The organism is Streptomyces yerevanensis (assembly GCF_000716805.1).
In the GTDB taxonomy this organism is placed as follows: domain Bacteria; phylum Actinomycetota; class Actinomycetes; order Streptomycetales; family Streptomycetaceae; genus Streptomyces; species Streptomyces flaveus.
Genome location: NZ_JNWJ01000063.1, coordinates 1 through 40,401, shown reverse-complemented (window position 1 = coordinate 40,401; position 40,401 = coordinate 1). Strand labels below are relative to the sequence as shown.

The following is a 40,401-nucleotide window of genomic DNA, read 5'->3' as shown; positions in this document are numbered from 1 at the left end:
CAGCTTGGACGCGGTCGGCTCCGGCACCCACGCACCGTCGATGGAGCCGGACTTGTAGGCGTCCGGGGTGATCTTGTTGTCCGTGCGGACCACGGACACGTCGCCCCCGCCGCTCTGCGCGTCGACCTTCCAGCCCTTCTCCGCGATCCAGTTGAGGAACGCGACGTCCTGGGTGTTGCCGAGCTGCGGCGTGGCGATCTTCTTGCCCTTGACGTCGTCCAGGGACTTGATCTTGTCCGGGTTGACGACGAGCTTCACGCCACCGGAGGCGGAACCGCTGATGATGCGCAGGCTCTTGCCGTTCGACTTGGTGTAGCCGTTGATGGCGGGGGAGGGGCCGATCCAGCCGATGTCGATGGACCCGGCGTTCAGCGCCTCGATCTCGGAGGGGCCGGCGTTGAAGGTCGAGGGCTTGATCTTGGTGCCGCCGAGCTCCTTCTGAAGCAGGCCCTCCTGGACGCCGACCAGGGCGGTGGCGTGTGTGAGGTTGGGGAAATAGCCGATCTTCACCTCGTCGAGGCCGTCGATCTTCTTGGCGTTCGCCGCGACCTCGGTCTGCTTGTCGTCGTCAGCGGAATCGGCGCCGTAGCCGCAGGCGGTGAGCAGGAGAGGAAGCGCGGCGATGACGGCGATGGTGCGCAGGGCGGTGAGCGGTCTTGCGGCAGACACGGAGGTGTCCTCTCAGGGAATGGGCGATCAGGGAGGTACGAAAACGCGAGGCGTACTGACTTGTCGGCACGCACCAGCACTCCACTCCTCGGCCTCGGCGGCACGCATGCCGTCGCGGGCTGAGAAGCGGAACGTGGGGGGAGTAGTCAGCGGAGGCTGTCCGATCCGCCGGCGGAGGCGGAGCGGGCGGGGAGGCAGTCCCGGCTCGGACAGAGTCAGGTTCTGCGCGTCAGACGGGCCGACAGATGGCACTGGACGTACGGCCGAGGTCGATGTGACGGCGCGAGGTCAGGAGGGGCAGCGACCCGCCTGTGCGGTCGAGCGTTCGCATGGTCACCCCCGTATTTCCCTAGTTTTCCTACCCGGTTGATAGGGATCGTGGCAGAAGGAGACGCTCGCCCCAAGAGGGTGTTCGTATTATGGACAATGTCATCTCGCATCATGGGATAGACCGTGAGTGGCCCAGCGTGTCGGAGGTTCACCCAGGCGCCCGGGGGACTGGTCAACGCGGACACATCGGCGGGAAGTTGGGCCGATGCGACGTCGCCGAGCCGCCGGGCAGGGGCACGTGCCCCTGCCCGGCGGCCGCTGGGCTCAGGCTGCGGCAGGGGTGTAGTGGGAGGCTTCGTCGCCCTCGACAACGTGACTGAGGGTGCCGTCGACACCGGCCGGGACGTCTCCCGCGACGGTCACCCGGTGCAGCAGACGCGGCAGGTCGCCGTAGTCGTCGGGGGCGTAGTGCTGGGTGATGCGGTTGTCGAACAGGACGAGGTCGCCCGGCGCCCAGGCCACCCGCACGATGTTCTCCGGGCGGGTGACGTACGACTGGAAGATGCGCAGCAGGTCGCGGGAGTCGGAGGGGCCGAGGCCGACGATGCTCTGGGCGAAGCCGCCGATGAACAGTCCGCGCTCCCCGGTCTCGGGGTGGACGCGGACGACCGGGTGTGCGGTGCGGTACGTGCGGGAGACGAACCGCCTGCGGTGTTCGGCCGCCTTCTCGTTCTTGGGGGCCGCGTAGTCGTAGTCGTTGGTGTGCACCGCCCACAGCTTGTCCGCCAGCTCGCGCAGCGGCTCCGGCAGATCCCGGTACGCGGCGGCCGAGTTGGCGATCAGGGTGTTGCCGCCGTAGGGCGGGACCACGATGCTGCGCAGCGTGGACGCCTTCGGGGGCGTACGGACGAAGGTGACGTCCGTGTGCCATTGGTTGGCGCGGATGCCCTCGTCGCCGTCGACGGGCAGGATGTGGGGCTGCCCGTCGACGGAAGGCACAGTCGGGTGCGCGGTGGTGAGTTCGCCGAAGAGGGCGGCGAAGCGGAGCTGGCCCGCGTCGTCGAGGTTCTGGTCGCGGAAGACCAGCGCCTTGTGTTCCAGGAGAGCGGAGTTGATCTCGGTGACGACGGCGGGGTCGAGGTCGGTGGACAGGTCCACGCCGAGGATCTCGGCGCCGATACGGCCGCCGATCCGGCGGATGTCGAAGCCGGTGCTGGTGGTCATGTGCGGGTGTTCCTTTCAGGAGGTGATCAACGGGGAGGTGATCAGTCGGGAGGTCGTCAGAAGGTGATGGGCAGGGAGGTTCTCGGCTGCGGGGCCGCCGCCGACCGCCAGGACGTCCGTGGTGAGGTCCGGCCCGGTCATGCGGGCCGCCCTTCTGCCGCGGCAGCCGCGGCCAGGCGGTTGGCGGGGCGGGCCAGGCCGTAGTGCTCGCGCAGGGTGCGGCCGGTGTACTCGGTGCGGAAGAGACCGCGCCGCTGCAGGATCGGGACGACGTGGTCGACGAAGTCCTCCAGGCCGCCCGGCAGATGGGGCGGCATGATGTTGAAACCGTCGGCGGCGCCCTGGGTGAACCACTCCTCGAGCTGGTCGGCTATCTGTTCCGGTGTGCCGGCGAACACCCGGTGACCGCGGCCGGCACCGAGGCGGGCGATGAGCTCGCGCAGGGTGAGGCCGTCCCGGCGGGCGAGTTCGGCGACGAGCGTGAAGCGGCTCTTGTTGCCGTTGATGTCCCGCTCCTCGGGGAGTTCGGGCAGCGGCCCGTCCAGCGGCAGCCCGGTCAGGTCGGTGCCGAGCATGCCGGACAGCTGGGCGAGCCCGTATTCAGGTACCTGAAGATCCGTCAGTTCCTGTTCCAGCGTGCGGGCTTCTGCCTCGGTCGAGCCGATGACGGGGGCTATGCCGGGAAGCACCAGCAGCTGGTTCTCGGTGCGGCCGTAGCGAGTCAGCCGTGACTTGAGGTCCTTGTAGAAGGCCTGGCCGTCGGCGAGGGTCTGCTGGGCGGTGAAGACGGCCTCGGCGTACTGGGCGGCGAACTCCTTGCCGTCCTCCGACGAACCGGCCTGCACCAGCAGTGGGTAGCCCTGCGGGGTGCGCGGCACGTTCAGCGGGCCCTGCACCCCGAAGTACGTTCCGCGATGGTTGATCTCCCGCACCTTGTCGGTGTCGGCGTAGACGCCGCGCTCCCGGTCGAGCAGGATCGCGTCGTCCTCCCAGCTGTCCCACAGCTTGGTCGCGACATCGACGAACTCCCGCGCCCGCTCGTAGCGCAGCCCGTGCTCCAGGTGCTCGTCCTGCCCGAAGTTGCGGGCCTCGTTCACGGTGCCTGAGGTGACGATGTTCCAGCCGGCCCGGCCGCCGCTGATGTGGTCCAGGGAGGCGAACTTGCGGGCGGTGTGGAAGGGCTCGTTGAAGGTGGTGGAGACGGTGGCGATCAGGCCGACGTGCTCGGTGACCGCCGCCAGGGCGGACAGCAGGGTGAGCGGCTCGAAGCCGCCGAGCGCGTTGTGCCGGACCTTGCCCCACAGGGCGAGCCCGTCGGCGAGGAAGACCGAGTCGAGCAGGCCGCGTTCGGCGGTCCGTGCGAGGTGCTGGAAGTAGCGCAGGTCGTTGACGCGTTCGGGCTCGGTACGGGGGTGGCGCCAGGCGGCGTCGTGGTGGCCGGCGTTCATCAGGAAGGCGTTGAGATGCAGCCGACGGGGACTGGTCGCGGTCATGGGTTCCTCGGATCGGGGAGGGTGAGACGCAAAGGGCAAGGAGAGGAGCCGGGCAGGAGACGAGCGGGGCGGGGTGCGAAGGGACCGGGTGGCAGTGGGGCGAGAGAGGGCGGTCGAGTCAGCCGCCGGCCGGTACGCGCCAGGAGCTGAGCCGCCGCTCCACGGTGACCAGGAGCTGGTTGAAGGCCACGCCGATGGCGGAGATCGTGATGATGCCCGCGTACATCTGCGGGATCGCGAAGTTGTACTGCGAGGCGTTGATCAGATAGCCGAGTCCCGCCTTGGCGCCGATCATCTCGGCGGCGACCAGCACCAGGATGGACACCGCTCCGGCCAGCCGGATGCCGGTGAACATCACCGGTACCGAGGCCGGCAGGATGACCTTCTGGAACAGCCGGGGTGCGGAGAGGTTCATCGACTTCGCCAGCTTCAGCAGGGTCGGGTCGACGTTGCGGACCGCGCTGATGGTGTTGAGCAGGATCGGCCAGGTGCACGCGTACACCACGATGGAGATCTTCGAGGTCTCGCCGATGCCCAGCAGCAGGACGAACACCGGCAGCAGGGCCAGCGCCGCGGTGTTGCGGAACACCTCGAGCAGCGGTCCGAGAAGGTCGGCGACCGGCCGGTACCAGCCGATCAGCAGGCCGAGCGGCACGGCGACGGCCACGGCGAGACCGAATCCACTGAAGGAACGCGTCAGGCTGGCACGCGCGTTGTCGGCGAGCTGACCGTCGGCGGCCAGCCCCCACCAGGCGTGGGCGACCTCGCTGAACGGCGGCAGGAAGGTCCGGTCGACCAGGCCGAGTCGCGGTGCGGTCTCCCACAGCAGGAGCAGAGCCACGATCGCAACGGACTTGGTCGCCCCCTTGACCAGCAGGTACGGCAGGCGGCGGACCGCATGGCGGAACCGGGCCGCCGTGGAGCGGACCTGGCGCACGCCGGCCGGCGACGCGGCATGTGGCGCCGGCACAGCGGACACTGTGGACGTGGCGGGGGAAACGGCCGGGACGGGCTCGGCGGCGCTCACAACGCCCGGCGCCCTGGTCTTCTCGGTGGCCGTGCCGGTTGTGGGACTCATACGGAAGCCTCCTCCTTCTCCAACTGCTGGGCCCTGGCCACCTCGTCGTGCAGCAGCGACCAGATCTCGTGCCGGTGTCGCGCGAACTCGGGACTGGAGCGGAGGTCGTCCGTCGCCGTACGCGAGTCGAAGGCGACCGGCACGATCTGCTTGATGCGGCCCGGCCGGGACGTCATGACGGCTACGCGCTGTCCCAGGTAGACGGCCTCGTCGATGCCGTGCGTGATGAAGACGACGGTCTTGCCGGTGCGCTGCCAGATGCGCAGCAGTTCGTCCTGCAGCGACTCCCGGGTCTGGGCGTCCAGCGCGGCGAACGGCTCGTCCATCAGGAGCACATCGGGGTCGTAGGCGAGGCTGCGGGCGAGTGCCACCCGCTGCCGCATCCCGCCCGACAACTCGTGCGGATGGCGGTCCTCGAATCCGGTCAGGCCGACCAGATCCAGGAACTCCCTGGCTCGAGCGGCACGTTGACGTCGTGGGACGCCGGTGGCTTCCAGGCCGAACTCGACATTGCCCTGCGCCGTCCGCCACGGCAGCAGCGCGTACTGCTGAAACACGATGCCTCGGTCCAGACCCGGGCCGGTGACGGGTGTGCCGTCCAGCAGGATCCGTCCGCCGGTGGGCTGGTTGAGGCCGCCGAGCAGATCCAGCAGTGTGGACTTCCCGCAGCCGCTCGGACCGACCAGGACGATGAACTCGCCGGCGGCTATCTCCAGATCGATGCCGTCGAGGGCGGTGAACCGGGTTGCCCGTCGGGCCCTCGTCCGGTCCTTGACGGTGAAGTCCTTCCGTACGTTCTCGAACACGATCTTGGGTGTAGTGGGTTCCGTGGTGGATTCCGGCATGGGTTCAGCTCCCGCTCTTCGTGGCGGAGGAGGACTTCTGGTTGCGGTTGAACTCATTGGTGTAGAGGTCCGACAGCGTGACCTGGCCCTTCTTGATGTCACCGCGGTCGGCCAGCCAGTCGATCCACAACTGGAGTTCCTTGCCGGTGATCAGGCCCGCCTTCTCGGCGACACCGTAGGAGCGCCAGTACTTCAGGGGTGTGGTGTCCTCGTTGCGGCGGCGCTTCTTCACGATGTCCGTCATCCGGGAGATGACCTCTTCGTGCGGAGTGGAACGGGACCACTCGATGGCCCGCCCCACGGCGGTGACGAAGATCCGGGCCGTGTCGGGGTTCTGCTTCAGGAAGCGGTCCGTCATCACGTAGGTGCCGGCGCTGAACGCACCGAGCAGTTGGTGGTCCGTGAACAGCGGGCGGATGCCGCCGGCTGCCAGGGCCTTGTCGCGCAGGATGCCACCGAGTACGGCCACGTCGATCTGTTTCTGACGCAGCGTCTGTTCGGTGTTGACCGGAGGCACCACGAGGGGCTCGACCTTGCCGACGTCCGCCCGGGACACACCGCCTCGCTGCAGGTAGATGTCGAGCATGGCCTCGGAGTGGGCTCCGAGGGTGTTCATCCCGACCTTCTTGCCGAGCAGGTCCCGGGCCGAGCGGATGGGGCTGTCCTTGAGGACGTAGAAGCCGTTGTAGGCGTACTTGTCGGCGCCGTAGTAGCTGATGACGGCCTTGATGGGGGCGTTGTTCGCGGCCAGTTTGACGACCGCGCCGTTGAACGCGCCGCCGAAGTCGACCTGGCCCGTGGCCGCGGACTGGATGTCCTGCGGCCCGCTGATCGTGTTGCCCACCCACTCCAGCTTCACGTCCTCCAGATAGCCGAGATCCTCGGCCAGCTCCGACAAGGTCACCTGGCCTGCGGAGCCCTGGTACCGGAGCGTCTTGGTCTGGCTCTTGCCGGAAGTGGCTCCGGCGGTCGTGCCGCAGCTCACAGCCACCGCAGAAAGACCGAGCAGGGAGAGGAACTGGCGTCGGGTCGATGCCGTAGTGGCCATGGAAAGGTCCTGTTCACATGAATGGGGACTGAGGTGGAATCGATGGCATGAAGAAGCCATAGCCGAGAGGAGTGCTCGGTGATTGGGTGCAAGCAAGGCGGATGCCGAAAGGGGCAAGAGACCCATCAGGAATGCCTCAAGAGACCCATCAGGAATGCCTGCTGAAAATCAGTCGTCTACGCCGACAACAGTCGTGGTGGCCGACTGTGAAATTGGAGCGGGAGAGCGGCGCCGGTCAGCGCGTTCAGCGGCCGACGGCACAGATGGCGCTGGCCTGACGTCGCAGATCGACGTGCAGGCGCGCGGCGAGGTTCTCGGACTTGCTCACAGTCAAGACAGTTGCAGCGAAATCCAGCCAAGTCAATGTCGCCTGCGTGAGCGTCTCATATTCTCAACCGCCCGACATGTGAGTGAAGTACAGCGTTCACAATTGTCTGGATGCCGGGTTGCTTGGCGAATTCCGATCATGTCGAGTTCGCCGGGGAAAAGCCGAGCGGCAGCGCAAGCAAGGTCAGACAGGCAGGACGAACGGAGGGTGCGCGCCGTTGAGGAAATAATCTCCGATATCGCGGAGCCGGTGAGTGACGGGCTCGTACAGGGTGTGGGTCCGGGCATTGCGCCAGAAGCGGTCGAAGCCCAGCCGTGAGGACGCGGAGCGGGCGCCGATGATGTCGAGGGCGCGGGAGGTCGACTCCTGTGCGGCCCTGGAGGCGGCGGCTTCGGCCATGGCCACGAGGACCGAGATCTCCGCGTACTCGTCGTAGGTGAGGTCTTCACCGCGTGCCAGCCCGCCGTGCACGGCTACCAGTGCTTGATCGGCGAGCGCGGACGCTGAGCGGGTGAGAAGTGTGAGTTCTCCATAGACGCTCAGCACATGTGGGTCCTGGGGAGAGCCGACGGGCCAGGCGGGGTGCCAGGGCGAGTGGCCGGCCCTGCTGTACTCCCGGGCTTCGGCGAGCACTCCCTCAGCCATGCCGAGACAGAGCTGGACGGAGAGAAGACGCCCGACCGGCGATACCAGAGCAGCCAGGGGCGACAGGACGTCCTCGTCCGCGGACAGGGAACCGAGTACGTCGTCGGCAGAGACCCGGACGGCGTCGAACTCCACGCTGCCGCCGGCCGCGAGCCGCTGGCCGAAGGTGTCGGTGTCGCTGTCGATCACGACGCCGTGACGGGCGGGATCGACAGCGATGGCGAGTGGTTCGCCGGTGTCGGCCCGTACGGCCCGCACGGCGAGGCGGTCGGCGACCAGGACCCCGGTGGCGTAGGTCTGCCGGCCGTCCAGCACAAAGCCCCCGGCAGTCCTGGCCAGCGTCAGAGGCAGCTCCTGATGGGCAAAGCCGCCGCCCCAGCACCATTGCTCCGCCGAGGACTGCTGCTCGACGTGAGCAGCGAGGGAGGGCTCGGTGAAGAACCGGGCGCTCCACGACAGGAAGTAGTGACAGCCGAGTAGTTGACCGATCGCACCGTCGGCCGCGGCGACCTCCCGGACGACGGCGTAGGCCGTGGGCCAGTCCGATCCGCCTCCCCCGAACTCGGCCGGTATGAGGAGCGTCAGCAGTCCCGACTCACGCAGCCGGGACACCTCGTCGAACGGGGCCTTGCCCGCCTGCTCCCTGGCCACCGCGTCCGTGGCCAGGTCGTCCGCCGTCTCGCGGGCCACGCGCAGCCAGTGCGCACGGCCGGGCCTGGTCCGGTCGGATTCCGAGGCGGGGCCGGACGGCGCAGTGGCAACGCCCATGGCGGTGGTCTCCTCAAGGTCGGCGGCAAGGTGCGGAGTTGGGGCTCTGCTGCTGGTCGGGCACGTACTTGTAGCCCATGCGCCGTACGGTGGTGATCCGGTGCCGGTGAGCCTTGCCCAGCTTGCGGCGCAGCCGCGCGATGTGGACATCCACGGTGCGGCCGTCGCCGATGTGGCCGTAGCCCCAGATGGCGGCCATCAACTGCTCTCGCGAATGCACCTGGTGGGGATGCTGTACGAGATGGGCCAGCAGCCCGAACTCCAGGTAGGTCAGGTCGAGTTCGCGTCCGTCCACTTCTGCGACATGTCGCGCGGAATCGGTTCGGATGGCACCGACTCCTGTCTGCTGCACGGGAGGTGAGTCCGTGTAGGCGACCCGTCGGATCTCCGGCCGCGTCACGTCCTCGGCGAATAGCCGGGCGGGATCGGTGCCCTCGGGGACGAGGATGAGATAGCCGACGAGGGGGGCGGAACCGTTTCCCCCGTCGCTGTCTTGTGCGGTGTCGTCCACGAGGCGGAGATGGCGCATGTCGGGAAGCAGTGAGTCCGGTGGAGTGGCCTGGGGCGGAACTGCCGTGGTCATGGCGGTCGTCCTTCAGAAGTACGTCGGCGCGGTGGGTGGTGGCGCCTGATCACCTGGGATGAGGGAGAAGGAGCGGATGCGGCACACGCGCAAGGATGCGAGCCGCGTGTCTTACACGCGACAGCAGGCGGCGCTGACGACGTGACCAAAGTCGACATGCCGACGACTGACGAGTCGTTGCTGCGTGTGGGACATGTGCATCATCCTGCGCGCCCGCTGGACGGGGCGTCAATACTTCCCTAGTAAATCGATAGGAAATGTAGGCTACGCAACACTGCGGGTGGGCTCACCGGTCACCCCCGACCGCCGGGCGGGCATCGGGCGCGGTGGCCCTGTTCAGCAGGGCACGAAGCGCGGCCAGACGGACCCTGAGCCTCTGCAGAGGCGTGGGCGGCAGTGCGCGGGCGGAGCCACGCGCGTAGTGGCGCTCGACGTAGAACTGCCCCGCGCTGAGCACAGTGGTGACGGCGATGTACCAGAGGGTGGCCACCATCAGCAGCGGGATGACCTGGTAGGTCTGGTTGTAGACCAACTGCACCGAGTACAGCAGGTCGTGCACCGCCAGCACGCTGACGATGCTGGTGCCCTTCAGCGTGCCGATCAACATGTTCCCGGCGGTCGGCACGATGGAGCGCATCGCCTGCGGAATCACGATCCGGCGCAGGGTGCGCCGCCGGCCGATGCCGAGAGCCTGGGCGGCCTCCGTCTGGCCGGAGTCGACGGAAAGGATGCCGCCGCGCACCACCTCGGCGGCGTACGCGGCTTCGTGCAGGGTCAGTCCGATGACGGCCGTGAGCGTGGGCCCGAGCAGGTTGACCGTCTTGACGGTGACGAACTGCGGGCCGAACGGGATGCCGAGGCCGAGCGTCGGGTAGAGGGCGCCGATGTTGAACCAGAACAGCAGCTGCACCAGCAGCGGAGTGGACCGGAAGATCCACACGTAGCCCCAACTCAGCGTGCGCAACACCGGGTTGGCGGACAGCCGCATCACGGCCAGGGGGATGCCGAGCAGAAAGCCGAGCACCATCACCACGCCGGTCAGCCACAGGGTGAGCAGCAGTCCGTCGAGTACGGCGGCGGTGGTGAAGTACCGGCCCACCACGGCCCATTGGAAGGCGTCGTTGCGGACGACGGAGTTGACGGCCATGGCGAAGACCAACAGTGCCGCGGCGGCTGTCAGCCAGCGGCCGATGTGCCGGCGCGCCACGATGCGTGGCAGGTCCTCGGGAGTGCTGGGGTTCCACCGCTTGTCGGCGGGGGCGGTGCCGGGAGTGGTGACGTCGGAAGGCAGGGGAATGACCATCGGGAGGCTCTCCGGGAGAGGGAGTCGCGGGCGTCGGTGACCACCCGGTGGCACACGTGGGCAAGCACTGCGCGGGTTGTGAGCAGGTTCACGCAGGTACGGTGCGGCCGGGGTCCGGCGTCATCACGCTCGCCGCGTCCCTCAACGCGGCCGGAGGGGCTTGCGCACACGGCGGGAGCCGATCCGCCATCGATCTTTGGGGCCGCAACAGGGATCTGTCAACAAGGAGTTGGAGTCGGTCGGGGTCGGTCCGGCATACGAGCGCTGGTTGACGAAGAGCGAGATGTACTGCTCAATTAGTCGCATGGATGCCCATCAGCGCTTGGTCTCGCGTGACCACATCGACTTCGGTCGAGTGTGGTCCGCAGCGTGTTGCGCCTGACGCGGCAGCGGGCCGTCTGACCGGCCCTTCCCTCCCTCGGTAACCCCGTCGCGGGCCGAGTTCTCCCTTCGCATCACCGTTGCGCGCGGGCGCTGACCCGCGTACGGACACGGTCCCTGCGAGCCCTGGCGCGCGCTGCCGCCACCCCGATTTCCCGACACCCCGGTGTCGTCACGCTCCCGCCAGTCAGCCATTCCCTGACGTGCCGTCATATTCAGCGCACAAAGGGCTGTTCCGTCCTGCCCGCGTGCGCCTTCAGGCCCATAGCCCGTACGAAAGGCATTCCCATGCCCGTGGAGTTCCTTGGCATCGCCGCGACCAACAACGGCTCCGAAACCACCCCGCGCTCCGGCGCCGCCTTCGACAAGGAGTACACACTCCGGCTCGCCCGGGCGCACGAGGACCACGGCTGGGACAGGGTGCTGTTCGCCTACGGCTCCGGATCGCCCGACCCCGCGCCGGCCGCCGCGTACATCGCGAGCAGGCTGGACCGCCTCCAGATCCTGCTGGCCCACCGGCCCAACGTCTCGTACCCGACGTACGCCGCGAAGACCTTCGCCACCCTCGACCAGATCAGCGAGGGCCGCCTGACCGTGCACTTCATCACCGGCGGCAACGACCACGAACAGGGCCGCGAGGGCGACACCCTCACCAAGGACGAGCGTTACGCCCGCACCCGTGAGTACATCCGCATCGTCAAGAAGATCTGGACCACCCACGAGCCCTTCGACCACGAGGGCGAGCACTACCGCTTCCACGACTTCGTCAGCGATGTCTTCCCAGTCCAACAGCCCCGCCCGAACGTGTCGTTCGGCGGCTCGTCGCCCGCCGCGTACGCCGCCGGGGGCGCCGAGGCCGACATCTACTGCCTGTGGGGCGAGCCCCTGGCGAAGACCGCCGAGCAGATCGAGCACGTGAAGGCCGCCGCGAAGGCCGCGGGCCGCACCGATGTGCCGCGTATCCAGGTGGCGTTCCGCCCGATCATCGCCCCGACCGAGGAACTGGCCTGGGAGAAGGCCCACCGCACGGTCGGCGCGATCAAGGCCCGTAAGGAGAAGGGCGAGGCGATCACCAAGCGCCACAACGGGAATGCCCAGCCACAGAACACGGGGGCCCAGCGGCTGATCGCCATCGCCGAGGCGGGGGAGCGCTACGACCGTGCCCTGTGGACCCCGACCGCCGCCGCAACCGGTGGCGCGGGAAACTCCAACGCCCTCGTCGGCACCCCGGAGACGGTCGCCCGGGCGCTCCTCGACTACTACGACCTCGGCGTCGACATCCTCTCGGCCCGCGGCTACGACCTGCTGGGCGACGCGACCGACTTCGGCCGGTACGTGATCCCGATCGTCCGCGAGGAAGTCGCCAAGCGGGACGCCGAGCGGGCGGCCCGGGGCACGCAGAACCTCGCGGCGGTGAACGGATGACCTCCGTCGCACAACCACCGCCGCCTTCCAGCGAGCTGACGGTCATTCACGTGACGGTGGCCGACCCACGCGTGGAGCCGCTGCTGCGCGAACTCGGCAACGAGTACTCGGCCCGGTACGGCAAGGACGCCCACGCCGAAATGGCCCGTTACCCCGACGAGGAGTTCACCGCTCCGTACGGCGGCGTACTGCTCCTGCTCCTCGAACGTGGCCGACCGGTCGCGGGCGGCGCTTTCCGCCGGTACGACGAGACCACGGCCGAGCTGAAGAGGATCTGGACACATTCAGCCCACCGCCGACGCGGCCTCGCCCGACGCGTCGTCGCCGAGCTGGAGCGCGAAGCGAGCGCCCGCGGCTACCGGCGGATCTACCTGACGACCGGGCCGCGCCAGCCCGAGGCGCGTGGCCTGTACCTGGTCACCGGCTACACCCCGTTGTTCGACACGGAAGCCGACCCGGAAACCATTGGCCCGCTGCCCTTCGAGAAGCACCTGACCGCCGAAGCAAATACCCGAAGGACAGCCGACCTGTGAACCTCCGAGAGATCAGAACCCGCCTGCGCATCACCACCGCCCTCGCGCTGCTGCCCGTACTGGCGCTGACCGCCTGTGGCTCCGGTGACGCTTCCGGCACCGCGCCGGCGGGCGCTCAGGCATCCCCCGCGCCGAGCGAGGACCCGGTCGCCGCCGTGCGTAAGGTGGACTCCGTCGCCGCTCTGCTGCCCGCCGACGTACGCAAGTCGGGCACGCTGCGGGTCGGCAGCTCGGTCGGGTTCCCGCCGGGGGCGTACTACGCGAACGGGCAGGACAAGCCGCCCGTGGGCCAGGACATCGACCTCGCCGACGCGGTGGCCAAGGTCCTCGGCGTGAAGCTGAACCGGCAGGACGCCTCGTTCGAGACGATCCTGCCCGCCCTCGGCAGCGGCAAGTACGACTTCGGTACGGGGAACTTCGGCGTCACCGCCGAGCGGCTGAAGACCGTCGACTTCGCCACCTACATCAACGACGGCCAGGGCTTCGCGGTGAAGAAGGGCAGCACCACGCTCAAGGGGAAGGTCACCGACCTGACCCAGTTGTGCGGCCTGACCGTCGGCACCGGCGCCGGCACCACCTTCGAGGCGACCCTCGACGCCCAGAAGGGGGAGTGCGCGAAGGCCGGCAAGAAACCGTACGACGTGAAGGTCTACTCGGAGAACGGGGCGACGTTCACCGCCCTCCAGCAGGGCCGCATCGACGTGGTCATGTCGACCATCAACGGCCTGCGCTACCAGGCGGCACAACCCGCGTCGCAGACCACCTTCCTCGGTGAGTACCACCGCCTCGACGTCGGCTTCGCCTTCAAGAAGGGCTCCCCGCTCACCAAGGCGTTCCAGGCCGCCGTCAACGAGCTGATCAAGGACGGCACGTACGCCCGGATCCTCAAGAAGTGGGGCACCGCCGCCTCCGCGATCGAAACATCGCAGATCAACCCGCCCGAGCACACTGAGAGTTGAGCAGGAACACCACGATGGGACTCACCACCGACTCCACCTCCGCGCCACCCGGCGCGGACTCCCCGGGCGCTCACCCCGAAGCCCCGCCCGCTCCCGACTCCCCACTCAAGGTCGTCCCCGCCCGCCACTACGCCCGGTGGGTGGCGGCAGTCGCCGTGATCGTGCTGGTCGCCCAGTTCGTGCACGGGCTCGCCACCAACCCCGTGTGGGAGTGGAACGTCTTCTTCGACTACGTCTTCTCGGAGACGATCGTCCAGGCAGTGTGGGTGACCCTCCAGCTCACCGCCTACGCCACGGTGCTGGGCTTCCTCCTGGGGACGGTCCTTGCCTTCATGCGGCTGTCACACAGCCCGGTGCTGCAGACCGTCGCCTGGACCTACATCTGGATCTTCCGGTCCATCCCGATGATCGTCCAGCTGGTGTTCTGGTTCAACCTGAGCGCGTTGTACGAGTCGTTGGGCGTCGGCATCCCCTTCGGCCCGGTGTTCTGGTCCGTCGACAGCAACAGCCTCATCGGCACCATCGGCGCCGCCATCATCGGGCTGACGCTGCACCAGGCCGCGTACGCCGCCGAGATCGTCCGCGGTGGAGTCATCGCCGTCGACCACGGACAGCTGGAGGCCGCCGCGGCGCTGGGCATTCCCCGGCTGCGGCAGATCCGCCGGATCGTGCTGCCGCAGGCCATGCGCGCCATCCTGCCCACGGCAGGCAACGAGATCATCGGTCTGCTCAAGGGCACCTCGGTGGTCTACGTCATGGCGATCGGCGAGCTCTTCTACCAGGTGCAGGTCATCTACGGCCGCAACGGCCGGGTGATCCCGCTGCTGCTGGTCGCCACCGCCTGGTACGTCGTCCTCACCTCCCTGCTGTCGATCGCGCAGTACTACGTGGAGCGGCGCTACGCCCGAGGAGCCAACCGCACCCCGCCGCCCACCCCGCTCCAGCGCGCCCGGCGCTTCGTCCGCAACCTGCGTGCCGCGGCGGCCCAGCGCAACCAGCCCGTCGTCCCACTGAACCTCACGGGAGGCAAGCGATGACCGACGTGAAGGTGGACGCCGACGATGTGACGGCCGGCGTCGGCAAGAACGTGATGGTGGACGTCCATGGCGTCCACAAGAGCTTCGGCCCGCTGGAGGTGCTGCGCGGCGTCCACCTCCAGGTCCGGACCGGCGAGGTCACAGTGATCCTCGGCCCGTCCGGCTCCGGGAAGTCCACGCTGCTGCGCACCATCAACCACCTGGAGAAGGTCAACCGCGGCTGGATCAGCATCGACGGCGAACTCATCGGCTACCGCCGATCCGGCGGCAAATTGCACGAGCTGAAGGAGAAGGACGTTCTGAAGCAGCGCACCCACATCGGGTTCGTCTTCCAGAACTTCAACCTCTTCCCGCACCTGACCGTGCTGGAGAACCTCGTCGAGGCACCCGTCTCCGCGCTGCGCCGCCCGCGCAAGGAGGCGGAGGAAACCGCTCGTCGGCTGCTTGACCGGGTCGGTCTCGCCGACAAGACCGATGCCTATCCACGGCAGTTGTCCGGAGGCCAGCAGCAGCGCGTCGCCATCGCCCGCGCACTCGCCCTCGAACCCAAGGTGCTGCTCTTCGACGAGCCCACCTCGGCGCTCGACCCGGAGCTGGTCGGTGAAGTCCTCGACGTCATCAAGGACTTGGCCCGTACCGGAACCACCATGATCGTCGTGAGCCACGAGATCGGCTTCGCCCGCGAGGTCGCCGACACCGTGGTGTTCATGGACGGCGGAGTCGTCGTGGAGCAGGGGCCGCCGGCGGCCGTCCTGGACGCCCCGCAGCACGAGCGCACCCGCGCGTTCCTCTCCAAGGTCCTCTGACCAGCCCTCATCCCATTTCTGTGCAAGGAGTACGACCGTGTCCCTCAACCTCACCCGCCGATCCACCGCAGTCGCGCTCGGACTCGTCTCCGCCCTGGTCCTCGCCGCCTGCGGCAACCCCTCGGACGGCGGCACCACCGAGGTCGCGGACAAGACCGGCTCGAAGACGAAGATCAACCTGAGCCCGGACCAGGACCGCGTCACCACCGAGAAGGTCGACTCCATCGCCGCCGAGGTCCCGGAGAAGATCCGCAAGAGAGGAACGCTGGAGCTCGTCCAGTCCTCCGGGAGCGCGGCGCCGCTGAACTTCCACGCCACCGACAACAAGACCCTCATCGGCGTCGAGCCCGATATCGCCCACCTCGTCGCCGACGTGCTCGGCCTCAAGCCGAAGTTCAACGCCGTCTCCTGGGAGAACATCTTCGTCGGCCTCGACAGCGCCAAGTACGACGCCGGCTTCAGCAACATCACCGTCACCGAGGAGCGCAAGGAGAAGTACGACTTCGCCACCTACCGCGAGGACAACCTGGGCTTCGAGGCGAAGAAGGGCAGCGGACTGAAGGTCACCGGGCCCAAGGACGTGGCCGGAAAGACCGTCGCCGTCCAGAGCGGCACCAACCAGGAGAAGCTGCTCGTCGAGTGGAGCAAGGAGAACGAGAAGGCCGGCCGGAAGCCGGTGGACATCAAGTACTACCAGAACGACAGCGACACCTACCTCGCTCTCCAGTCCGGCCGGATCGAGCTCTACCTCGGCCCCAACCCGACCGCCGCCTACCACGCGGCCACCACCGGGAAGACGGAGGTCGTGGGCACGTACTCCGGTGCCGGCTCCACCCTCCAGGGCCTCATCGCGGCCACCACGAAGAAGGACAGCGGCTTGGTCGAGCCGCTGGCCGCCGCGATCGACGAAATCATCGACAACGGCACGTACGCCAAGGTGCTGAAGCGCTGGGGCCTGTCCGACGAGGCCGTGACCAAGTCCGAGATCAACCCGCCCGGCCTTCCCAGGACCGCTGAGTAGCCGACCCGGAGCGGAGGCCGCACGGTCTCCGCGCCCTCCGCTCCTGCCCCGCAGGCCGCCACGTCCGACGGACGGGCACAGTCCGATGACGCACACCGCCCACTTGGTACTCCTGAAAGGTCTCCGCATGTCCACCGTCCTCTCCGTCTCAGGAAGCCCCTCCGCCACCTCCCGCACCGCACGGCTGCTGCGTCACCTGGACGACCGGCTCATCGCGCAAGGGCACGAGGTGATCCCGCTGGACGTCCGTACCCTCCCCGCCGAGGCGTTGCTCGGGGCCGACTTCCGGCACCCGGCGATCGTCGAGGCCACAGCCCTGTTCGAGCGGGCGGACGGGTTGGTGATCGGTACTCCCGTCTACAAGGCCGCTTACTCCGGGCTGCTGAAGTCGCTGCTCGACCTGCTCCCGCAGTACGCGCTGGTGGGCAAGACCGTTCTTCCCCTGGCCACCGGCGGTACCACCGCCCACGTCCTGGCCATCGACTACGCCCTGCGCCCCGTGCTGAGCTCCATGGGTGCCGCGCACATCGTCCCGGGCTGGTTCACACTCGACAAGGACATCGCGGTGGGCGACGACGGCACGCTGACCGTCGCGCCGGGCTCGGCCGAGGCCCTGGCGCAGGTCACGGATCAGTTCTCCGCCGCGCTGGGCGGCCGTACGACGCTGCTGGCGGCCGCCGGGTGAGCTCCGCGACCGTGCTCGGCGGCGACACCGAGGCCCTCGCCGTCGCCGCCGAACCGGCCGTGGACTTCCACAAGAACGCCGAACGATCCCGACGATCCTGATCGGAGACCCCACATGTCCCTCACCTTCCACTGGTTCCTGCCCACCAACGGCGACAGCCGCCACGTCGTCGGCGGCGGGCACGGCACCCCGGCCACCGCCTTCGGACGGAACCGGCCGCCGACCGTCGCCTACCTGAGCCAGATCGCCCGCGCCGCCGAGGACCTCGGCTTCGTCGGCGCGCTCACCCCGACCGGCGCCTGGTGCGAGGACGCCTGGCTGACGACGGCGATGGTCAGTCAGCACACCGAGCGCCTGAAGTTTCTGGTCGCCTTCCGGCCCGGCTTCGTCTCGCCCACGCTCGCCGCCCAGATGGCCTCCACCTTCCAGCGGCAGAGCGGCGGACGGCTCCTGCTCAACGTCGTCACCGGCGGCGAGAGCCACGAGCAGCGCGCCTACGGCGACTTCCTCGACAAGGATGCCCGCTACCGTCGTACCGGCGAATTCCTGCAGATCGTCCGGGAGCTGTGGCAGGGCAGGACCGTCGACCTGTCGGGCGAGCACCTCCGGGTCGAGGACGCAACACTGGCCCGGTTGCCCGACCCGGTCCCCGAGGTGTACTTCGGCGGTTCCTCGCCCATCGCCGGCGAGGTCGCCGCGCGGCATGCGGACGTCTACCTCACCTGGGGCGAGCCCCCTGCCGCCGTCGCCGAGAAGATCGCCTGGATCCGGGCACTGGCCGAGAAGGAGGGCCGAAGCATCCGCTTCGGCATCCGCCTCCACGTCATCACCCGCGACACAGCCGAGCAGGCGTGGGCCGAGGCCCGGCGGCTGCTGGACGGCTTCGACGCGGAGACCGTACGGGCCGTGCAGGCGGGTCTGGCCCGCAGCGCGTCCGAGGGGCAGCGGCGCATGCTGGCCCTGCACGGCGGCAGCCGGGACGACCTGGAGATCCACCCCAACCTGTGGGCCGGGATCGGGCTGGTGCGGGGAGGCGCCGGAACGGCACTGGTCGGCAGCCACGACGAGGTCGCCGAGCGGATCGTCGAGTACCACCGGCTCGGCATCGACGAGTTCGTGCTCTCCGGCTACCCGCACCTGGAAGAGGCGTACTGGTTCGGCGAGGGCGTGCTGCCCCGGCTGGCCGAGCAGGGCCTGTGGACCCACCCGGTCCGCCCGGCGGCAGGAAAGACTGCAAGGCCCTCTTGACGTGGCACGCAGACCGCCTGACACTCCAATCAGGTATCCCTAGTGGATTGGTAGGAAATGATGGAGTGTCCGGGGTCGCCCGCCGACCGTGCCGTACGCGCGGCTCGGCCGTCTCTCCTTCTGACCTCCCGCCGTCACATCGATCTCCTGCGTGTCTGCAGCGCGGCAAGCCCTCTCCCGACGCACCTCTGAGAACCAGAAGCCGGATCCGGACCCAGGGAGACACATGCCCGCCGCACCCTCGACCACCGTCCCGTCCCTCCCCTCTCCGCCGTCGTTCCGGGGCAGGATCGGCTGTGACGCGAGCAGTGGCTACTACGCCGTGTCGCGCCGCTACCGCCTCCACCTCTCGCTGTCCTGCCCCCACTGTCTGCGGATCGCCATCACCCACAACCTGCTCGGTCTGGAAGAGACCCTCCCGGTGGCACTGCTGCCGGCCGTCCCCGAAAGCCCCGACGGCGGACACTCCTCTCTGCGCCCGTTGTACGAGGCCAGCTCGCACCGCCATCCCGGACCGGCCACCGCACCCGTGCTCAGCGACGACTGGACAGGACGGATCGTCAGCACGCACACGCCGGACATCCTCCAGGACCTGGCCCGGCACTTCGGTGGTGACGGCTCCGACCGGCCCGCCCTCTACCCGCACGGCGCGGAGGAGGAGATCGAGGCCGTCGGACGCCTCTGTGAGTACCGCGTCAACGAAGCCGCACAGCACGCCGGGCAGGCCGACGCCGACGTCACGGTGCGCCGGACCGCCCTCGGTTCCCTGCTCCGCGTGCTGGGCTCACTGGAGTGGCGGCTCGCCCACCAGAACTTCATCCTGGGCGACGAAATGACCGCCGCCGACGTGCAGTTGTGGGTGACCCTGGTGCAACTCGACACCGTTCACCGTCTGCACCTGGACGCCGCCGCGGTCCACCGCATCGCCGACCATCCGCACCTGTGGGCCTACGCCCGGCGACTGGCCGCCCACCCCGCCTTCGGCACCCACCTCGACCTGGACGGCATCGCCCGCAGGCATCATGCCCACTGCCACGGGCTGGAGGCCGCAGGGGCGGCGGTGCAGATCCTGGACTGGTCCGTGCACAGCACAGGGCACCGGCCCCTGGCCGGGTTCACCACGGTCACTGGCAAGGCCGAGTGAGTCCGGCCCGGGGATCAGGCCGGTCCGGGCCGGGATCATCGCGCGGTGCGAAGACCGTCGATGGCGTCGCGGAGGTCCGCGACGCAGGCGGCGACGTCGCGTCGTGCGGTGTCGACCACAAGGTGATCCCGGTGCCATGGTTCGTACTCCCGGTCGCGAATGTCGGTCCAGGTGGGCAGGGGCAGGCCGGAGATGTCCGGGGTGCGACTGGCCGCCCGCCTCTCGTGCTCGACGGGATCCGAGCAGACGATCTCGATCTCGGCGGCGGGAACACCCGCCAGGTCGGCCACGTCGCGCCAGGCGTCGCGTGTGACCGCCAACGGGTTCACGGACTCGGCGATGACGGTCAGGCCCTGTCGCAGGTGGTCCTCCGCCAAGGCGTACCCGACCACATAACCGACCGCGCCGAGCGGGTGCCGCCCGAGCCCGGACCGCACGACCGCCTGTTCGATGGTGTCGATCCGCACATGGACCGCGTCGAGTTGGCGGGCGAGAGCGCGGGCCAGCGTCGTCTTACCTGTGGCGGGCAGCCCGCCCATGATGATGAGCATGGTCCATGGTGCCCGCAGGGGGGAGCTGATCCCCGCCGATCGAATCGGGCTGCACAAGGTTGCAACAGACCAGCAATACAGCGGCTGTTGACGAACGGTGGCCGATGCACCGAGCATCGGTTGGAAGGAATGCAACGAGTCGGCGGAGCCATCCGCGGAGAACAGAGGGGAGTCGCGATGCAGCGCCGTCGGCCGGTGTACGCATACGACCCGGCCCTCGTTCCGCTCCGCGCCCCGCGCTGGGTCATGCGTCGTCACGTCGATCTGCGCCGCGTCAGCAGCGCCATCTGTCACGCCTGACCGCTCCGGCCGCCCGCACACCGTTTGCGGTCAACGCCGCGTTTCTCGGCCCCTTTTCGCGCGTCTTCGCGCGTTCCTGACCTCCTCTTGAATTCTTTCCAGCCTTCCCACGGCCGCGCATTCCCACAGCCGTACGCCCGGCCATGACACACGGGAGATCACCGCATGCCCGTCCCCGTCGAAAACACGCTCACCGTCCGTCCTGTCGCGGGCCACATCGGCGCCGACATCTCCGGCGCCGACCTCTCCCGGCCTCTGTCGCCCGAGGAGGTACCGGACGGTCGCGAGTCCGAACTGATATCCGGCAGGCCGTTCACGGCGGACCACCGGGTCGTGATCAGCGCCTGATGTTCACAGCCATGCGTACCGCACCACTCCAGGCGGCCACAGCGGCCGCGACCGTGTCTCTGCTGCTGGCCGGCTGCCAGAACTCCGGGGCCGCCGCCGGAGGCACGGACACCGCCCCTATCAAGGCCAGGATTCCGAAGACCGTGTCAGCCGATACGTCCATCACCGTGGGAGCACCCGATCTCAAGGTGGCACTGAAGCTGTCCGGGCAGCTCGACAAGCTGCCGTTCACCGTCAAGTGGGCCAACCTCCAGGGCGGACCGCAGTGCTCCGAGGCGTTTCGTGCCGGCTCTCTCGATCTGTGCTCGGCCGCGGAGATCCCCTCCATCCACGCCCACTGGACCGGACTGGACACCAGGCTGGTGGCGGCCAGGTTCCGCAAGGTCCCGCTCGACCACCCCACCTACGAGCTCGGCATCGCGCCCGGCGCGAACATCGACACCCTCAAGGACCTGCGCGGCAAGAAGATCGCGTACAGCCCGGGACAGGCGCAGGGCGCCCTCGTCCTGCGCATCCTGGCCAGGGCCGGGCTCACCAAGGAGGACGTACAGCTGGTCGAACTGCCCAGCACCGGGGACGTCTATCCGACCGCGCTGAGCAGCCGTCAGGTGGATGCGGCGCCGATCGGCGACGTCAACATCAGGCGCTATCCGGCGAAGTACGGCAAGGACGGGGCCAGAACCATCCAGCACGGACTGCGCGACGACCCCGAACATCTGTGGGCGCCGGCCGAGTCCGTGAAGGACCCGCAGAAGGCGGCCGCCATCAGAGAGCTGGTCGAGGTCTGGGCACGGGCGCAGATCTGGATCGACAAGCACCCGAAGGAATGGATCGAGGGCTACTACGTGAAGGACCAGGGCCTGACCCACGAGGACGGCGCGTATCTGGTCGAGCAGAGCGGTCATCCGGACATCCCGGCGGACTGGACGCCGGCCATCGGCCGCCAGCAGAAGACGGTCGACCTGCTGGCCAAGGAGACGGGCCAGGAGAAGTTCGACGCCTCGATCCTCTTCGACCGGCGGTACGAGTCGGTCGCGGCCCGTGCGATTGCGGCTGAGGCGCCGACAGAGCGGGAGCGCCCATGAGTACCGGACTCTCCAAAGAGAGGCTGGCACCGGCCAAGCCCGCTGACACTGCCCCCGAGCCGTCGCCGGAGAGGGAGACTCCGGTGCCGGTGGCCCGGCTGCGCCCCCGTCGGCGGCTCGGTCCCGGCCGCCCCATCCCGTACGGCTGGGCTCTCGGCCCGCTGTTGCTGCTCGCCGTCTGGTCGGCCGGTTCAGCCGCCGGTCTCATCGATCCGCGGAACATATCCGAACCGTGGACGGTGGTCACCACGGCGAACGACCTCATCGCCCAGGGCAGGCTGCAGTCCAGCCTGTGGACATCGGCGCAGCGGGTCCTCATCGGGCTGCTGTTCGGCGTGGCGGCGGGGCTCGTCCTGGCCCTGGTCTCCGGCCTCAGCAGGCTCGGCGAAGCGGTGATCGACGGCCCTGTACAGATCAAGCGGGCCATTCCCTCGCTGGCACTGATCCCGCTGCTGATCCTGTGGTTCGGCATCGGCGAGTCCATGAAGATCATCACGATCGCGCTGGCGGTCCTCGTCCCCGTCTACATCCACACCCACAACGGGCTGCGCACCATCGACAGCCGGTACGTCGAGCTGGCCGAGACCGTACGGCTGCGACGGCATCAGTTCCTGCGCCATGTCGTACTCCCCGGGGCGCTGCCCGGCTTCCTGCTCGGTATGCGCTTCGCCGTCACCAACGCCTGGCTCGCCCTGGTCGTCGTCGAGCAGGTCAACGCCACCAGCGGCATCGGCTACATGATGGAGCTGGCGCGAACGTACGGCCAGACCGAGATCATCATCGTCGGCCTGGTCGTGTACGGGCTCCTCGGCCTCGTATCGGACGGAGCGGTGCGGCTGGCCGAGAGGAGGGCGCTGTCATGGCGACGCACACTGGCCGGCTGACCGGGACGAACGCGGCAACCGCCGCGGAGGAGCGGCCGGCGGTCCGTATCGAAGGGCTGGTACGCGCCTTCGGGGACCGGAGGGTGCTCGACGGGCTCGATCTGACCATCCGTCCGGGGGAGTTCGTGGCCCTGCTCGGACGCAGCGGCTCCGGCAAGAGCACCTTGCTGCGGGCGCTGGCGGGACTCGATCACGCGCTCACCGGGGCCGGCGAGCTGAGCGTGCCCGACCATGCCTCGGTGGTGTTCCAGGACGCCCGGCTGCTGCCGTGGAAACGCGTCCTGGGCAACGTCGTACTGGGACTTGACGGGACGGACGCCGTCGAGCGCGGAACGGCGGCACTCGCGGAGGTCGGTCTCGCCGGGCGGGAGCGGGCCTGGCCCGTCGAACTGTCCGGCGGCGAGCAGCAACGGGTCTCCCTGGCGCGTTCCCTGGTCCGCGAACCCCAACTCCTCCTCGCCGACGAGCCGTTCGGCGCACTCGACGCGCTGACCCGGATCCGGATGCACACGCTGCTGCGACGGCTGTGCGAGCGGCACCGGCCGGCGGTGCTGCTGGTGACCCATGACGTGGACGAGGCGATCGTGCTCGCCGACCGGGTCGCGGTCCTGGACGAAGGCAGGATCGCGGCCGACCTCACCGTGGACCTCCCGCCACCGCGCCACCACGGCGACTCGGAGTACACCGCCCTCCGAGACCGCCTGCTGGGCCTGCTCGGCGTCGATCAGCTGGACCAGATCGACCAGCCGGACCAGACCGACCCGGACGAGACCGTGCGATGACCCGCCGGCCCATCAACAACCAACCCACCTGCGAAGGAACTCACGTGAGACCGCTCCACCTCCGCCCCGCCCTGATCACGCTCTCCTCGGCGGCCCTGCTGGCCACCGCGACGGCCGCCCCTCCCGCCGCCGCCTCGCCCGCCCCGGCGCGCACCTCGGTGGCTCTCGACTGGTACGACACCACGGCGGAGACCATTGCGGCAGCCGGTGCACCGACCCAGGTCACCAACAGCCGTACCTGGGCGATCAGTTGGCTCGCGGCGGCGCGGGCCGCCCGACAGGTGCCCGCGGGGGTCGACCGCGGTGACCGCGGCGACTTCCAGGACGCCGCGCTCGCCTCGGCGGTGCACCACTCCCTGACCGCGCTGGCGCCCGGCCGTACCGAGCAGCTGGATACCGCGCTGCGTCAGACCCTGGAGACAATCCCCGACGGCCCCGCCGAGGACCAGGGCGTGGCGGCCGGCGAACGGCAGGCCCGACTCGCGCTGACGTCCCGGGAGGGCGACGGCCTGGATCCGGCATCGGTGAACGCGCCCTTCCCGGTGCCGCAGCCCGCGCCGGGCGTATGGCAGCCGACGCCGCCCTCGAACGCCCCGGCCACGCAGTACGGCAACCGTCTCGCACGGCCCTTCGCGCTTGAGCGCGCCGACCAGTTCCGCCTGGGCCCGCCGCCCGCGCTGAACTCGGGCCGATACCGGTCCGAACTGGCTGAGGTGCGCGCGTACGGCGCGAAGGACAGCACGCGACGCACCGCACAGCAGACGGAGACGGCCACCTTCTGGCTCGGCTCCTCACTGACTCTCTACACCGAACCGCTGCGCGTCGCGCTGGCCCGGTCCTCCGAGTCCTCCGCACAGCGGGCGGAGTTGGTGGCCCTGTTCCACATCGCCCTGGTCGACACCCAGATCGCCACCTCCGACACCAAGTACGCCTACCTGCGCTGGCGTCCGGTCACCGCGATCCGCACCGGGGAGATCGACCCCGACCCGGCGTGGACCCCGCTGCACGACACGCCGGCCCACCCCGACTACCCCAGCGGTCACAACACCTACTCGGGAGCGGCGGAGGCGGTGCTCACCGCGCTCGTCGGGCCGGGCACCGCCCCGTTCGACCTGACCAGCCCCACCGCGCCGGGCGTGACCCGCACCTACACGAGCTGGCACCGGCTGACGGCCGAGAACGTGGACGCCCGGGTCTATTCGGGCATCCACACCCGCTCCGCCGACGAGGCCGGAGTCAGGCTCGGCACAGACGTGGCCGGGTACGTGCTGCGCCACGCCGAGCAGCTGTTCGGTACGGGGTGAGCCGCGTTCGTGGCGGCGAAGCCCAGGCCACATCGAGCACGCGCCGCGTGGGCCGGTTATCTCGTACGTACCTCCAGGAAGGCACCCACCCGTGTCCTCAGCACCCCCTTCTCCACTGCACCTCGCCGTCGCCCTCGACGGCACCGGCTGGCATCCGGCCTCCTGGCGCGAGCCGGTGGCCCGTCCCCGGGACCTGTTCGCCGCCGGATACTGGGCCGATCTGGTCGCCGAGGCCGAGCGCGGACTGCTCGACTTCGTGACCTTCGAGGACGGCCTGGGCCTGCAGTCCTCCCACTTCCTCGAGCCGGACGGCCGCACCGATCAGGTCCGCGGTCGCCTGGACGCCGTTCTCCTCGCAGCCCGCATCGCCCCGCTGACCCGGCACATAGGCCTGGTCCCGACCACGGTGGTCACCCACACGGAGCCGTTCCACATCTCCAAGGCCATCGCCACCCTCGACTACGTCAGCACCGGCCGGGCGGGCCTGCGGGTGCAGATCACCGCCCGCCCCAACGAGGCCGCGCACTTCGGCCGCCGCAGGATCCCACCCGTCGACACGTACGACAGCCCTGTGGTGACCGACCTCTTCGACGAGGCCGCCGACTACGTGGAGGTCGTACGCCGACTCTGGGACAGCTGGGAGGACGACGCGGAGATCCGGGACGCCGCCACCGGGCGCTTCATCGACCGCGACAAGCTGCACTACATCGACTTCGAGGGCAGGCACTTCAGCGTCAAGGGCCCGTCCATCACCCCGCGCCCGCCGCAGGGCCAGCCGATCGTCACCGCCCTCGCCCACCAGACCGTCCCGTACCGGCTGGTGGCCCGCCAGGCCGACATCGGATACGTCACCCCGCACGACGCCGGTCAGGCCCGCGCGATCGTCGCGGAGATCCGAGCCGAGCAGGAGGCGGCCGGACGGGCGGACGAGCCGCTGCACGTCTTCGGTGACCTGGTGGTCTTCCTGGACGACGACCCGGCCGCCGCGACCGCCCGACGCGAGCGCCTCGACGCCCTAGCCGGATCCCCGTACATCAGCGACGCCCGTATCTTCGCCGGCACGCCCGCCCAACTCGCCGACCTGCTCCAGGAGTTGCAGTCAGTCGGGCTGAGCGGCTTCCGGCTGCGCCCCGCCGTCCTCGGCCACGACCTCCCGGCGATCACTCGGGGCCTGGTCCCCGAACTCCAGCGCCGGGGCGCCTTCCGCCGCGCCTACGAGGCCGACACGCTGCGCGGACTGCTGGGCCTGGCTCGCCCAGCCAACCGCTACGCCGTCGCTTCCACTGCTGTCACCGCCTGAGCCGGAGGGCCCGTACGACCATGAGCAAGCCGCTGAAGCAGATTCACCTGGCAGCCCACTTCCCCGGCGTCAACAACACCACCGTGTGGAGCGACCCGAAGGCCGGCAGCCACATAGAGTTCAGTTCCTTCGCCCACTTCGCGCGCACGGCGGAACGCGCCAAGTTCGACTTTCTCTTCCTCGCGGAAGGGCTGAGACTCCGCGAACAGGGCGGAAAAATCTACGACTTGGACGTCGTCGGCCGCCCCGACACCTTCACCGTCCTCGCCGCGCTCGCCGCCGTCACCGAGCACCTCGGCCTGACCGGCACCATCAACTCCACCTTCAACGAGCCCTACGAGGTCGCCCGCCAGTTCGCCAGCCTCGACCACCTCTCGGGTGGCCGCTCCGCCTGGAACGTCGTCACCTCCTGGGACGCCTTCACCGGCGAGAACTTCCGCCGCGGCGGTTTCCTCCCGCAGGAGGAGCGCTACTCCCGCGCCAAGGAGTTCCTCACCACCGCGAACGAACTCTTCGACTCCTGGCACGGCGACGAGATCCTCGCCGACCAGGCCACCGGCACCTTCCTGCGCGACGCGAAGGCCGGCGCCTTCGTCCACACCGGGCAACACTTCGACATCCAGGGCCAGTTCAACGTCCCGCGCTCCCCGCAGGGCCGCCCGGTCATCTTCCAGGCGGGCGACTCCGACGAGGGCCGCGAGTTCGCCGCCTCCGACGCCGATGCGATCTTCAGCCGGTACGCCACCCTCAAGGAGGGGCAGGCCTTCTACGCGGACGTCAAGAACCGCCTGGCCAAGTACGGCCGCCGCCCGGACCAGCTGCTGATCCTGCCCGCCGCGACCTTCGTCCTCGGCGACACCGACACCGAGGCCGAGGAACGGGCCCGCGAGGTGCGCCGCCGGCAGGTCAGCGGGGCCACGGCACTCAAGCACCTGGAGTTCGTCTGGAACCGAGACCTGTCCTCGTACGACCCGGACGGCCCGCTCCCCGACATCGACCCCGACCTCGGCGATCACCACATCTCGCGGGGTCGGGCCCAGGTGCGCATGTACCGCGATCCGCTGGCCACCGCCCGCGAGTGGCGGGAGCGCGCCGCCGCCAACAACTGGTCCATCCGCGACCTCGTCATCGAGACCGGCAACCGTCAGAACTTCGTCGGCTCACCCGCCACCGTCGCCCGGACCATCAACGACTTCGTGCAGGCCGACGCGAGCGACGGCTTCATCCTGGTCCCGCACATCACGCCGGGCGGCCTCGACGTCTTCGCCGACAAGGTGGTCCCGCTGCTCCAGGAACAGGGCGTGTTCCGCACGGAGTACGAGGGCCCGACCCTGCGCGACCACCTCGGCCTCGCCCACCCGGACGACGTACGCGGCGACGTGCGGATTGAGCGGGTGGCGTCGTGAAGTTCCTCGCCATCACGCTGATCGTGCACGCCCCGGACCCGGTGACCGGCGTCCAGAAACCGACCAGCGAACGCTTCCGCGAGGTCCTCGATAACGCCCTGCTCGCCGAGGAGCTGGGCTTCGACGGGTTCGGGGTGGGGGAGCGGCACGAGCGGCCGTTCATCTCCTCCTCGCCACCCGTCGTCCTCAGCCACATCGCCGCACTGACGCAGCGCATCCGCCTGTTCACCGCCGTGACCACGCTCAGCCTCCTCGACCCCGTGCGCGCCTACGAGGACTACGCGACCCTGGACCATCTCTCCGGCGGACGCCTCGACCTGATCGTCGGCAAGGGCAACGGCGCCGCCCAGCGCGAGCTGTTCCACGTCACGCCCGAGGACCAGTGGGAGCGCAACGCCGAGAGCTACGAGGTGTTCCGGCAGATCTGGCGGCAGGACAAGGTCACCGCCAGGACCCGCTTCCGGCCGGAGCTGAAGGACGCCGAGGTGTGGCCCAGGCCGCTGCAGCAACCCATCCGGGTCTGGCACGGCAGCGCGACCAGCAAGGAGTCGGTCGACCTCGCGGCCCGCTACGGCGACCCGTTGTTCTCGGCGAACGTCACCAACCCCATCGAGCCGTACGCCGAGTTGATCCGTCACTACCGCGAGCGCTGGGAGCACTACGGGCACGACCTGGCCGACATCGCCGTCGGCGCGGGCACGGCGGGCATCTACGTGGCCCGTACGTCCCAGGAGGCGATCGCCACGTACCGGCCCGTGTTCGAGGGCAACCTGGCGTTCCAGAAGCGGCTGGGCCTGGAGCCGGTCTTCCCGACCGTCGAGGACTTCGTCGAGCGCAGCTCGGCGCTGGTCGGCAGCCCGCAACAGATCATCGACAAGGTTCACCGCTACCACGAGCAGTTCGGCCACACAGTGCTGCATCTGCACGCGGACGCAAGCGGACTGACGGACAGGCAGCACCGGGACTCGCTGGAACTGTTCCAGTCCGAGGTCGCTCCGGTGCTGCGCCGCAAGATCCCCGACCCGCCGTTCGCTTGGGGCCCCGTGCTCCCCGTACCACCGATCCCTGAGGAGCCCGCCCATGTCTGACACCCGCCTCGGCGTACTCGACCTGGTCCCCATCCCGTCCGGCTCGACGGCGGCCGACGCCCTGCGTAACTCCATCGACCTCGCACAGCAGGCCGAGCGACTCGGATACGCCCGCTACTGGTTCGCCGAACATCACCTGAACCCGGGTGTGGCCGGTACGTCCCCCGCCGTCGTCCTGGCCCTGACCGCCTCCGCCACCTCCACCATCCGGCTCGGCTCCGGAGCCGTACAGCTCGGACACCGCACCGCCCTGTCCACAGTGGAGGAGTTCGGCCTGCTCGACGCACTGCACCCGGGCCGGCTCGACCTGGGCCTCGGCCGGTCGGGCGGCCGCCCACCGGGACAACCAGCTGCCCCGCTGCCGACCGCGACCCCGGTCGTCGACGGCCGCGCCCCGAACGGCCTGGTCATACCACCCCGCTTCTCCTTCGAGCACCTGCTCGGCTCGCCCCGGATCGCCCTGCAACGCAAGCTGCTCCTGCTGCCGGGCGCCGAGTCGCAGGACTACGCCGAGCAGATCGACGACATCCTCGCCCTGCTGGCGGGCACCTACCGCTCCCCGGAGGGCATCGAGGCGCACATCGTCCCGGGCGAGGGTGCTGACGTGGAGTTGTGGGTCCTGGGCAGCAGCGGCGGCCAGAGCGCGGAGGTGGCGGGCGCCCGGGGTCTGCGTTTCGCCGCGAACTACCACGTCAGTCCGGCCACGGTCCTGGACGCGGTGGAGGGCTACCGGGCCTTCTTCGAGCCCTCCGAGTTCCTCGACAAGCCGTACGTCAGCGTGTCCGCGGACGTCGTCGTCGCCGAGGACGACGCGACGGCCCGCGAACTCGCCACCGGCTACGGCCCGTGGGTCCGCAGCATCCGCACCGCGGAGGGCGCCATCGAGTTCCCGACGCCGGAGGAGGCGCGCGCCCACGCGTGGACGGACGAGGACAGGGCCCTGGTCCAGGACCGCCTCGACACGCAGTTCGTCGGCTCCCCTGACCGGGTGGCCGATCAGCTGGAACAGCTCCAGGAGGCCACGGGCGCCGACGAGTTGCTCATCACGACGATCACCCACGACCATGCGGACCGGGTCCGCTCGTACGAACTGCTGGCGGAAGAGTGGCGCCGCCGGGGCGGCGACTCGCCGTAGACGTTCGTGGTGTGCCCGCCGTCCCAATTTCCGCCGCTCACCAGGAGTTTCGAGAATTCGAGAATCCGAGATCGCCTATGCTGCCGTGGACAACGGCGATAGTGCGCGGAGGCCTGGCGACGTGGGTCTGGATCTGAACCTGCTGCTGCCGTTGGACGCGCTGTTGCAGGAGCGCAGTGTGACGCGGGCGGCTGAGCGGCTGGGGCTGAGCCAGCCCACCGTGAGTTCCGCGCTGGCCCGGCTGCGCCGCCACTTCGGCGACGAACTGCTCACCCGAGTGGGGAACACGTACGAGCTCACCCCGCTGGCCGAGCGCCTGGCCGCGCACACGGCGCACGCGCTCGGCTCGGCAGACCGGGTCTTCCAGACCCGCCCCGCCTTCGAACCCGCCCACGCACAGCGCGAGTTCACCCTGGTGGTGGCCGATATGCATCTGCCCACCTTCGGCCGGACACTGGCCGCCCTCGTGCGCGACACGGCGCCGGGGGTGCGGCTGCGGTTCCAGCACATGGCCCCGCAGATCGCCCGCCGCGCCCAGGAGCACCTGCGCACCGTTGACGGCATGGTGCTGCCGCAGGGTCTGCTGGCGAACGTACCGGCCATCGATCTGTACGAGGACCGCTGGGTGTGCGTCGTCTCATCCGACACCGTCAGCTCGCCGCCGCCGACTCCCGAGGAACTCGCCGCACGTCCCTGGGTGCTGCCCTTCCACTTCCCGTCGATGGGCTTCTCGCCCTTGCACGGGTTGCACGCCGAGAGCCTGGAACCGCGGGTCGAGATCGCCATCGAGAACTTCCTCACCATGCCGTACCTGATCGCCGGCACCGACCGGGTGGGCGTGGTCCCCGAACGCGCCGCCCGCCTGTTCCCCGCCGGCAGCGGCACGACCGTCGTCGAGCTGCCGTTCGGTGCGGGGCGGGTGGTGGAATCCCTGTGGTGGCACCCTGTGCATGATCGTGACCCCGCGCACATCTGGCTGAGGAAGACCGCGGCCACAGTCGGCCAACTGGTCGCCGCCGGTGAGGCAGAGCCTCCCGTGCACCACGACACACCGCACAGCTGATCCGAAACCAGGCTTGCACGGGGGTATTGATCCCGTCTATGACCGCCATCGGCGATCTCTCGTTCCCCAAGTGCCTGGTCAGCGGCAAGAGTTGGACTCGCGAGCACGCCACTGGCGTACGACGAGTGGTCCGTGTCGTCTCACCGACCGGTACGGCGCATCCGCCTGCGGTCTGCCCTGCGACGACTGAGCTTGTTCCCCCCACCCCCCCACATTTTGTGCTTTCTTGGAGATGACTGTTATGCGCAGCGAACTGCTGGCGCTCAGGGCAGGGCACGTCTTCGACGGCGTGAACGTCGGACCATCCGGCATGGTGCTGGTCGAGGACGGCGTGATCCGCGACGTGGACTTCACGGGAGCGGCACCGCCGGAGCACGCGGCGGTGACGGACTTCGGGCCGGACGGATGGCTGCTTCCCGGGCTGATCGACGCACACGTGCATCTGTGCTGGGACGGAACCAAGGACGCCGTGGAGCATGTGGCGTCCCACGACCACGAGGCCGTACTGGAGACCGCACGCGCCTCCGCGGCGACCACGCTGACGACCGGTGTCACGACCGTCCGTGACCTCGGCGACCGCGACTACCTCACCCTCGCGCTGCGCGAGCAGATGCCGCCCACGGAGCGCCCCGACATCGTCGCCGCCGGACCGCCGCTCACCACCCGCGGCGGTCACTGCCACTTCCTCGGCGGCGAGGCCGACGGTGCCGACGCGCTGCTGGCGGCGGTGCGGAACCGTGCCGCGCGCGGCTGCGACGTGGTGAAGGTGATGGCCAGCGGCGGCATGATGACGCCCGGCTCCAACTCCTTGCACCAGCAGTACGACCGGTCCGACCTACGGCTGATCGCCGACGAGGCGCACCGGCTCGGGCTCACCGTGGCCGCCCATGCCCACGCCGTCCCGACGATCGCGGACGTGGTCGACGCCGGCTTCGACACCATCGAGCACTTCTCCTTCCTCACCGCCGAAGGCGTCGGTCTGCGCCAGGATCTGGTGGACGAGGTCATACGGCGGGGAACGTTCATCAGCCTCACGGTGGGCATCCTGCCCGGCGATACGCCGCCGGCCCCGGCTGTGGCCGCCCACCTCGCCGCACTGTGGGACGTCGTGGCCAAGGTCATCGCCTCGGGTGCCCGGATCGTTCCCGGCACCGACGCGGGCATCACCGCCGACAAACCGCACGGCGTCTACCCCCACGCGCTGACCCAGCTCGCCGAGTTGGGCATGCCGAACCGTGACGTACTGCGCTGCGCGACCACCGAGGCCGCCGAAGCGGTGGGCCGGGCCGGACGCAAGGGCGTGCTGCGACCCGGAGCGGACGCCGACGTCCTCGCGCTCGGCAGCTCCCCGGTCGACGACATCTCGGCGGTCACCGACATCCGCGCGGTGTACCGGGCGGGCCACCGGGTGCGTTGAGTCCCGGAAGCCGCCCCACCGTGCCGGACACCCGGGCCAACTGCCCGCAGGCGAACGGCGACCCGGCGGGGCCGGGTGGTGCAGCAGCACGTCGGCCCTCGCGGACGTACGCGCTGCACGTGTGATCACGTGCGCCGTCGCCCGGCGGGCGCTCAGTCGTTGACCGCGGCGCTGTCCCGCAGCTGTTCCAGGGCCCTGTCGGGGCCCGTCGGATCAACTCACCGACGCCACTTGCGAGTTGCCGGAATCAGCAGGGCGGCGCGCCGTGACGAACCTCCCCATCAGCAACAAGACGCCCCCGATCTCGGGAACTTGACCACTCCACACGAGAAGGTACGACCTTGCCCCAGCACCAACCCGGCAGACGCCGCTTCGGCCGCAGAGCCGCCTCCCTGCTGGCCCCGGCGCTCGTCGGCAGCCTGATCCTGTCCTCCGGTCCAGCCGCGCCGGCCGCCCCGGCACCGACCGACCTGGCGTCGGCCCGACCGGCCGGTGCCTCCCGGCAGACGTACCCCGCCGGCATCTACTTCGTCCAGCTCCAGGACAGGCCCGTCGCCGCCCACTCCAGGACGGCACCAGCCCGCGGTGAGCGCCTGAACACGCGGACCGAAGCCGTCCGCGACTACATCGGCCAGCTGAAGCGGAAGCGCGACAAGGTGCTGGACGCGGTGGACGGCGTCCGGCCCCTCTACAGCTACCAGCTCCTGCTGAACGGATTCGCCGCAAAGTTGACGGCACGTCAGGCGAATGAACTGGCCCGCACTCCCGGCGTCGCCTCGCTGGCCCGCAACGAGATGCGCCGACTGGCCGACACGGCCACGGCCGAGACCGCGGCGGCCGCCGGAATCACGACCGAGGCCAAGAGCGGCACCGCTGCGGCCATGACCGGTCCGACGACGGTCAGGAGCGGTACACCGAAGGCGAAGAGCAGTACGAGTACGACGAAGGTCGCCTCCGCCTCCGCCGCCGGCGGCCTGCCCCCTGCCGACACCGCCGCTTTCCTCGGCCTGAAGAAGTCGGGCGGCCTGTACTCCAAGTTCCCCGGTGGCCGGCGGAACGCGGGCACAGGCACGATCATCGGTGTCCTCGACACCGGAATCGACCCCGGCAATCCGTCGCTGAAGGCCCTCCCGGAACCTCGCCCCGACGCCGCGATCATCGCCAAGAAGTGGAAGGGCGACTGTGAGACCGGCGACGCCCCCACGCCGGTCACCTGCAACAACAAGCTGATCGGCGCCCAGTACTTCAACAAGGGCCTCGAGGACCCCGGCGAGGGCGACTGGACCTCCCCGATGGACGCCGAGGGCCACGGCACGCACACCGCGACCACCGTGGCGGGCAACTACGACGTGCCCGCCACCGTGCCCGACACCGGCATATCCGGCCGTATATCCGGGATCGCCCCGGCCGCCCGGGTCGCGGCGTACAAGATCTGCTTCGACGGGTGGTGCAGAACGGTGGACATCGTCGCGGCCCTGGAGAAGGCCGTGTCCGACGGCGTGGACGTCGTCAACTACTCGCTCGGTTCCGGCAACGGCGAGGAGACCACCTCTCCCGAGTACACGGCCATGTTCAACGCGGCCAAGGCGGGCGTCTTCATCTCCGCCTCCTCGGACAACGCCGGCCCCGGCACCACTTCCAACACCGTCCCGTGGGTGACCACCGTGGCCGCCTCCACCCACGATCTCGGCTACCGCACGACCATCACCCTCGGCAACGGCGTCTCCCACACCGGCGTCGGCGTCAACCCCTCCGCCGTACCGTCCGCGCCGCTCGTCGACGGGACGAACGCCGCCAAGAGCGACGCAGACCCGGCCGACGCCGCGCGCTGCCTGGCGGACAGCCTCGACCCGGCCAAGGTCAAGGGCGCGATCGTGATCTGCGCACGCGGCGGCAACGGCCGCGTCGACAAGAGCGACGCGGTGAAGGCGGCGGGCGGCGCCGGCACGGTCCTGTACTACACCAGCGCCTCCGACGACCTGGTCGCCGACGCCCACACCATCCCGACCGCCTACCTCGCCCCTGCCGACGGCCAGGCGGTCAAGGCGTACGCCGCCAGTGCGGGCAGCGGCGCCACCGCCGGGATCGGCGCGGCGTTCGCCGAGCGCCAACAGGCCCCGAAGGTGGCCGGGTTCTCCTCCGGCGGCCCGGACCTCACCAGCGGCGGCGACCTGCTCAAGCCCGACATCACGGCCCCGGGCGTGGACATCACCGCGGGCACCGCCCCGGGCGGCTCCGGCGGCCTGTTCAAGGGTTCACAGGGCGTCATGTCCGGTACGTCCATGTCCGCGCCGCACGTGGCAGGGCTGGCCCTGCTGCTGCGGTCGCTGCACCCCGACTGGTCTCCCATGGAGATCAAGTCCGCGCTGATGACCACCGCGACCACCGAGGACGACAAGGGCAGGCCGATCGGCCGCTCCAACGTCGACGGACCGGCCACCCCGCTCAGCTACGGCGCCGGGCACGTGGTCCCGAACGCCGCCGACGACCCGGGTCTGGTCTACGACTCCACCTCCGCCGACTGGACGTCGTACATGTGCGCCGTCGGCGACCACCCGGTGACCGGCGACGGCGCGGACGCCTGCGCCACCGCGAGGAAGACCGACCCGAGCGACTACAACTCCCCGACGATCTCGGTGGGCGACCTCGCCGGGAAGCAGACCGTCACCCGCACGGTCACCGACATCACCGGCAGGGTCGGCGTCTACACCGCCACGCTGCGGACGCCGCCCGGCTACAAGGCCGAGATCTCACCGAAGAAGCTGGTCGTGCCCGCCGGTGGCTCGGCCACCTACCAGGTCACCTTCACCCGCACCGACGCCGCCTACGGCGACTGGTCGTTCGGCAGAGTCACCTTGAGCGACGGAACCCATCAGGTGCACAGCGCGGTCGCCCTGCGCGCCACCCGCCTCTCGGCGCCGGCCGAGATCACCGGCACGGGCGCCGAGGGCTCGGCCACCGTCACCGCGCGGGCCGAGTGGGACGGCACGCTCACCACCTCCGTGAACGGCTTGTACGCGGGCACGGTGAGGGCCGGCACCCTCACCGGCACCGCGCCCGACTTCGATCCCTCGCAGTCGCCACTGCCGACCGCAGTGGCCAAGTCCGAGGTCACCGTGTCCGACGGCACCGATCTCGCCCGCATCGCGATCCTGCCCTCCGACTTCCGCACGGACAGTGACGTGGACCTGTGGGTGCTCGACAAGGACGGCAACCTGCTCTCCAACCCCACCGGCGGCAACGACGAGCACGTCGACCTCACCGAGCCCGGCACCTACGAGGTGTACGTCGTCCAGTTCTCCCTCCCGGAGGGTGTCACCAGCCAGACGTACGCCCTGCACACCTGGCTGATCGGCAAGGACACCGAGCCGGACCGGCCGGCCACCATCACCCCGGCCGAGCAGCGGGTGAACGCGGGTGACCCCGTCGAGGCCACCGTCTCCTGGCGGAACCTCGAGGCCGGTCAGGCCTACCTCGGCCTGGTCGAGTTCGGCGACGGCACCAGGACCGTGGGCACCGCGCCACTGGCGGTCAGCCCGTAGGCCCTTTGGAACACCACCCTGACCCCGGGGACGCGCGACGATCGGCGTGCGTCCCCGGACCGCACCGGCCCCGTGGGGACGTGGCCGGCGCGGTGAACGACCCGGTCGCGGACCTCCCGACCCCCCCTCGGGAGACCGCGGCCGGGTCTCTTCCCGTCCCACCGACGGATCTGGCCGAAGTTGCGAGAGCGGCCGGGCGGCACTGCGCAGGGGGTGCTCGGCACCCGAGGAGCGCTCGGCTCCGCTGCTGCAGGGATGAGGCGGGCTTGACCCGCCGCCTCAGAGCACGACGTCGAGCCGGGCCGGGCGGCGGACCATGGCACGTGGTGCCGGCTGCCAGGAGTAGTCGGGGGCCAGACGCATCCCCGGGAAGCGTTCCGCCAGCCCTTCGACCAGCAGACGCGTTTCCATGCGGGCCAGCGGTGCGCCCAGGCAGGTGTGGATGCCGTACCCGAACGTCGCCAGTGTCGCCTGCCCCGGCTCGCGGTCGACCGAGAACGCGGCCGCGTCGGCACCCCAGGCGTCCTCGTCCAAGTTCGCCGACTGGAGGCTGAGCACGACCCGGCTTCCGGCCGGCACCGGGCAGCCGGCGAACTCGCTTTCCGCCGTGGCGGTGCGCAGCACGTACTGCAGGGGCGCGTCGTGGCGCAACGACTCCTCGATCGCACGCGGGATGAGCGTGCGGTCGCCGACGATCCCCTGCCAGCGATCCCGGTCGATGAGCAACTGGTAGAGCAGGTTGGTGATGAGGCTTCCGGTGGTGTCGGTGGACGCGAGGATCAACTGGATGCAGTGCATGATGATCTCGACCGGTTCGAGCGGGGTCTCGTCAGGCTGCGGATGCACCAGCCCGTCGAGGACGCCCGTCCCCGTGGGAGCGGCGGCAGCCCGGGTGGCGACCAGTTGCCCGAGGTAGCCGGCCAGGGCCGCCATCTCCGGCATCTCCAACGAGACCTGGGGGAAGTGGTCGTTGACGACATCGGCCCATTCCTGGACGCGGTCCCAGTCCTGCTGGGGAAGGCCCAGGAAGGCGTACACGGTACGGGCGGGAATGGCGCGGCCGAGCGTCGACCACACTTCGACCGGCTGCCCGGGGCGCAACTGATCGAGGGCGTCGGACACGATGCCGCGGATGCGCGGCTCCTCCCGGCGCAGCTTGGCAGGCGCGAACCAGCGCCGGAGGCGGGCGCGCAGCGCGGTGTGGTCGGGAGGATCCAGCATCGTGATGGGCGTGGCGGGCAGAGCAGCCGTACGGGTGCCGGCCTCGAGGACGAAGTTGTCCTCCGAGGAGAGGGTGTCCGGGCGCTGCAGGGCGTCCGTCACGTCGGTGTGCCGTGCGACGACGAACACGCCGGGCCGTGGCTGGGACACCGGACAGCGCCTGCGCGCCTCGGCGAGTTGCGCGATGGGGTCGTGTGCGGTCAGGTCCAGGGGGTCGTACGGGCTGTTGCCGGTGGTCGGGGTGGTGGGCATCGTCGGCTCCTTCCCTCGGGTGGTGATGTCGCGTTGGGCGGGTGGGGTGCGGGGCTCATGCACCGGACGGGGTCGCGACGGGCGGTCCGGCGCCGAGGCGCTTGAGTTTGACGATGGGCAGCCGGTGGTTGACGGCGACGGCGGTGGCCGTGCCGTCGTCGTGGGTCCACCTCAGCAGTGCGCTGCGGTCGTCCACCGAGCCGGCAAGGACTTCGGGGGTTCCGGTGAGAGGGAGTTCGCCGCTGATCTTGATGTCCAGACCGGACTGTTCGGTCCAGAAGTAGGGGTCGGGGCAATAGGGCCGTGCCTTTTCTCCGTGCAGCAGGGCGGCTGCGGCCGCCCTGCCCTGCTCGACCGCGTTGGTCCAGTGCGGCGTCCGGCGGCCGTGGCGGGAGACGACGTCGCCGGCGGCGGCGATACCGGGAGCGACGAGACATCGCTCGTCCGCCACGAGGCCGCCGTCGGCCGCCAGGGGCAGGCCCGAGCCCTCGAGCCAGGAGGTGTTCGGCACGTCTCCCACCGCGCAGACGATCACGTCGGCTTCCAGGACCGACTCCCCGCAGCGCACAGTGTGCTCATCGAGGAGGGTGACGCCGTCCGGCGCGACCCGGACCCCGATGCCGTGATCGCGGGCGGCCGCGACGGCGAGATCGGACAGCCACGGCCCGAGCAGCCTGAGCAGGGGCGGCGCGAGGTCGACGACGGTGACCTCCAGACCGAGCGTGCGGCAGGTCGTGGCGACCTCCATGCCGAGGAAGCCGCCGCCCAGCACGATCGCGCTCCGTGCGGTGGCCAGCCGGGAGGCGACGACCCGGGCGTCGTCCAGGGTGCGGACGACCAGGTCGGAGCCGCCGTTGAGCCGGCGGGCCCGCGCACCGGTGGTGACGACGAGCCCCTGATAGGGGACCTGCGTGTCGTCGGCCAGCGTCACCACCCGGGCATGGGGGTCGAGTCGCGTGGCCCGTGCCCCGGTACGGAACTCGATGTCGTCGCCCGGTTCCGGGAGCAGAGCCGATTCCACGGGCTCACGGCCGGCGAGGATGCCCTTGGACAGGGGAACACGTGAGTAGGGCCGGTGCGCCTCGTCGGACAGGACGGTGACCTGGCCGTCGAATCCCTCGGCGCGCAGGCTCTGTGCCGCCGTCAGCGCGGCGATGGAGCCTCCGACCACGACGATCCGTCTCACGGCTGGACCTTCAGAGCCGCGACGGGGCACACCCGCGCGGCGGCCGCGACGGAACTCTCGTGCTCCGGACCGACCTCGTCACGGGTCAGGTGCAGTTCACCCTCGTCGTCGAGGCGGAACACCTCGGGCGCGGTCTGCTCACACAGGCCGTGTCCCTCGCAGCGGTCGAAGTCGACCAGGATCCGGGTCATGTCACCGCTCTTCCGTGCGTACCGTGACGGGGAGCGAAGCGAGTCCCCGGATCACGTTGTTGAGCTTGCGGACCGGCTTGCCGGCGAGGTCGATCGACGACACACGCCGTACCAGCGCGCCGAGGACCGCGTTCGCCTCGATGCGGGCCAGGCCCTGACCGGCGCAGCCGTGGACGCCGTAGCCGAGGGCGACGTGGTCGACCGGGTTGCGCCGTACGAGGAACTCCTCGGGCCGCTCCCACTTGCGTTCGTCGCGGTTGGCGGAGGCGAAGGACAGCAGGACCTTGCTGTCGGCCGGAATGGTGACGCCCTCGATGTCCACCGGCTGGGTGGTGCGCCGGAAGAAGCCCTGGGCGGGGGATTCCAGGCGCAGGGACTCCTCGAAGGCCGGGCCGATCAGGGACGGATCGGAGCGCAACTCCTGATAGGCCTGTGGATGCTGAGCGAAGAGCAGGATCGTGTTGCCGAGGCCGTTGATCGTGGTGTCCATGCTGGCGATCACGTAGGCGGACAGCAGCGGGACCACGGACGCCGCCTCGATGTCTCCCCGGTCCGCGGCCTGGTGGATGGCGGCGGCCCAGCCGTCCGGGTGGAGGTTGGCCGGCACCATCACGGTGTTGAGGTACTCGAACATCTGGCTGACGAAGGGGAGGGAGGCCTGCGTGCGGGCGTTGAACGGTCCGAAGGTGTTGAACGCGGCGTCCGCGAAGGACAGCAGCGGTTCGCGTGCCTCCTCGGTCAGTCCGATCAGGTCGGCCACTACGGTCACGGGGAACACTGCGGCCAGGTCCGTGACGGCGTCGAAGTCGCCCTTGGCCACGGCGGTGGCGACCAGCTCGTCCCCGAGCTCCGAGATGCGGGTGCGCATCTTCGCCAGGGCCTTGGGTGCGAGTTTCTCGGAGAGCACTGCCCGCAGCCGGGTGTGATCCGGTGGGTCGCAGGCCAGCACGGTGCCTTTCATCAGGGCGTTGAACTGGTCCTCGTAGCCCACGCCGTGCGCGGAGGAAAACCGTTCGTGATCGGCCAGGGCGGCCCGCACGTGTGCGTAGCGCGGAAGGACCCAGGCGTCGTATCCGGTCAGCCGTACGGCAGGGCCGGCGTCGCGCAGTTCGCGCAGGGCGGGATACGGATCGTGGAGCACGTCGTCGGCGAACAGATCGATGCCGGACGTGGGGACAGGCAATGTCGCTTGCATCAGCAACTCTCCCTTGAGTCGCTCGTGCCGCGACGGGCTCAGGGGCAGGGGAAGGCCCCGGTCGCGGCATGACAATGTGGGCAGCGAAGCCGATAATGTGAGTTGACCCTCACATCGGCGCTGAGCACAAGTTCACAGACGGGAAGCGTCGCGTCAAGCCCCGTGATGCCTTTTCCGTGGACAGCCGAAAGGTCGCCCCGGATGCGGACGGACGGCGCCGGACGCCTGCGTGTGCCGGAAGAGTGCAGGTCAGGAGCTCTGCGGCGCGCTCAGGAGGTAGGAGATGGTGGCCGTCTGGAGGTGGCTGCGCAGTTCATGCCAGGGCAGCGGACGGTCGGACTCCATCAGCTCGCCCTGGGTGATCCGGTGGGCGATGGTCGCGTACATCAGGCGGTAGGCGAAGTCCAGCGCGGCCGCGCGGTCCGTGTGCGTGACGGGGACGTGGGTCAGTGCCTCGGCGAAGCGGCGGTTGCCCCCGATGCTGGCCCGTGCGCCTTCCGTGCGCACCGCCTCGTGCCGGGTGCCCAGCAGGAAGAAGACGCGTAGCAGGGCCTCGTGCGCCTGGAAGGCGTCGGTGATCGCGCCGACCGCCTCGGCGATGGCCACGGCCGGATCGCGCAGGATGCGCAACCGCTCCACGGACATGCGCTCCGTGATC

General features: G+C 69.7%; 39 protein-coding genes and 1 pseudogene. 22 read left to right on the top strand and 18 right to left on the bottom strand.

Features of this window, described 5'->3' with window-relative positions; translation table 11 throughout:
- From OP79_RS40315 to OP79_RS40275, 12 genes are all read right to left on the bottom strand, one after another.
- Positions 1-669 (bottom strand): ABC transporter substrate-binding protein (locus tag OP79_RS40315; RefSeq protein ID WP_033327862.1); only part of this gene is annotated, 669 nt, incomplete at its 3' end.
- A 229-nt stretch (positions 670-898) separates the two neighbouring features.
- The gene (locus OP79_RS58325) at positions 899-1,000 is read right to left on the bottom strand and encodes a putative leader peptide (protein ID WP_342669579.1); all 102 of its coding nucleotides are present in this window, start codon (positions 998-1,000) and stop codon (positions 899-901) included.
- A gap of 263 nt (positions 1,001-1,263) precedes the next feature.
- The gene (locus OP79_RS40310) at positions 1,264-2,163 is read right to left on the bottom strand and encodes a TauD/TfdA dioxygenase family protein (protein ID WP_033327860.1); all 900 of its coding nucleotides are present in this window, start codon (positions 2,161-2,163) and stop codon (positions 1,264-1,266) included.
- Between the two features lie 15 nt (positions 2,164-2,178).
- Entirely contained in the window at positions 2,179-2,304 is a 126-nt protein-coding gene (locus tag OP79_RS58130; protein WP_281193926.1) for a hypothetical protein, read from the bottom strand.
- Positions 2,301-3,656 (bottom strand): LLM class flavin-dependent oxidoreductase, encoded by a 1,356-nt coding sequence (locus tag OP79_RS40305; protein ID WP_033327858.1) that lies wholly within the window; start codon positions 3,654-3,656, stop codon positions 2,301-2,303. Before OP79_RS40305 ends, OP79_RS58130 begins: the two co-directional genes overlap by 4 nt.
- Before the next feature lie 118 nt (positions 3,657-3,774).
- A complete protein-coding gene (locus tag OP79_RS40300; RefSeq protein ID WP_033327856.1) occupies positions 3,775-4,734 on the bottom strand; it encodes an ABC transporter permease in 960 nt (319 codons plus the stop codon).
- Complete coding sequence (locus OP79_RS40295) at positions 4,731-5,579, bottom strand: ABC transporter ATP-binding protein (protein ID WP_033327853.1); 849 nt, start codon at positions 5,577-5,579, stop codon at positions 4,731-4,733. The genes OP79_RS40300 and OP79_RS40295 overlap by 4 nt, the downstream gene beginning before the upstream one ends.
- A 4-nt stretch (positions 5,580-5,583) precedes the next feature.
- On the bottom strand, positions 5,584-6,627 hold the full coding sequence (locus OP79_RS40290) for an ABC transporter substrate-binding protein (RefSeq protein ID WP_033327851.1): 1,044 nt from the start codon (positions 6,625-6,627) through the stop codon (positions 5,584-5,586).
- Positions 6,628-6,871: 244 nt separating this feature from the next.
- Positions 6,872-6,955: a putative leader peptide gene (locus OP79_RS58700; RefSeq protein ID WP_106972604.1), complete on the bottom strand. Its 84-nt coding sequence runs from the start codon at positions 6,953-6,955 to the stop codon at positions 6,872-6,874.
- 183 nt (positions 6,956-7,138) lie between these two features.
- Positions 7,139-8,368: an acyl-CoA dehydrogenase family protein gene (locus OP79_RS40285; protein WP_033327849.1), complete on the bottom strand. Its 1,230-nt coding sequence runs from the start codon at positions 8,366-8,368 to the stop codon at positions 7,139-7,141.
- 13 nt (positions 8,369-8,381) lie between these two features.
- Positions 8,382-8,951 (bottom strand): winged helix-turn-helix domain-containing protein, encoded by a 570-nt coding sequence (locus OP79_RS40280; protein WP_033327848.1) that lies wholly within the window; start codon positions 8,949-8,951, stop codon positions 8,382-8,384.
- Positions 8,952-9,237: 286 nt separating this feature from the next.
- Positions 9,238-10,254 (bottom strand): amino acid ABC transporter permease, encoded by a 1,017-nt coding sequence (locus tag OP79_RS40275; RefSeq protein ID WP_106972603.1) that lies wholly within the window; start codon positions 10,252-10,254, stop codon positions 9,238-9,240.
- Between the two features lie 669 nt (positions 10,255-10,923).
- Between OP79_RS40275 and OP79_RS40270 the strand changes: the two genes are divergently transcribed.
- From OP79_RS40270 to OP79_RS40230, 9 genes are all read left to right on the top strand, one after another.
- Positions 10,924-12,060, top strand: coding sequence for an LLM class flavin-dependent oxidoreductase (locus OP79_RS40270; protein ID WP_033327846.1), 1,137 nt, complete (start codon positions 10,924-10,926; stop codon positions 12,058-12,060).
- Positions 12,057-12,593 (top strand): GNAT family N-acetyltransferase, encoded by a 537-nt coding sequence (locus OP79_RS40265; protein ID WP_033327844.1) that lies wholly within the window; start codon positions 12,057-12,059, stop codon positions 12,591-12,593. The genes OP79_RS40270 and OP79_RS40265 overlap by 4 nt, the downstream gene beginning before the upstream one ends.
- Positions 12,590-13,552: an ABC transporter substrate-binding protein gene (locus OP79_RS40260; protein ID WP_051745378.1), complete on the top strand. Its 963-nt coding sequence runs from the start codon at positions 12,590-12,592 to the stop codon at positions 13,550-13,552. Before OP79_RS40265 ends, OP79_RS40260 begins: the two co-directional genes overlap by 4 nt.
- Before the next feature lie 14 nt (positions 13,553-13,566).
- The gene (locus OP79_RS40255; protein WP_033327838.1) at positions 13,567-14,589 is read left to right on the top strand and encodes an amino acid ABC transporter permease; all 1,023 of its coding nucleotides are present in this window, start codon (positions 13,567-13,569) and stop codon (positions 14,587-14,589) included.
- On the top strand, positions 14,586-15,395 hold the full coding sequence (locus OP79_RS40250; RefSeq protein WP_051745376.1) for an amino acid ABC transporter ATP-binding protein: 810 nt from the start codon (positions 14,586-14,588) through the stop codon (positions 15,393-15,395). The genes OP79_RS40255 and OP79_RS40250 overlap by 4 nt, the downstream gene beginning before the upstream one ends.
- Before the next feature lie 37 nt (positions 15,396-15,432).
- The gene (locus tag OP79_RS40245) at positions 15,433-16,416 is read left to right on the top strand and encodes an ABC transporter substrate-binding protein (RefSeq protein ID WP_033327836.1); all 984 of its coding nucleotides are present in this window, start codon (positions 15,433-15,435) and stop codon (positions 16,414-16,416) included.
- A gap of 127 nt (positions 16,417-16,543) precedes the next feature.
- Entirely contained in the window at positions 16,544-17,101 is a 558-nt protein-coding gene (ssuE, locus tag OP79_RS40240) for an NADPH-dependent FMN reductase (RefSeq protein WP_033327873.1), read from the top strand.
- Between the two features lie 114 nt (positions 17,102-17,215).
- On the top strand, positions 17,216-18,349 hold the full coding sequence (locus tag OP79_RS40235; RefSeq protein ID WP_033327834.1) for an LLM class flavin-dependent oxidoreductase: 1,134 nt from the start codon (positions 17,216-17,218) through the stop codon (positions 18,347-18,349).
- A 226-nt stretch (positions 18,350-18,575) separates the two neighbouring features.
- The gene (locus OP79_RS40230) at positions 18,576-19,493 is read left to right on the top strand and encodes a glutathione S-transferase C-terminal domain-containing protein (protein ID WP_051745374.1); all 918 of its coding nucleotides are present in this window, start codon (positions 18,576-18,578) and stop codon (positions 19,491-19,493) included.
- A gap of 35 nt (positions 19,494-19,528) precedes the next feature.
- On the opposite strand, the gene OP79_RS40225 is transcribed toward OP79_RS40230, so the two are convergent.
- Entirely contained in the window at positions 19,529-20,044 is a 516-nt protein-coding gene (locus tag OP79_RS40225; RefSeq protein WP_033327832.1) for a P-loop nucleotide/nucleoside kinase family protein, read from the bottom strand.
- 177 nt (positions 20,045-20,221) lie between these two features.
- Here OP79_RS40225 and OP79_RS58125 point away from each other — a divergent pair, with 177 nt between their 5' ends.
- From OP79_RS58125 to OP79_RS40165, 13 genes are all read left to right on the top strand, one after another.
- Entirely contained in the window at positions 20,222-20,344 is a 123-nt protein-coding gene (locus tag OP79_RS58125) for a putative leader peptide (protein ID WP_281193916.1), read from the top strand.
- Positions 20,345-20,509: 165 nt separating this feature from the next.
- Positions 20,510-20,692 (top strand): hypothetical protein, encoded by a 183-nt coding sequence (locus OP79_RS40220; RefSeq protein ID WP_033327830.1) that lies wholly within the window; start codon positions 20,510-20,512, stop codon positions 20,690-20,692.
- An 11-nt stretch (positions 20,693-20,703) separates the two neighbouring features.
- Positions 20,704-21,777 (top strand): ABC transporter substrate-binding protein, encoded by a 1,074-nt coding sequence (locus OP79_RS40215; RefSeq protein WP_033327869.1) that lies wholly within the window; start codon positions 20,704-20,706, stop codon positions 21,775-21,777.
- Positions 21,774-22,661 carry an ABC transporter permease gene (locus OP79_RS40210; protein WP_033327828.1) on the top strand — a complete coding sequence of 296 codons (888 nt, stop codon included), beginning with the start codon at positions 21,774-21,776 and terminating at the stop codon, positions 22,659-22,661. The genes OP79_RS40215 and OP79_RS40210 overlap by 4 nt, the downstream gene beginning before the upstream one ends.
- Positions 22,637-23,443 carry an ABC transporter ATP-binding protein gene (locus tag OP79_RS40205; RefSeq protein WP_033327826.1) on the top strand — a complete coding sequence of 269 codons (807 nt, stop codon included), beginning with the start codon at positions 22,637-22,639 and terminating at the stop codon, positions 23,441-23,443. The genes OP79_RS40210 and OP79_RS40205 overlap by 25 nt, the downstream gene beginning before the upstream one ends.
- Before the next feature lie 44 nt (positions 23,444-23,487).
- Positions 23,488-24,747 carry a vanadium-dependent haloperoxidase gene (locus OP79_RS40200; protein WP_033327824.1) on the top strand — a complete coding sequence of 420 codons (1,260 nt, stop codon included), beginning with the start codon at positions 23,488-23,490 and terminating at the stop codon, positions 24,745-24,747.
- A 91-nt stretch (positions 24,748-24,838) separates the two neighbouring features.
- Positions 24,839-26,047, top strand: a complete 1,209-nt coding sequence (locus tag OP79_RS40195) for an LLM class flavin-dependent oxidoreductase (protein ID WP_033327822.1) — start codon at positions 24,839-24,841, stop codon at positions 26,045-26,047.
- Positions 26,048-26,067: 20 nt separating this feature from the next.
- Complete coding sequence (locus tag OP79_RS40190; RefSeq protein ID WP_033327820.1) at positions 26,068-27,453, top strand: NtaA/DmoA family FMN-dependent monooxygenase; 1,386 nt, start codon at positions 26,068-26,070, stop codon at positions 27,451-27,453.
- On the top strand, positions 27,450-28,541 hold the full coding sequence (locus OP79_RS40185; RefSeq protein WP_033327818.1) for an LLM class flavin-dependent oxidoreductase: 1,092 nt from the start codon (positions 27,450-27,452) through the stop codon (positions 28,539-28,541). Before OP79_RS40190 ends, OP79_RS40185 begins: the two co-directional genes overlap by 4 nt.
- Positions 28,534-29,676, top strand: a complete 1,143-nt coding sequence (locus OP79_RS40180) for an LLM class flavin-dependent oxidoreductase (RefSeq protein WP_033327816.1) — start codon at positions 28,534-28,536, stop codon at positions 29,674-29,676. Before OP79_RS40185 ends, OP79_RS40180 begins: the two co-directional genes overlap by 8 nt.
- A gap of 121 nt (positions 29,677-29,797) precedes the next feature.
- Positions 29,798-30,739 carry a LysR family transcriptional regulator gene (locus OP79_RS40175; protein ID WP_033327815.1) on the top strand — a complete coding sequence of 314 codons (942 nt, stop codon included), beginning with the start codon at positions 29,798-29,800 and terminating at the stop codon, positions 30,737-30,739.
- A 241-nt stretch (positions 30,740-30,980) separates the two neighbouring features.
- Positions 30,981-32,156 (top strand): amidohydrolase family protein, encoded by a 1,176-nt coding sequence (locus tag OP79_RS40170; protein WP_051745370.1) that lies wholly within the window; start codon positions 30,981-30,983, stop codon positions 32,154-32,156.
- Positions 32,157-32,497: 341 nt separating this feature from the next.
- Positions 32,498-35,698 carry a S8 family serine peptidase gene (locus OP79_RS40165; protein ID WP_063742086.1) on the top strand — a complete coding sequence of 1,067 codons (3,201 nt, stop codon included), beginning with the start codon at positions 32,498-32,500 and terminating at the stop codon, positions 35,696-35,698.
- Positions 35,699-35,977: 279 nt separating this feature from the next.
- Here OP79_RS40165 and OP79_RS40160 read toward each other — a convergent pair whose 3' ends face one another.
- The 5 genes and pseudogenes from OP79_RS40160 to OP79_RS40140 form a co-directional block, all read right to left on the bottom strand.
- Positions 35,978-37,171 (bottom strand): cytochrome P450, encoded by a 1,194-nt coding sequence (locus OP79_RS40160; RefSeq protein ID WP_078492316.1) that lies wholly within the window; start codon positions 37,169-37,171, stop codon positions 35,978-35,980.
- Between the two features lie 55 nt (positions 37,172-37,226).
- Positions 37,227-38,357, bottom strand: a complete 1,131-nt coding sequence (locus OP79_RS40155; protein WP_033327811.1) for an NAD(P)/FAD-dependent oxidoreductase — start codon at positions 38,355-38,357, stop codon at positions 37,227-37,229.
- Complete coding sequence (locus OP79_RS40150) at positions 38,354-38,548, bottom strand: ferredoxin (protein WP_033327809.1); 195 nt, start codon at positions 38,546-38,548, stop codon at positions 38,354-38,356. The genes OP79_RS40155 and OP79_RS40150 overlap by 4 nt, the downstream gene beginning before the upstream one ends.
- A gap of 1 nt (position 38,549) precedes the next feature.
- Positions 38,550-39,743 carry a cytochrome P450 gene (locus OP79_RS40145; RefSeq protein ID WP_033327807.1) on the bottom strand — a complete coding sequence of 398 codons (1,194 nt, stop codon included), beginning with the start codon at positions 39,741-39,743 and terminating at the stop codon, positions 38,550-38,552.
- Between the two features lie 249 nt (positions 39,744-39,992).
- A pseudogene (locus tag OP79_RS40140) lies at positions 39,993-40,401 on the bottom strand (TetR/AcrR family transcriptional regulator); the annotation flags it as partial.

Coding starts and splice junctions, on each gene's coding strand:
- OP79_RS40210 (WP_033327828.1), top strand. CDS start 21,774: ATGAGTACCGGACTCTCCAAAGAGAGGCTGGCACCGGCCAAGCCCGCT.
- OP79_RS40275 (WP_106972603.1), bottom strand. CDS start 10,254: ATGGTCATTCCCCTGCCTTCCGACGTCACCACTCCCGGCACCGCCCCC.
- OP79_RS40220 (WP_033327830.1), top strand. CDS start 20,510: ATGCCCGTCCCCGTCGAAAACACGCTCACCGTCCGTCCTGTCGCGGGC.
- OP79_RS40285 (WP_033327849.1), bottom strand. CDS start 8,368: ATGGGCGTTGCCACTGCGCCGTCCGGCCCCGCCTCGGAATCCGACCGG.
- OP79_RS40225 (WP_033327832.1), bottom strand. CDS start 20,044: ATGCTCATCATCATGGGCGGGCTGCCCGCCACAGGTAAGACGACGCTG.
- ssuE (WP_033327873.1), top strand. CDS start 16,544: ATGTCCACCGTCCTCTCCGTCTCAGGAAGCCCCTCCGCCACCTCCCGC.
- OP79_RS40150 (WP_033327809.1), bottom strand. CDS start 38,548: ATGACCCGGATCCTGGTCGACTTCGACCGCTGCGAGGGACACGGCCTG.
- OP79_RS40310 (WP_033327860.1), bottom strand. CDS start 2,163: ATGACCACCAGCACCGGCTTCGACATCCGCCGGATCGGCGGCCGTATC.
- OP79_RS40205 (WP_033327826.1), top strand. CDS start 22,637: ATGGCGACGCACACTGGCCGGCTGACCGGGACGAACGCGGCAACCGCC.
- OP79_RS40160 (WP_078492316.1), bottom strand. CDS start 37,171: ATGCCCACCACCCCGACCACCGGCAACAGCCCGTACGACCCCCTGGAC.
- OP79_RS40295 (WP_033327853.1), bottom strand. CDS start 5,579: ATGCCGGAATCCACCACGGAACCCACTACACCCAAGATCGTGTTCGAG.
- OP79_RS40255 (WP_033327838.1), top strand. CDS start 13,567: ATGGGACTCACCACCGACTCCACCTCCGCGCCACCCGGCGCGGACTCC.
- OP79_RS40235 (WP_033327834.1), top strand. CDS start 17,216: ATGTCCCTCACCTTCCACTGGTTCCTGCCCACCAACGGCGACAGCCGC.
- OP79_RS40215 (WP_033327869.1), top strand. CDS start 20,704: ATGCGTACCGCACCACTCCAGGCGGCCACAGCGGCCGCGACCGTGTCT.
- OP79_RS40300 (WP_033327856.1), bottom strand. CDS start 4,734: ATGAGTCCCACAACCGGCACGGCCACCGAGAAGACCAGGGCGCCGGGC.
- OP79_RS40180 (WP_033327816.1), top strand. CDS start 28,534: ATGTCTGACACCCGCCTCGGCGTACTCGACCTGGTCCCCATCCCGTCC.
- OP79_RS40305 (WP_033327858.1), bottom strand. CDS start 3,656: ATGACCGCGACCAGTCCCCGTCGGCTGCATCTCAACGCCTTCCTGATG.
- OP79_RS40290 (WP_033327851.1), bottom strand. CDS start 6,627: ATGGCCACTACGGCATCGACCCGACGCCAGTTCCTCTCCCTGCTCGGT.
- OP79_RS40145 (WP_033327807.1), bottom strand. CDS start 39,743: ATGCAAGCGACATTGCCTGTCCCCACGTCCGGCATCGATCTGTTCGCC.
- OP79_RS40280 (WP_033327848.1), bottom strand. CDS start 8,951: ATGACCACGGCAGTTCCGCCCCAGGCCACTCCACCGGACTCACTGCTT.
- OP79_RS40230 (WP_051745374.1), top strand. CDS start 18,576: ATGCCCGCCGCACCCTCGACCACCGTCCCGTCCCTCCCCTCTCCGCCG.
- OP79_RS58125 (WP_281193916.1), top strand. CDS start 20,222: ATGCAGCGCCGTCGGCCGGTGTACGCATACGACCCGGCCCTCGTTCCG.
- OP79_RS40270 (WP_033327846.1), top strand. CDS start 10,924: ATGCCCGTGGAGTTCCTTGGCATCGCCGCGACCAACAACGGCTCCGAA.
- OP79_RS58325 (WP_342669579.1), bottom strand. CDS start 1,000: ATGCGAACGCTCGACCGCACAGGCGGGTCGCTGCCCCTCCTGACCTCG.
- OP79_RS40190 (WP_033327820.1), top strand. CDS start 26,068: ATGAGCAAGCCGCTGAAGCAGATTCACCTGGCAGCCCACTTCCCCGGC.
- OP79_RS40170 (WP_051745370.1), top strand. CDS start 30,981: ATGCGCAGCGAACTGCTGGCGCTCAGGGCAGGGCACGTCTTCGACGGC.
- OP79_RS58130 (WP_281193926.1), bottom strand. CDS start 2,304: ATGACCGGGCCGGACCTCACCACGGACGTCCTGGCGGTCGGCGGCGGC.
- OP79_RS40250 (WP_051745376.1), top strand. CDS start 14,586: ATGACCGACGTGAAGGTGGACGCCGACGATGTGACGGCCGGCGTCGGC.
- OP79_RS40265 (WP_033327844.1), top strand. CDS start 12,057: ATGACCTCCGTCGCACAACCACCGCCGCCTTCCAGCGAGCTGACGGTC.